General features: G+C 60.4%; 62 protein-coding genes and 1 tRNA gene. 49 read left to right on the top strand and 14 right to left on the bottom strand.

The window, feature by feature from the left end; translation table 11 throughout:
• The 33 genes from ACQZ6J_RS27320 to ACQZ6J_RS27480 all read left to right on the top strand — a co-directional run.
• Positions 1-130, top strand: a 130-nt coding sequence (locus ACQZ6J_RS27320) for an EF-Tu C-terminal domain-related protein (RefSeq protein WP_449086490.1), incomplete at its 5' end; no start/stop codon positions are given.
• Between the two features lie 312 nt (positions 131-442).
• Positions 443-751 carry a 30S ribosomal protein S10 gene (gene rpsJ, locus ACQZ6J_RS27325; RefSeq protein WP_003547547.1) on the top strand — a complete coding sequence of 103 codons (309 nt, stop codon included), beginning with the start codon at positions 443-445 and terminating at the stop codon, positions 749-751.
• Between the two features lie 38 nt (positions 752-789).
• Positions 790-1431, top strand: coding sequence for a 50S ribosomal protein L3 (gene rplC, locus ACQZ6J_RS27330; RefSeq protein ID WP_028753974.1), 642 nt, complete (start codon positions 790-792; stop codon positions 1429-1431).
• 13 nt (positions 1432-1444) lie between these two features.
• Positions 1445-2065, top strand: coding sequence for a 50S ribosomal protein L4 (gene rplD, locus ACQZ6J_RS27335; RefSeq protein ID WP_112803573.1), 621 nt, complete (start codon positions 1445-1447; stop codon positions 2063-2065).
• Positions 2062-2355, top strand: coding sequence for a 50S ribosomal protein L23 (locus ACQZ6J_RS27340; protein WP_047634801.1), 294 nt, complete (start codon positions 2062-2064; stop codon positions 2353-2355). The genes rplD and ACQZ6J_RS27340 overlap by 4 nt, the downstream gene beginning before the upstream one ends.
• A gap of 11 nt (positions 2356-2366) precedes the next feature.
• Positions 2367-3203, top strand: coding sequence for a 50S ribosomal protein L2 (rplB, locus tag ACQZ6J_RS27345; protein WP_163986058.1), 837 nt, complete (start codon positions 2367-2369; stop codon positions 3201-3203).
• A gap of 15 nt (positions 3204-3218) precedes the next feature.
• Positions 3219-3497: a 30S ribosomal protein S19 gene (gene rpsS, locus ACQZ6J_RS27350; protein WP_004118389.1), complete on the top strand. Its 279-nt coding sequence runs from the start codon at positions 3219-3221 to the stop codon at positions 3495-3497.
• A 2-nt stretch (positions 3498-3499) separates the two neighbouring features.
• The gene (gene rplV, locus ACQZ6J_RS27355; RefSeq protein ID WP_004118391.1) at positions 3500-3889 is read left to right on the top strand and encodes a 50S ribosomal protein L22; all 390 of its coding nucleotides are present in this window, start codon (positions 3500-3502) and stop codon (positions 3887-3889) included.
• Positions 3889-4614: a 30S ribosomal protein S3 gene (rpsC, locus tag ACQZ6J_RS27360; RefSeq protein ID WP_004118393.1), complete on the top strand. Its 726-nt coding sequence runs from the start codon at positions 3889-3891 to the stop codon at positions 4612-4614. The genes rplV and rpsC overlap by 1 nt, the downstream gene beginning before the upstream one ends.
• A 36-nt stretch (positions 4615-4650) precedes the next feature.
• Complete coding sequence (gene rplP / locus ACQZ6J_RS27365; RefSeq protein ID WP_003573792.1) at positions 4651-5064, top strand: 50S ribosomal protein L16; 414 nt, start codon at positions 4651-4653, stop codon at positions 5062-5064.
• 11 nt (positions 5065-5075) lie between these two features.
• Positions 5076-5276, top strand: coding sequence for a 50S ribosomal protein L29 (gene rpmC, locus ACQZ6J_RS27370; protein WP_007690763.1), 201 nt, complete (start codon positions 5076-5078; stop codon positions 5274-5276).
• Between the two features lie 12 nt (positions 5277-5288).
• Positions 5289-5528 carry a 30S ribosomal protein S17 gene (gene rpsQ, locus ACQZ6J_RS27375; RefSeq protein WP_112341047.1) on the top strand — a complete coding sequence of 80 codons (240 nt, stop codon included), beginning with the start codon at positions 5289-5291 and terminating at the stop codon, positions 5526-5528.
• Between the two features lie 226 nt (positions 5529-5754).
• Positions 5755-6123 (top strand): 50S ribosomal protein L14, encoded by a 369-nt coding sequence (gene rplN, locus ACQZ6J_RS27380; RefSeq protein WP_003573790.1) that lies wholly within the window; start codon positions 5755-5757, stop codon positions 6121-6123.
• An 11-nt stretch (positions 6124-6134) separates the two neighbouring features.
• On the top strand, positions 6135-6443 hold the full coding sequence (rplX, locus tag ACQZ6J_RS27385) for a 50S ribosomal protein L24 (RefSeq protein WP_163986057.1): 309 nt from the start codon (positions 6135-6137) through the stop codon (positions 6441-6443).
• On the top strand, positions 6436-6993 hold the full coding sequence (gene rplE, locus ACQZ6J_RS27390; protein WP_163986056.1) for a 50S ribosomal protein L5: 558 nt from the start codon (positions 6436-6438) through the stop codon (positions 6991-6993). The genes rplX and rplE overlap by 8 nt, the downstream gene beginning before the upstream one ends.
• 33 nt (positions 6994-7026) lie before the next feature.
• Positions 7027-7332, top strand: a complete 306-nt coding sequence (gene rpsN, locus ACQZ6J_RS27395; protein WP_163986055.1) for a 30S ribosomal protein S14 — start codon at positions 7027-7029, stop codon at positions 7330-7332.
• A 12-nt stretch (positions 7333-7344) separates the two neighbouring features.
• Positions 7345-7743: a 30S ribosomal protein S8 gene (rpsH, locus tag ACQZ6J_RS27400; RefSeq protein ID WP_034480422.1), complete on the top strand. Its 399-nt coding sequence runs from the start codon at positions 7345-7347 to the stop codon at positions 7741-7743.
• A 41-nt stretch (positions 7744-7784) separates the two neighbouring features.
• Positions 7785-8318: a 50S ribosomal protein L6 gene (gene rplF, locus ACQZ6J_RS27405; protein WP_163986054.1), complete on the top strand. Its 534-nt coding sequence runs from the start codon at positions 7785-7787 to the stop codon at positions 8316-8318.
• Positions 8319-8330: 12 nt separating this feature from the next.
• The gene (gene rplR / locus ACQZ6J_RS27410; RefSeq protein ID WP_163986053.1) at positions 8331-8693 is read left to right on the top strand and encodes a 50S ribosomal protein L18; all 363 of its coding nucleotides are present in this window, start codon (positions 8331-8333) and stop codon (positions 8691-8693) included.
• A 130-nt stretch (positions 8694-8823) separates the two neighbouring features.
• Positions 8824-9393, top strand: coding sequence for a 30S ribosomal protein S5 (rpsE, locus tag ACQZ6J_RS27415; RefSeq protein ID WP_163986052.1), 570 nt, complete (start codon positions 8824-8826; stop codon positions 9391-9393).
• A gap of 13 nt (positions 9394-9406) precedes the next feature.
• A complete protein-coding gene (gene rpmD, locus ACQZ6J_RS27420; protein WP_007690786.1) occupies positions 9407-9619 on the top strand; it encodes a 50S ribosomal protein L30 in 213 nt (70 codons plus the stop codon).
• A gap of 16 nt (positions 9620-9635) precedes the next feature.
• Entirely contained in the window at positions 9636-10106 is a 471-nt protein-coding gene (gene rplO / locus ACQZ6J_RS27425) for a 50S ribosomal protein L15 (protein ID WP_163986051.1), read from the top strand.
• A gap of 224 nt (positions 10107-10330) precedes the next feature.
• Entirely contained in the window at positions 10331-11671 is a 1341-nt protein-coding gene (gene secY, locus ACQZ6J_RS27430; protein ID WP_163986050.1) for a preprotein translocase subunit SecY, read from the top strand.
• Positions 11668-12318, top strand: coding sequence for an adenylate kinase (locus ACQZ6J_RS27435; protein ID WP_163986049.1), 651 nt, complete (start codon positions 11668-11670; stop codon positions 12316-12318). Before secY ends, ACQZ6J_RS27435 begins: the two co-directional genes overlap by 4 nt.
• 217 nt (positions 12319-12535) lie before the next feature.
• The gene (gene rpsM / locus ACQZ6J_RS27440; RefSeq protein ID WP_015339612.1) at positions 12536-12904 is read left to right on the top strand and encodes a 30S ribosomal protein S13; all 369 of its coding nucleotides are present in this window, start codon (positions 12536-12538) and stop codon (positions 12902-12904) included.
• A 131-nt stretch (positions 12905-13035) separates the two neighbouring features.
• On the top strand, positions 13036-13425 hold the full coding sequence (gene rpsK / locus ACQZ6J_RS27445) for a 30S ribosomal protein S11 (protein WP_004118426.1): 390 nt from the start codon (positions 13036-13038) through the stop codon (positions 13423-13425).
• A 103-nt stretch (positions 13426-13528) separates the two neighbouring features.
• Entirely contained in the window at positions 13529-14539 is a 1011-nt protein-coding gene (locus tag ACQZ6J_RS27450) for a DNA-directed RNA polymerase subunit alpha (RefSeq protein WP_037152076.1), read from the top strand.
• A 45-nt stretch (positions 14540-14584) separates the two neighbouring features.
• Positions 14585-15007, top strand: coding sequence for a 50S ribosomal protein L17 (gene rplQ / locus ACQZ6J_RS27455; RefSeq protein WP_007690793.1), 423 nt, complete (start codon positions 14585-14587; stop codon positions 15005-15007).
• A gap of 169 nt (positions 15008-15176) precedes the next feature.
• Positions 15177-15587, top strand: coding sequence for a ribosomal maturation YjgA family protein (locus ACQZ6J_RS27460; protein ID WP_449086430.1), 411 nt, complete (start codon positions 15177-15179; stop codon positions 15585-15587).
• Positions 15588-15937: 350 nt separating this feature from the next.
• Positions 15938-16414 carry a MarR family winged helix-turn-helix transcriptional regulator gene (locus tag ACQZ6J_RS27465; RefSeq protein WP_163986048.1) on the top strand — a complete coding sequence of 159 codons (477 nt, stop codon included), beginning with the start codon at positions 15938-15940 and terminating at the stop codon, positions 16412-16414.
• A complete protein-coding gene (locus ACQZ6J_RS27470) occupies positions 16411-18483 on the top strand; it encodes an FUSC family protein (protein WP_449086431.1) in 2073 nt (690 codons plus the stop codon). Before ACQZ6J_RS27465 ends, ACQZ6J_RS27470 begins: the two co-directional genes overlap by 4 nt.
• 4 nt (positions 18484-18487) lie before the next feature.
• Positions 18488-18697, top strand: coding sequence for a DUF1656 domain-containing protein (locus ACQZ6J_RS27475; RefSeq protein WP_163986046.1), 210 nt, complete (start codon positions 18488-18490; stop codon positions 18695-18697).
• The gene (locus ACQZ6J_RS27480; RefSeq protein ID WP_449086432.1) at positions 18694-19584 is read left to right on the top strand and encodes an efflux RND transporter periplasmic adaptor subunit; all 891 of its coding nucleotides are present in this window, start codon (positions 18694-18696) and stop codon (positions 19582-19584) included. Before ACQZ6J_RS27475 ends, ACQZ6J_RS27480 begins: the two co-directional genes overlap by 4 nt.
• A 31-nt stretch (positions 19585-19615) precedes the next feature.
• Here the strand turns inward: ACQZ6J_RS27480 and msrQ are convergent, their stop codons facing one another.
• Complete coding sequence (gene msrQ, locus ACQZ6J_RS27485; RefSeq protein ID WP_449086433.1) at positions 19616-20269, bottom strand: protein-methionine-sulfoxide reductase heme-binding subunit MsrQ; 654 nt, start codon at positions 20267-20269, stop codon at positions 19616-19618.
• A complete protein-coding gene (msrP, locus tag ACQZ6J_RS27490; protein WP_449086434.1) occupies positions 20269-21219 on the bottom strand; it encodes a protein-methionine-sulfoxide reductase catalytic subunit MsrP in 951 nt (316 codons plus the stop codon). The genes msrQ and msrP overlap by 1 nt, the downstream gene beginning before the upstream one ends.
• Positions 21220-21558: 339 nt before the next feature.
• Between msrP and ilvD the strand changes: the two genes are divergently transcribed.
• On the top strand, positions 21559-23397 hold the full coding sequence (gene ilvD, locus ACQZ6J_RS27495) for a dihydroxy-acid dehydratase (RefSeq protein WP_449086435.1): 1839 nt from the start codon (positions 21559-21561) through the stop codon (positions 23395-23397).
• 214 nt (positions 23398-23611) lie between these two features.
• Here the strand turns inward: ilvD and ACQZ6J_RS27500 are convergent, their stop codons facing one another.
• Positions 23612-23956 carry a lysozyme inhibitor LprI family protein gene (locus tag ACQZ6J_RS27500; RefSeq protein WP_449086436.1) on the bottom strand — a complete coding sequence of 115 codons (345 nt, stop codon included), beginning with the start codon at positions 23954-23956 and terminating at the stop codon, positions 23612-23614.
• A 175-nt stretch (positions 23957-24131) separates the two neighbouring features.
• Here ACQZ6J_RS27500 and ACQZ6J_RS27505 point away from each other — a divergent pair, with 175 nt between their 5' ends.
• Positions 24132-25535, top strand: a complete 1404-nt coding sequence (locus tag ACQZ6J_RS27505) for a DegQ family serine endoprotease (RefSeq protein WP_449086437.1) — start codon at positions 24132-24134, stop codon at positions 25533-25535.
• Positions 25532-26848, top strand: a complete 1317-nt coding sequence (locus tag ACQZ6J_RS27510) for a replication-associated recombination protein A (RefSeq protein WP_163986034.1) — start codon at positions 25532-25534, stop codon at positions 26846-26848. Before ACQZ6J_RS27505 ends, ACQZ6J_RS27510 begins: the two co-directional genes overlap by 4 nt.
• A gap of 8 nt (positions 26849-26856) precedes the next feature.
• On the opposite strand, the gene ACQZ6J_RS27515 is transcribed toward ACQZ6J_RS27510, so the two are convergent.
• The 6 genes from ACQZ6J_RS27515 to ACQZ6J_RS27540 form a co-directional block, all read right to left on the bottom strand.
• Positions 26857-27186 carry a DUF1883 domain-containing protein gene (locus ACQZ6J_RS27515; protein ID WP_163986033.1) on the bottom strand — a complete coding sequence of 110 codons (330 nt, stop codon included), beginning with the start codon at positions 27184-27186 and terminating at the stop codon, positions 26857-26859.
• A gap of 105 nt (positions 27187-27291) precedes the next feature.
• Positions 27292-27561 (bottom strand): hypothetical protein, encoded by a 270-nt coding sequence (locus tag ACQZ6J_RS27520; RefSeq protein ID WP_449086438.1) that lies wholly within the window; start codon positions 27559-27561, stop codon positions 27292-27294.
• 33 nt (positions 27562-27594) lie between these two features.
• The gene (locus tag ACQZ6J_RS27525) at positions 27595-27792 is read right to left on the bottom strand and encodes a hypothetical protein (protein WP_163986028.1); all 198 of its coding nucleotides are present in this window, start codon (positions 27790-27792) and stop codon (positions 27595-27597) included.
• 141 nt (positions 27793-27933) lie between these two features.
• Positions 27934-28875, bottom strand: coding sequence for a 4-hydroxy-tetrahydrodipicolinate synthase (gene dapA / locus ACQZ6J_RS27530; RefSeq protein WP_449086439.1), 942 nt, complete (start codon positions 28873-28875; stop codon positions 27934-27936).
• A gap of 12 nt (positions 28876-28887) precedes the next feature.
• On the bottom strand, positions 28888-29115 hold the full coding sequence (locus ACQZ6J_RS27535; RefSeq protein WP_449086440.1) for a hypothetical protein: 228 nt from the start codon (positions 29113-29115) through the stop codon (positions 28888-28890).
• 182 nt (positions 29116-29297) lie between these two features.
• Positions 29298-30314, bottom strand: coding sequence for a ketopantoate reductase family protein (locus ACQZ6J_RS27540; protein WP_449086441.1), 1017 nt, complete (start codon positions 30312-30314; stop codon positions 29298-29300).
• A gap of 230 nt (positions 30315-30544) precedes the next feature.
• Here ACQZ6J_RS27540 and ACQZ6J_RS27545 point away from each other — a divergent pair, with 230 nt between their 5' ends.
• The 5 genes from ACQZ6J_RS27545 to ACQZ6J_RS27565 all read left to right on the top strand — a co-directional run bounded on the left by ACQZ6J_RS27545 (position 30545) and on the right by ACQZ6J_RS27565 (position 36850).
• Positions 30545-32464 (top strand): hypothetical protein, encoded by a 1920-nt coding sequence (locus ACQZ6J_RS27545; protein WP_449086442.1) that lies wholly within the window; start codon positions 30545-30547, stop codon positions 32462-32464.
• Between the two features lie 190 nt (positions 32465-32654).
• Positions 32655-34103: a hypothetical protein gene (locus ACQZ6J_RS27550; protein WP_449086443.1), complete on the top strand. Its 1449-nt coding sequence runs from the start codon at positions 32655-32657 to the stop codon at positions 34101-34103.
• Positions 34081-34899, top strand: a complete 819-nt coding sequence (locus ACQZ6J_RS27555) for a hypothetical protein (RefSeq protein ID WP_449086444.1) — start codon at positions 34081-34083, stop codon at positions 34897-34899. Before ACQZ6J_RS27550 ends, ACQZ6J_RS27555 begins: the two co-directional genes overlap by 23 nt.
• On the top strand, positions 34899-35843 hold the full coding sequence (locus ACQZ6J_RS27560; protein ID WP_449086445.1) for a hypothetical protein: 945 nt from the start codon (positions 34899-34901) through the stop codon (positions 35841-35843). The genes ACQZ6J_RS27555 and ACQZ6J_RS27560 overlap by 1 nt, the downstream gene beginning before the upstream one ends.
• Positions 35837-36850 carry an OmpA family protein gene (locus ACQZ6J_RS27565; RefSeq protein WP_163986324.1) on the top strand — a complete coding sequence of 338 codons (1014 nt, stop codon included), beginning with the start codon at positions 35837-35839 and terminating at the stop codon, positions 36848-36850. The genes ACQZ6J_RS27560 and ACQZ6J_RS27565 overlap by 7 nt, the downstream gene beginning before the upstream one ends.
• A gap of 17 nt (positions 36851-36867) precedes the next feature.
• On the opposite strand, the gene ACQZ6J_RS27570 is transcribed toward ACQZ6J_RS27565, so the two are convergent.
• A complete protein-coding gene (locus ACQZ6J_RS27570; RefSeq protein WP_163986016.1) occupies positions 36868-38490 on the bottom strand; it encodes an ABC-F family ATP-binding cassette domain-containing protein in 1623 nt (540 codons plus the stop codon).
• Between the two features lie 390 nt (positions 38491-38880).
• Here ACQZ6J_RS27570 and ACQZ6J_RS27575 point away from each other — a divergent pair, with 390 nt between their 5' ends.
• Positions 38881-39948 carry an alpha/beta fold hydrolase gene (locus tag ACQZ6J_RS27575; protein WP_449086446.1) on the top strand — a complete coding sequence of 356 codons (1068 nt, stop codon included), beginning with the start codon at positions 38881-38883 and terminating at the stop codon, positions 39946-39948.
• A gap of 299 nt (positions 39949-40247) precedes the next feature.
• Entirely contained in the window at positions 40248-40991 is a 744-nt protein-coding gene (locus tag ACQZ6J_RS27580; RefSeq protein ID WP_449086447.1) for a hypothetical protein, read from the top strand.
• 185 nt (positions 40992-41176) lie between these two features.
• Here the strand turns inward: ACQZ6J_RS27580 and ACQZ6J_RS27585 are convergent, their stop codons facing one another.
• The 4 genes from ACQZ6J_RS27585 to ACQZ6J_RS27600 form a co-directional block, all read right to left on the bottom strand.
• Positions 41177-44986 carry a vitamin B12-dependent ribonucleotide reductase gene (locus ACQZ6J_RS27585; RefSeq protein ID WP_163986012.1) on the bottom strand — a complete coding sequence of 1270 codons (3810 nt, stop codon included), beginning with the start codon at positions 44984-44986 and terminating at the stop codon, positions 41177-41179.
• A gap of 769 nt (positions 44987-45755) precedes the next feature.
• On the bottom strand, positions 45756-46253 hold the full coding sequence (gpt, locus tag ACQZ6J_RS27590; protein WP_163986010.1) for a xanthine phosphoribosyltransferase: 498 nt from the start codon (positions 46251-46253) through the stop codon (positions 45756-45758).
• A 331-nt stretch (positions 46254-46584) separates the two neighbouring features.
• Positions 46585-47430, bottom strand: a complete 846-nt coding sequence (locus tag ACQZ6J_RS27595) for a universal stress protein (RefSeq protein ID WP_163986008.1) — start codon at positions 47428-47430, stop codon at positions 46585-46587.
• 115 nt (positions 47431-47545) lie between these two features.
• Positions 47546-48319 carry a competence/damage-inducible protein A gene (locus ACQZ6J_RS27600; protein WP_449086448.1) on the bottom strand — a complete coding sequence of 258 codons (774 nt, stop codon included), beginning with the start codon at positions 48317-48319 and terminating at the stop codon, positions 47546-47548.
• Between the two features lie 237 nt (positions 48320-48556).
• Here ACQZ6J_RS27600 and wrbA point away from each other — a divergent pair, with 237 nt between their 5' ends.
• The 6 genes from wrbA (at position 48557) to ACQZ6J_RS27630 (ending at position 53683) form a co-directional block, all read left to right on the top strand.
• Positions 48557-49156 (top strand): NAD(P)H:quinone oxidoreductase type IV, encoded by a 600-nt coding sequence (wrbA, locus tag ACQZ6J_RS27605; RefSeq protein ID WP_163986005.1) that lies wholly within the window; start codon positions 48557-48559, stop codon positions 49154-49156.
• Positions 49157-49376: 220 nt separating this feature from the next.
• A tRNA-Leu gene (locus ACQZ6J_RS27610) sits at positions 49377-49462 on the top strand.
• Positions 49463-49539: 77 nt separating this feature from the next.
• Entirely contained in the window at positions 49540-49746 is a 207-nt protein-coding gene (locus tag ACQZ6J_RS27615) for a hypothetical protein (RefSeq protein WP_449086449.1), read from the top strand.
• A gap of 323 nt (positions 49747-50069) precedes the next feature.
• On the top strand, positions 50070-51593 hold the full coding sequence (locus tag ACQZ6J_RS27620; protein WP_449086450.1) for a hypothetical protein: 1524 nt from the start codon (positions 50070-50072) through the stop codon (positions 51591-51593).
• Between the two features lie 463 nt (positions 51594-52056).
• Positions 52057-53307: a threonine ammonia-lyase gene (gene ilvA / locus ACQZ6J_RS27625; protein WP_449086451.1), complete on the top strand. Its 1251-nt coding sequence runs from the start codon at positions 52057-52059 to the stop codon at positions 53305-53307.
• A 37-nt stretch (positions 53308-53344) separates the two neighbouring features.
• A complete protein-coding gene (locus ACQZ6J_RS27630) occupies positions 53345-53683 on the top strand; it encodes an HlyU family transcriptional regulator (RefSeq protein ID WP_163985999.1) in 339 nt (112 codons plus the stop codon).
• Positions 53684-53981 lie beyond the last annotated feature (298 nt).

Below are 53981 nucleotides of genomic sequence, written 5' to 3' on the forward strand. Positions count from 1 at the left end.
GCCTGGCGACAACGTCACGGTTGCGGTTGAGCTGATCGTTCCGATCGCGATGGAAGAGAAGCTTCGCTTCGCTATCCGCGAAGGCGGCCGTACCGTCGGTGCTGGCATCGTCGCTTCCATCGTCGAGTAATAAAGCAGGCGGCCACGCCGCCGGCTTTACCGATTCGATGACAATAATATGAAGCAAGCGGCTGTAGCCGCTTGCTTATGACATGGAAATGTTGCAAATGGCGCGCGAGCGCGATTTGCACTCTGCTTCGGATAACGAAGCAGCCGATGAAATTAACAATAAGGTGGGCCGAAAGGTCTAAAGAGTGGATGGGGATGCCGCAGCCGGCGTCCCTCTCGATCTTTGAAACCGGTGGTCCGCCTTAGGAAAAAGAACATTCCGTGCCCTTTTTTAAGCGGCACGCGAGATAACAAAACACAAGGATAACGTCGAATGAACGGCCAAAATATCCGCATTCGCCTGAAGGCGTTCGATCACCGGATTCTCGATGCTTCCACGCGCGAGATCGTGTCGACGGCGAAGCGCACCGGTGCTAGCGTCCGGGGCCCCGTTCCGCTTCCGACCCGTATCGAGAAGTTCACGGTTAACCGGTCCCCACACATCGACAAGAAGAGCCGCGAGCAGTTCGAGATGCGCACGCACAAGCGCCTCCTCGACATCGTTGACCCGACCCCGCAGACGGTAGACGCGCTGATGAAGCTCGATCTCGCCGCCGGTGTCGATGTTGAGATCAAGCTCTGAGACTTAGGTTCTCGAGCTGAGTGAGAAGGATTGAACCGATGCGTTCAGGTGTGATTGCACAGAAGGTGGGAATGACCCGCGTCTATAACGACGCCGGTGAGCACGTCCCGGTAACCGTATTGCGTTTGGATGGCTGCCAGGTCGTAGCCCAGCGCACAGTTGAAAAGAATGGCTACACCGCAGTACAGCTCGGTGCCGGCCAGGCAAAAGTTAAGAACACGACGAAGGCCCTGCGCGGTCATTTCGCCGTCGCAAGCGTTGAGCCGAAGGCCAAGCTCGTTGAATTCCGCGTCACGGACGACAACCTGCTTGAAGTCGGCACCGAGCTCAAGGCCGCTCACTTCACGGCGGGCCAGCTCGTCGACGTGACCGGCACGACGATCGGTAAGGGCTTTGCCGGCGCTATCAAGCGTCACGGCTTCGGCGGTCTGCGCGCCACGCACGGTGTGTCGGTTTCGCACCGCTCGCACGGTTCGACCGGCTCGCGTCAGGACCCGGGCAAGGTGTTCAAGAACAAGAAGATGGCTGGTCACATGGGCCAGACGCGCGTGACGACGCAGAACCTCGAAGTGGTATCGACCGATGAAGATCGCGGTCTGATCCTCGTCAAGGGCGCGGTTCCTGGCTCCAAGGGTGCCTGGATCATCGTGCGCGACGCCGTCAAGTCGGCAGCGAAGTAAGGGAGCCAAACCAATGGAATTGAACGTCAAGACCCTTGAGGGCAAAGACGCTGGGAAGGTTTCCCTTTCTGACGCGATTTTCGGCCTCGAGCCGCGCGAAGACATTCTTGCCCGCGTCATTCGCTGGCAGCTTGCCAAGAAGCAGCAGGGCACGCATCAGGCCAAGGGCCGCGCCGACGTGGCGCGCACCGGTGCCAAGATGTACAAGCAGAAGGGTACGGGCCGCGCTCGTCACCATTCGGCTCGCGCTCCGCAGTTCCGTGGCGGTGGTAAGGCTCACGGCCCTGTCGCCCGCAGCCATGAACATGATCTGCCGAAGAAGGTTCGCGCCCTCGGCCTGCGTCATGCTCTGTCGGCCAAGTTCAAGGCTGAAGACGTGATTGTCATCGACAATCTCGTCGCAACCGAAGCCAAGACCAAGGCACTCGCTGGCGCTTTCGAAACGCTCGGCCTGACGAACGCTCTGTTCATCGGCGGCGCTGAACTCGACAGCAACTTCAAGCTCGCAGCCAAGAACATCCCGAATATCGATGTTCTGCCGGTTCAGGGCATCAACGTTTACGACATCCTGCGCCGCGGCAAGCTCGTGCTGTCCAAGGCTGCAGTTGAAGCTCTAGAGGAGCGATTCAAGTGACGGATCTTCGCCATTATGATGTGATCGTTTCTCCTGCGATCACCGAAAAGTCCACGCTGCTTTCGGACAATAACCAGGTTGTTTTCAACGTTGCCAAGAACGCGACGAAGCCTGAAATCAAGGCTGCCGTCGAAGCGCTCTTCGGCGTCAAGGTTACGGCCGTCAACACTCTGCTGCGCCTCGGCAAGACCAAGCGGTTCAAGGGTCTCGTCGGCAAGCAGAAGGACGTGAAGAAGGCTGTTGTGACGCTCGCCGAAGGCCAGTCGATCGACGTCTCCACCGGTCTCTGAGGAATAAGAAAATGGCATTGAAAACATTCAATCCGACGACCCCGAGCCAGCGTCAGCTGGTCATCGTCGATCGCTCCTCGCTCTACAAGGGCAAGCCGGTCAAGACGCTGACGGAAGGCCTGACTTCCAAGGGTGGCCGCAACAACACCGGCCGCATCACCGTGCGTTTCCAGGGTGGCGGTCACAAGCGCACCTATCGTCTGGTGGACTTCAAGCGTCGCAAGTTCGACGTTGAAGCAGCCGTCGAGCGCATCGAATACGATCCGAACCGTACCGCTTACATCGCTCTGGTGAAGTACACGGACGGCGAGCTGGCCTACATCCTCGCTCCGCAGCGCCTCGCTGCCGGCGACAAGGTCATCGCTTCTGACAAGGCAGTGGACGTGAAGCCGGGCAACACCATGCCGCTTCAGTTCATCCCGGTCGGCTCCATCATCCACAACGTGGAAATGAAGCCGGGCAAGGGCGGTCAGATCGCTCGCTCCGCCGGTTCCTACGCCCAGCTCGTCGGTCGTGACCAGGGCATGGCGATCCTTCGCCTGAACTCCGGCGAACAGCGCCTCGTGCACGGCACCTGCCTTGCAACGATCGGTGCCGTTTCCAACCCGGATCACGGCAACATCAATGACGGCAAGGCTGGTCGTTCGCGTTGGCGTGGCAAGAAGCCGCATAACCGCGGTGTTGTCATGAACCCGGTCGACCATCCGCACGGCGGTGGTGAAGGCCGCACCTCTGGTGGTCGCCATCCGGTGACTCCGTGGGGCAAGCCGACCAAGGGCAAGCGTACGCGGTCGAACAAGTCGACCGACAAGATGATCATGCGCTCGCGCCATCAGCGCAAGAAGTAAGAGAGGAAGTCTCAAGTGGCTCGTTCAGTATGGAAAGGTCCGTTTGTTGACGGCTATCTTCTCAAGAAAGCTGAGAAGGTGCGCGAAGGCGGACGCAGCGAAGTAATCAAGATGTGGAGCCGTCGCTCCACCATCATGCCGCAGTTCGTTGGTCTCACCTTTGGTGTTTACAACGGCAGCAAGCATATTCCGGTCAGCGTCAATGAAGACATGGTCGGACACAAGTTCGGCGAGTTCGCCCCGACCCGTACCTATTATGGTCACGGTGCGGACAAGAAGGCGAAGAGGAAGTAACAATGGGCAAGGCAAAAACCGAACGCCGGCTGAAGGATAATGAGGCGCAGGCAGTTGCGCGCACTCTCCGCGTCAGCCCGCAGAAGCTCAACCTGGTCGCGGCTTCTATCCGCGGCAAGAAGGTTGATCGCGCACTCGCAGAGCTGGAATTCTCTCGCAAGCGCATCGCAGGTGCCGTCAAGAAGACGCTCGAATCTGCGATCGCAAACGCTGAGAACAATCACGATCTCGACGTTGACTCGCTGGTCGTCGCAGAAGCCTACGTCGGCAAGTCGATCGTCATGAAGCGGTTCCACGCTCGTGGCCGTGGCCGCGCATCTCGCATCGAGCGTCCGTTCGCACATCTGACGATCGTCGTTCGCGAAGTGGAAGCTCAAGGGGAGGCCGCATAATGGGTCAGAAAATCAATCCGATCGGTTTTCGTCTCGGCATCAACCGTACCTGGGATAGCCGCTGGTTTGCGGACAATGCCGAGTATGGCCAGCTCCTCCACGAAGACCTGAAGATGCGCAAGTTCGTCATGAACGAACTGAAGCAGGCTGGTATCTCGAAGGTGGTCATCGAGCGTCCGCACAAGAAGTGCCGCGTCACGATCCACTCGGCTCGTCCGGGCCTGATCATCGGCAAGAAGGGCGCTGACATCGACAAGCTCCGCAAGAAGCTGTCGGACATGACGAATTCCGAAACGCACCTCAACATCGTTGAAGTTCGCAAGCCGGAAATCGATGCGACGCTGGTTGCCCAGTCGATCGCTCAGCAGCTCGAGCGCCGTGTTGCTTTCCGTCGCGCCATGAAGCGCGCCGTTCAGTCCGCGATGCGTCTTGGCGCCGAAGGCATCAAGATCACCTGCGCAGGCCGTCTCGGCGGTGCAGAAATCGCTCGTACGGAATGGTACCGCGAAGGTCGCGTGCCGCTGCATACGCTGCGCGCCGACATCGATTACGGTACGGCTGAAGCAGAAACCGCTTTCGGCATCTGCGGCATCAAGGTCTGGATCTTCAAGGGCGAAATCCTTGAGCACGATCCGATGGCCTCCGAACGCCGCGCGCTCGAGGGCGACGCCCAGGGTCCGGCTAGCCGCGATCGCGATAGAGACCGCCGCCGCGACAACGCTTGATAGCGTACGTGGCAGATAAGTTCGGAGAATAAGAAAATGTTGCAACCAAAGCGTACGAAGTACCGTAAGCAGTTCAAGGGTCGCATCAAGGGCGTCGCCAAGGGTGGTTCTGATCTGGCTTTCGGCGAATTCGGTCTGAAGGCGCAGGAACCTAACCGCGTCAACGCTCGCGAGATCGAAGCGGCCCGCCGCGCGATCACGCGCTACATGAAGCGCGCCGGCCGTGTATGGATCCGTGTTTTCCCGGATGTTCCGGTGACGGCAAAGCCGACCGAAGTCCGTATGGGTAAAGGTAAGGGTTCCGTCGAATACTGGGCATGCAAGGTCAAGCCCGGCCGCATGATGTTCGAGATCGACGGTGTGAGCGAAGAAATCGCTCGCGAGGCTCTGCGCCTCGGCTCCGCCAAGCTCTCGGTCAAGACGCGCTTCGTACAGCGCATTGCAGAGTAAGGAAGAAGCTCATGAAAGCCGCAGATGTTCGCGCCCTGAGCGCCGACCAACTCAAGGACGAGCTTGCCAAGCTGAAGAAGGAGCAGTTCAACCTGCGCTTTCAGAAGGCGACCGGCCAGCTTGAGAAGTCCTCGCGCATCAACGAAGTCCGCAAGGACATCGCTCGCGTAAAAACCATTGCCCGCCAGAAGGCGGCAGAAGCAAAGGCCTAAAGGAAAAATAACATGCCGAAGCGCATTCTGCAGGGCGTCGTGGTCAGCGACAAGAACGAGAAGACGGTAGTAGTCCGCGTAGAGCGTCGTTTCGCTCACCCGCTGCTCCAGAAGACTGTTCGTCGTTCCAAGAAGTACAAGGCTCACGACGAGAACAATCAGTACAAAATCGGCGACGTCGTTTCCATCGAGGAATGCGCACCGATCTCCAAGGACAAGACCTGGACGGTCGTTTCCGCCCAGACCAAGTAACAGAATTTCGCTCAGGCCCTTGCGCTTGGGCGAAATATCTGTATGAAGCACGAGCTTGGAAGCAGGACGCTCGATAACGAGCGTTCTTTTGCTTTATTGATGGCTGGCAATGGTGACCGCAAGCGGTCTCGGACACCGGCGAAATCAGACAAGAGACTAGTCCATAAGCCGGGGTAGGGGGTCTTTTGGCCCAACCATTCCGGTAACAACAAGAAGGCGACCTGACATGATTCAGATGCAAACAAACCTCGACGTGGCGGATAATTCCGGCGCACGTCGTGTCATGTGCATCAAGGTGCTGGGCGGCTCGAAGCGCAAGTATGCCTCGATCGGCGACGTCATCGTCGTTTCGATCAAGGAAGCTATCCCGCGCGGCCGTGTGAAGAAGGGTGACGTGATGAAGGCGGTTGTCGTTCGCACCGCCAAGGACATCCGTCGTCCGGATGGCAGCGTCATCCGCTTCGATACCAACGCAGCAGTCCTCATCGACAACAAGAAAGAGCCGATCGGCACCCGTATCTTCGGACCGGTTCCGCGCGAACTTCGCGCCAAGAACCACATGAAGATCATCTCGCTGGCTCCAGAAGTACTGTAAGGAGCGGAGCGATGCAGAAGATCCGTAAAGGCGACAAGGTCGTCGTATTGACCGGTAAGGACAAGGGCCGCACCGGCGAAGTCATTCAAGTGATGCCGAAGGAAGACCGTGCGGTCGTCCGTGGCGTTAACGTCATCAAGCGCCATCAGCGCCAGACGCAGACCCAGGAAGCCGGCATCATCAGCAAGGAAGCCTCGCTTCACCTGTCCAACCTGGCAATCGTCGACCGGGACGGCAAGCCGACCCGCGTCGGTTTCAAGGTTGTAGATGGCAAGAAGGTCCGCGTGGCCAAGACATCGGGAGAAGTGATCGATGGCTGAGGTAAAGTACGAGCCGCGGCTCAAGACGGAATACGGCGCCCGCATCCGCGCGGCTATGCAGGAGAAGTTCTCCTACGCCAACGAGATGCAGATCCCGAAGCTGGACAAGATCGTGATCAACATGGGCGTGGGCGAAGCGACGGCTGATTCGAAGAAGCCGACCGTTGCTGCAGCCGACCTGGCGGCCATTGCTGGTCAGAAGCCGGTCATCACCCGCGCGCGCAATTCCATCGCTGGCTTCAAGGTCCGCGAGAATATGCCGATCGGCGCCAAGGTAACCCTTCGCGGCGCCCGCATGTATGAGTTCCTGGATCGTCTGGTCAACATCGCGCTTCCGCGCGTTCGCGACTTCCGCGGCCTGAACCCGAAGAGCTTTGACGGTCGTGGCAATTTCGCCATGGGCATCAAGGAGCACATTGTGTTCCCTGAGATCAACTACGACAAGGTTGATCAGATGTGGGGCATGGACATCATCGTTTGCACGACGGCGACGACCGACGACGAAGCACGGGCTCTTCTGAAAGAGTTCAACTTCCCGTTCCGTCAATAACCGTAACGACGAGCGTAGAAAAGGAACCCTGATATGGCGAAGACAAGCGCAGTTGAAAAGAACAAGCGCCGCCGCAATACGGTTGCCAACCAGTCCGCGAAGCGGGCTGCTCTCAAGGCAATCATCATGAACCAGTCTCTTTCGATCGAAGACCGGTTCAAGGCCACCCTGAAGCTGGCATCGCTCCCGCGCGATGGATCGAAGACCCGTATTCGCAACCGTTGCGAAGTCTCGGGCCGTCCGCGCGCATACTACCGCAAACTGCGCATGTCGCGTATCGCGCTGCGTGAACTTGGCAACCTCGGCAAGGTGCCGGGCATTGTCAAGTCGAGCTGGTAAGGAGCAGATTAGATGACTATGACTGATCCTTTGGGCGATATGCTCACCCGCATCCGCAACGGCGCTTCGCGTCGCAAGTCGTCGGTTTCGACGCCTGCTTCCAAGCTCCGTGCACGCGTCCTCGATGTTCTGCAGGCTGAAGGCTACATCCGTGGCTACTCCGTCGTCGATTTCGGCAACGGCAAGTCTGAACTCAGCATCGAGCTGAAGTACTACGAAGGCTCGTCGGTGATCCGTGAGATCGGCCGCGTGTCCAAGCCGGGCCGCCGAGTTTATGTCTCGGTTAAGTCCATTCCGCAGGTCGCGAACGGTCTCGGCATCACCATCCTTTCGACTCCGAAGGGTGTGATGGCCGATCACCAGGCTCGTGAACAGAATGTTGGTGGCGAGGTTCTCTGCTCGGTCTTCTAAGATCGGACAGGGATCTCCTTCGAAACAGACAGGTTTGAAAAATGTCTCGTATCGGTAAGAAGCCCGTTCAGGTGCCTGCAGGGATCACGGCCACGGTTGATGGCCAAAAAGTGACTGCCAAGGGCCCTAAGGGCGAGCTGTTTTTCGTCGCCAATGACGAAATCGGTCTCAAGCTGGAAAACAATGCAATCGTCGTAACGCCGCTTAACGACTCCAAGGACGCTCGCGCAAAGTGGGGCATGTCCCGCACGATGGTCGAGAACATCCTGAAGGGTGTTAAGGAAGGTTACGAGCGCAAGCTCGAAATCAACGGCGTCGGCTACCGTGCCGCCCTGCAGGGCAAGAACCTGCAGCTCGCGCTCGGCTTCAGCCACGACGTGATCTACGTGCCGCCGGAAGGCATCACGATCGCTGTGCCGAAGCCGACGGAAATCGTCGTCACCGGCATCAACAAGCAGCAGGTCGGCCAGGTTGCGGCTGAAATCCGCGAATATCGCGGTCCTGAGCCCTACAAGGGCAAGGGTGTTAAGTATGCCGGCGAGCGGATCGTTCGCAAAGAAGGCAAGAAGAAGTAAGGATCACGCGAAATGGCTAGCAGGAAAGAAGCACTTGCGCGTCGCGCCAACCGCGTGCGCCGTCAACTTAAGGCGGTGGCCAATGGCCGTCCGCGCCTGTCGGTTCATCGCTCGTCGAAGAACATCTACGCCCAGGTCATCGATGACGTGGCTGGCAAGACCGTTGCGGCTGCCTCCACCCTCGACAAGGATCTGCGCGGTTCTCTGAAGACCGGTGCCGATACCGCAGCCGCAGCCCTGGTTGGCAAGCTCGTCGCCGAGCGCGCCTCCAAGGCCGGCGTGAAGGAAGTCGTGTTCGATCGCGGCGCTTTCATCTACCACGGCCGCATCAAGGCTCTGGCTGAAGCAGCCCGCGAAGGCGGCCTGTCCTTCTAATCAGATTTCCGGCCGGTAATCTCAGGATGCCGGCCGGATGTTCACCGGACCGCAGGTTTCCCGCAAGGGAGGGCATGCGGTCTTCGTTTTGTTTGCCGATTGCACCCGGAAAAGAAAAAGGAAGAGGACAATGGCACAGGAAAAGAGGGCTCCGCGGGAAGACCGTCAGAGCCGTGAAGAGCGCGATAGCGAATTCGTCGACAAGCTGGTCGCGATCAACCGCGTCGCCAAGGTTGTCAAGGGTGGCCGCCGTTTCGGTTTTGCCGCTCTCGTCGTCGTCGGCGACCAGAAGGGCCGCGTAGGCTTCGGTCATGGCAAGGCGCGCGAAGTGCCGGAAGCCATCCGCAAGGCAACCGAAAGCGCCAAGCGCGACATGATCTTCGTACCGCTGCGCGACGGCCGTACGCTGCATCACGACGTCCATGGCCGCCACGGTGCAGGTAAGGTTCTCCTGCGTTCGGCCAAGGTCGGTACCGGTATCATCGCCGGTGGCCCGATGCGCGCCGTTTTCGAAACGCTCGGCGTTCATGACGTCGTTGCGAAGTCGACCGGTTCGTCGAACCCGTACAACATGGTTCGCGCTACGTTCGACGCCCTGAAGCACCAGGTTCACCCGAAGGACATCGCAGCTCAGCGCGGCATCAAGTATGCCACTCTGCAGGCTCGTCGTTCCGCTTCGGGCAATGCCGCTGAAGAATAAGGGAGTTTGACCTATGGCCAAGACGACCAAGAAGGCTGAAGCCAAGGCGACCGTTACGGTCGAGCAGATTGGCAGCCCGATCCGCCGTCCGGATGTTCAGCAGAAGACGCTGATCGGTCTCGGACTGAACAAGATGCACCGTCGCCGCACGCTGGAAGATACCCCGGCTGTTCGTGGCATGATCCGTGCTGTCCAGCATCTCGTTCGCGTTGTCGACGAGAAGTGAGCCGGAGGTAATCGCTATGAAACTGAATGAGATCAAGGATAACGAAGGCTCGACCCATAGCCGCAAGCGCCTCGGCCGCGGCATCGGCTCCGGCTCCGGTAAGACCGGTGGCCGTGGTGTGAAGGGTCAGAAGTCCCGTTCGGGTGTTGCGATCAACGGCTTCGAAGGTGGTCAGATGCCCATCTATCGTCGCCTGCCGAAGCGCGGCTTCAACAACATCTTCGCTTCCGACTACGTTGTCGTATCGCTGGCTCGCATCCAGGCTGCCGTCGATGCCGGCAAGCTCGATGCCAAGAACACCGTTGATGCAGCTGCTCTCAAGGCAGCAGGCGTGATTCGCCGCGTCAAGGACGGCGTCCGGGTGCTCTCGGATGGCGAACTGAAGGCGAAGCTTGCCCTTGAAGTTGCAGGTGCTTCCAAGTCGGCGGTCGAAAAGATCGAAAAGGCTGGCGGTTCCATCAAGCTGCTCGCTTCTGCCGCAGAATAATATTATCAATAATCGCCCGAGGTGCTTCACTTCGGGCGATTTTGCTCCCATATGTGAGCCTCACGAACCTGATTGATGCGCCAGTGTCTTTCCGGTCAATAACGGGAACCAAGGGTGAGGCGCCCGATTGCTGTGCAATCTGTCCGAAGCCCGGCTTTTGAACAATTTACATACTGATTCCGGGCTCGGCCGATTATGCCGGAATTAGTGATGCGGAGATTTGCATGGCTTCTGCAGCGGAACAATTGGCGTCCAATCTCAATTTTTCGACCTTCGCCAAGGCCGAGGATCTCAAGAAGCGCCTGTGGTTTACGCTCGGCGCTCTCCTCGTTTACCGGCTCGGTACTCACATCCCGCTTCCTGGCCTCAATCCTGCCGCTTACGCTCAGGCTTTCCAGAATCAGTCGGGCGGCATTCTTGGCCTCTTCAACATGTTTTCGGGCGGCGCCGTGCAGCGCATGGCGATTTTCGCGCTCGGCATCATGCCCTATATTTCCGCGTCGATCATCGTTCAGCTCATGACGTCGGTCGTGCCGTCGCTCGAGAACCTGAAGAAGGAAGGCGAGCAGGGGCGCAAGATCATCAACCAGTACACCCGCTACGGCACGGTGCTGCTCGGCGCATTGCAGGCCTATGGCATTGCGATCGGCCTGGAGCATGGCAATGGCGTCGTGGTGGATCCAGGCTGGTTCTTCCGCATTTCCACCGTCATAACGCTGCTCGGCGGCACAATGTTCCTGATGTGGCTCGGTGAACAGGTGACGTCGCGTGGTATCGGCAACGGTATTTCGCTGATTATCTTCGCCGGTATTGCCGCCGGTCTTCCGACCGCTCTGGCCGGCACGCTCGAACTCGGCCGCACCGGCGCGCTGTCGACGGGCCTGATTCTTGCCGTGCTCGTCGTCGCTGTTCTCGTCATCGCCCTCATCGTGTTCGTCGAGCGCGCCCAGCGCCGCCTGCTGATCCAGTATCCGAAGCGTCAGGTCGGCACGCGCATGTTCCAGGGCGACACGTCGCACCTGCCGCTGAAGCTCAACACTTCGGGCGTCATTCCGGCGATCTTCGCATCCTCGCTGCTCCTGCTGCCGGCAACGGTCGCAGGCCTCGGCAACAACACGGCGCTCCCGGGCTGGGTGACGTCGATCGTCGCCGCTCTCGGTCACGGACAGCCCGTCTACATGGTGCTGTACGGCGCCCTGATCGCCTTCTTCGCCTTCTTCTATACCGCGCTGGTCTTCAATCCGAAGGACACGGCCGACAATCTGAAGAAGCATGGCGGCTTCATTCCGGGCATTCGTCCGGGTGAGCGCACCGCCGAGTACATCGATTACGTGCTGACCCGCATCACGGTCATCGGCGCGATCTATCTTGTCTTCGTCTGCATCCTGCCCGAAATTCTCGTATCCCAGACAGGTATTCCCTTGTCTCTGGGTGGCACTTCGCTTCTGATCGTGGTTAGCGTAACGCTGGATACGGTGGCGCAGATTCAGGGTCACCTGATCGCACAGCAATATGAAGGCCTGATCAAGAAATCGAAGTTGCGTGGAGGAAAGAGGGGGCGATGAGACTCATACTTTTAGGGCCGCCGGGAGCAGGTAAGGGGACCCAGGCCCAGCGTATCGTGGAAAAGCACGGCATCCCGCAGCTTTCCACAGGCGATATGCTGAGGGCTGCGGTAGCTGCCGGAACTGAAGTTGGCAAGCGCGCCAAGGCCGTTATGGACGCGGGCAAGCTTGTTTCCGATGAGATTGTTAACGCCATCGTTTCCGAACGCATCGACCAGCCGGATTGCGCCAGGGGGTTCATCCTCGATGGTTTCCCGCGCACCCTGGTGCAGGCGGACGCAACCGAGCGGATGCTCAACGCGAAGGGCCTGGAGCTCTCCGTCGTCATAGAGCTGAAGGTCGACGACGCCGAACTGATTCGCCGCGTTTCCGGACGTTATTCCTGCTCGAACTGTGGCAGCGTCTATCACGACACCGACAAGGTTCCGGCAACGGCTGGCGTTTGCGACAAATGCGGCTCGACGCACTTCAAGCGTCGTCCGGATGACAATGCCGAAACCATGGCGACCCGCCTCCAGGTCTACTACAAGGAGACGTCGCCGCTGATCGGTTACTATTATGCGAAGGGCAAGCTGCAGAGCATCGACGGCATGGCCGATATCGAGCATGTGACCGACAGCATAGAGGCTATCCTGGCTAAGGTTTAGATAGCCTAAAATAAACTTGCCGGAACGGTTGCTTTTTTGCACTGATTCCGCTAAACACCGCGCCAACTCGCGATATGCCATGCGATCGGCGCGGATTTCCAACGGGAAGTCCGGGTACGGTCGTTTTGACATGTTGCGGACTCAAATCGAACAAGCAGCTCCCGGGCTGCATAACAAAGCCCTTTGCTTAGGCAAAAGGAATGCAAGGAGAACAGGCGTGGCTCGTATCGCTGGCGTCAACATCCCGACTGCAAAGCGCGTAGTTATTGCGCTTCGCTACATTCACGGGATCGGACCTAAGTTTGCTCAGGAAATCTGCGAGAAGGTCGGTATTCCGGCCGAGCGTCGTGTCAATCAGTTGACGGACGCTGAAGTTCTGCAGATCCGCGAAACCATCGACCGTGACTATCAGGTTGAAGGTGACCTGCGTCGCGACACCGCGATGAACATCAAGCGTCTGATGGATCTGGGCAGCTATCGCGGCCTGCGTCATCGTCGCGGTCTGCCGGTTCGCGGCCAGCGCACCCACACCAATGCTCGTACCCGCAAGGGTCCGGCAAAGGCGATTGCTGGTAAGAAGAAGTAATCTCCGGGAAACCGGATGGAAGGGGCTGGCGATCCGCCGGCCTCTTTTGAGTTTGGAGCGGCGTCCTCTGGGTGTCGCTTCGGTGTAGCCGCTGGGATTACGGCGGTGCAGAGATCCAAGAAAGGACTAACATGGCCAAGGAAGCCGTACGCGTTCGTCGTCGCGAACGTAAAAACATCACGTCGGGCGTCGCACACGTCAACTCGACCTTCAACAACACGATGATCACCATCACCGACGCACAGGGCAATGCGATTGCCTGGTCGTCCGCTGGTGCCAAGGGCTTCAAGGGTTCGCGCAAGTCGACCCCGTTCGCCGCCCAGATCGCTGCCGAAGACTGCGCCAAGAAGGCTCAGGAACATGGCATGAAGTCGCTGGAAGTTGAAGTTTGCGGTCCGGGCTCCGGTCGTGAATCCGCTCTGCGCGCGCTCCAGGCTGCTGGTTTCATGATCACGTCCATCCGCGACGTGACGCCGATCCCGCACAATGGTTGCCGCCCGCGCAAGAAGCGCCGCGTCTGATCATCGCCACTCACGACATCGGCCGGGGTAGATGCGCCCGGCTTGGTGTTACTCAAGCTCGGTTGTCACGATTGGATGGTGGCAACGAACGGAAGGCAAAAACATGATTCAGAAGAATTGGCAGGAACTGATCAAGCCGAACAAGGTCGAGTTCACCTCGAGCGGTCGCACGAAGGCTACGCTTGTAGCCGAGCCGCTGGAGCGTGGTTTCGGTCTTACGCTCGGCAACGCGCTGCGTCGCGTTCTGCTGTCGTCTCTGCGCGGTGCCGCTGTGACGGCCGTGCAGATCGACGGCGTGCTGCATGAGTTCTCCTCTATCCCGGGCGTCCGGGAAGACGTGACGGACATCGTGCTGAACATCAAGGAAATCGCCATCAAGATGGACGGCGATGACAGCAAGCGCATGGTTGTCCGCAAGCAGGGCCCAGGCGTCGTAACGGCTGGCGACATTCAGACGGTCGGCGATATCGAAATCCTCAATCCCGAGCATGTTATCTGCACGCTCGACGAGGGCGCCGAAATCCGCATGGAATTCACCGTCAACAACGGCAAGGGCTATGTCCCTGCCGAGCGCAATCGTGCGGAAGACGCTCCGATCGGCCTCATCCCGGTCGACAGCCTCTATTCGCCGGTCAAGAAGGTGTCCTACAAGGTTGAAAACACCCGTGAAGGACAGGTTCTCGACTACGACAAGCTGAGCATGTCGATTGAAACCGATGGTTCGATCAGCGGCGAAGATGCCGTCGCTTTTGCGGCTCGCATCCTGCAGGATCAGCTTGGCGTGTTCGTCAACTTCGACGAGCCGCAGAAGGAAACCGAAGAGGAAGCAGTTACCGAACTCGCTTTCAACCCGGCGCTCCTCAAGAAGGTAGACGAACTGGAACTGTCCGTTCGCTCGGCAAATTGCCTGAAGAACGACAACATCGTCTACATCGGCGACCTCATTCAGAAGACCGAAGCAGAAATGCTCCGCACGCCGAATTTTGGTCGCAAGTCGCTGAACGAAATCAAGGAAGTTCTCGCTTCCATGGGCCTGCACCTCGGCATGGAAGTGCCGGCATGGCCGCCTGAGAACATCGAAGATCTCGCCAAGCGCTACGAAGACCAATATTAACAGTTCAAACGGCAGGCGAATGCCTGCAAGTGAAGGAGAATAGCCATGCGCCACGGTAAAGCCGGCCGCAAGCTGAATAGAACCGCTAGCCATCGTAAGGCGATGTTCGCCAACATGGCGGCTTCGCTCATCACCCATGAGCAGATCGTCACCACGCTCCCGAAGGCGAAGGAAATCCGTCCGATCGTCGAGAAGCTGGTAACCCTCGGCAAGCGCGGCGACCTGCACGCTCGTCGTCAGGCCATCTCGCAGATCCGCGACGCCGTTGTCGTCGCCAAGCTGTTCGATGCGATCGCAACGCGTTACGCCACCCGCAACGGCGGCTACCTGCGCATCATGAAGGCAGGCTTCCGCCAGGGCGACAACGCCGCTCTCGCAGTCGTCGAATTCGTTGATCGCGACACCTCTGCCAAGGGCGCAGCCGACAAGGCTCGCGTTGCTGCCGAGGAAGAAGCCGCAGCCGCTTAAGGCCAGCTTCGGGTAAAAGATCGAGGGCCGGATGAGCGATCATCCGGCCCTTTTTTCGTTTTGGGCGCTTGCCACCTTTTATCCACCGTCCTCGTCGAGGAATATCGCGGCTGCCTTGTCGAGTCGTGCTCGGCTCAGATGCAGCGATAAGAGGGGAGCGCCGCTAGACATGCAGCGAACATTGACACGCGGGAGACCGCTCCTGTTCCTCGCGCTACTGCTGACCGTAGCGAGCGGCCTTGCACTCCGGCGGTACGGCTATGCGCTGCATTTGCCCTTCGTGGTCGTCAAATATGGTGGCTCCTTACTGTGGGGAGCGATGGTCTACTGGCTCCTTGCGACGATCTTCGTTTCGACGCGGCGTATCAAGGTTGTTTCGGTGGCGCTGATTATCGCGATCTTCGTCGAGCTTTTCAGGCTTTGGCATACGCCGTCGCTGGATGCATTTCGCCTGACAACGGCCGGAGCCCTTTTGCTGGGGCGAGTGTTCTCACCCTGGAACATCCTGGCCTATGCCGCCGGCATAGCGGCCGCGCTGGCGGTCGATTGCGCGCTGTCGAGGCCGAAATCTTCCATGTGAATGCGAGAGTGCTTTGAGCCGTAGCCACAAGCCGCCGGCGGGAGCGGCGCCGTCACGAAAAGCCGGCAATCGTAGGCACATCGATCAATAACGAGCGGTCGAGCGACGCATCCGGCGGTCGATCCGGCGCACTCCCGGCCGCCTTTGGTTGGCGCTCACCGCGAAAGCCTCCCGCTTTTCCTCGAATCGCGAAAACGCTCTATCCTTTTGTTTTCACGCAATTCCAGACGGAAAGCCGCTATGTATTCTTCCGGGAATTGCTCTGGATGCATGGCTGCATTTCGCATTTCCGATAGCACTTCGGGTCATAATAATTTGAATCCTAATTAGTTTAGTGCTAATAAGTTTCTATGAAATCGTCAAACGCCCTACAACGCCTCTTCACCGCCAATCTGCTAACGACCGGTCGCCAATGGCGGCGCGTCGTCGATCTCGCGCTGAGCTCCTATGGCATATCGGAAGCCGCGGCTGCGCCGCTGCTTTGGATCGGCCGTCTGGGGGGAGGCGTGCGGCAGGTGGTTCTCGCCACCTATGTCGGTATCGAAGGCCCGTCGCTGGTCCGGCTGCTCGATCAGCTCGAAAGCATGGATCTCGTCATCCGCAGGGACGACCCGACGGATCGGCGCGCGAAGGGCCTGTGGCTGACCGCCGAAGGCGAGGTGCTTGCTTCCCGCATGGAGGACGCCCTCGATGAGTTGCGCGGCAAGATCCTCGCCAATGTCGATCCTGCCGATATCGAAGCCGCCGTTCGAGTCCTGAAGGCTTTCGAGGAATTCGAATCGCCGAAGATTGGCGGGGCCGAGCAGGAGCGGGAGAAGGTCCTATGAACATTCCATCCTGGCGCGACTGGCTGTTTTCGGTCAAAGCCTTCATTGCGGCTATCATGGCGCTGTTCATCGCGCTGTCGCTGGACCTGCCGCGCCCCTATTGGGCGATGGCCGCCGTCTATGTGGTTGCCAATCCTCTTGCCGGAGCGACGAGTTCCAAGGGACTTTATCGCGCGCTCGGCACGCTCATCGGCGCCAGCGCGTCGGTGATCCTGATCCCGCTCTTCGTGAATGCACCGGAGTTGCTTTCCATTGTCGTCGCGCTGTGGACCGGCACCCTGCTGTTCATCTCGATGCTCGATCGCACCTCGCGCAGCTATGTCTTCATGCTTGCCGGTTATTCCCTGCCGCTGATCGCACTGCCGACCGTCGGAGCACCCGAAACCGTTTTCGATGTGGCGTTGGCCCGCTCGGAAGAGATCATCATCGGCATCGTCTGCGCGAGCGTCGTCAGCGCCATTATCTTTCCAAGCAGCGTCGGTTCGGTGCTCGGCCAGCGCATCGGCTCCTGGCTGGATGATGCCGGCACCTGGGCGGACGAGATCCTGCGCGGCGAGGGCGCTTCCCCGGCAACCCCGCTGAAGCGGCAGAAGCTTGCGTCCGACGTCACCGGTCTCGATCTCGTCATCAGCCAGCTCAAATATGATGCGGGCAGCCGCGACATCGTCCGGCATTCCCGCGAGCTGCGCGGCCGCCTGTTGATGCTGCTGCCGCTGTTTTCCTCGCTTGCCGACCGGCTGCATGCCCTGAAAGCTGGTGGAAAGCCGCTATCGCAGGAGCTGGTCGCCGTGCTGAACGATATCGCCGACTGGCTCGGGCAGGGCGGACGCGGCAAGGCTGACGAGACCGCCGATATCCTGTCGAAGAAGATCGAGGAATTGCAGCAGAATGATCTGGATCTCGGCTGGGACGATCTCGTCCGGTCGAGCGCTCTGGCCCGCCTGAAGGAAATCGTCGATCTCTGGCAGGACTGTCTGACGCTGCGCGATCAGATCGCCTCCGGACAGCAGGTCGGCACCTGGCGTCCTGCCTTCCGCCATCGCAACGTCGTTGGCCATATCAGGCACTATGACTACGCGCTGCTTGCCTTCTCGGCCGGCACCGTCGTTGTCGGGATTGCCGTCGCCTGCTTCTTCTGGATCTATTCCGGATGGGAAGACGGGGCTGGCTTTGTCACCATGGCAGCCGTTGCCTGCTCGTTCTTCGCCTCGTTCGATCGGCCTGCTCCCTTCATCACGTCGATGTTTGTCTGGAGCGCGGTGAGCGTGGTCATCGCCTGTGCCTATATCTTCGCCATATTGCCGTCCATATCCGGCTTCGAGATGCTGGCGCTGGTCTTTGCGCCTCCCTTCTTGGTGATGGGCTTGTTGATACCGCGACCGCAGATGAACATGCTGGCCATGCTGCTGGCGGTGAACAGCGCGTCCTTCATTGCGCTGCAGGATCGCTATACGGCCGATTTCGCAAGCTTCGCCAACAGCTCGATCTCGAGCCTGGCAGGCATGGGTTTCGCGCTGGTCTGGACCCTGCTTACCCGTCCGTTCGGTTCGGAGCTCGCCGCCTGGCGGCTCGTTAAGGCCGGCTGGACCGATCTTGCCGAAACCGCAGCCGGCATCCGCCGCGCCGACCATGAGCGCCTCTCCGGCCGCATTCTGGATCGTCTCGGTCAGCTTGTACCGCGTCTTGCAATTGTCGAAGATCGCGAGCTGAAAAAGGTCGATGGCTATGCGGATGTCCGTCTCGGCTTCAACGTGCTGATGCTGCAAAAGGAGCGCGGCCAATTGAAATCCGCCGCCGCCGCATCCGTCAGCGAAGTCCTGATCGGCGTCTCGGATTTCTATCGCTCACGGCTGAAAGCCAAGAGCGCCGTCGACCCCTCCGACGAATTGCGCATCTCGATCGACCATAGCCTCGAGGCAGTCGCACGGGAAAAACGGCAATCGAGCCGAGCGAGCCTCGATGCGCTCGTGGGCCTTCGCCGCGCGCTTTTCCCCCATGCCGAGCCGCCTGCAAGCTGGCGACCGCCCGTATCGGATACAACTCAACCTCTTTCCATTGCCGCCGAGTAATATCATGCCCGCAGAATTCGATCTTTATGGCGTCTACGTTCCACGCCTTCTCGTACTCATGCTCATGACGCTGTTTGTCGTCATCATCCTTCGACGCCTGCTCGCATGGGCCGGAGCCTACACTCTCGTCTGGCATCGCGGTCTCTTCGATCTCGCGCTTTACGTCCTGCTGCTCGGCGCCGTCTCCTCTGTCTCCCGTTGGTACTTCACATGAACGCGTTAAAACTCATCGGCCGTGTGGCCGTCACTCTCATCTTCGTCGTTGCCGCCGTCTATGTCGGCCGCCAGCTTTGGGGTCATTACATGGATGAGCCCTGGACGCGCGACGCGCGCCTGCGGGCCGATGTCGTCGGCATCGCGCCTGATGTCTCCGGTCTCGTGAGCGAAGTCCTCGTCAAGGACAACCAGACCGTCAAAAAGGGCGATGTTCTCTTCCGTGTCGATCGCGATCGCTTTGCCATCGCTCTCGAACAGGCGGATGCAGCGCTTGCGAGCAGCAATGCCGCTCTCGATCAGGCTCGCCGCGAAAGCGAGCGGCAGGGGCGCCTCGGCGACGCCGCGTCGCTTCAGCAGAAGGAACAGGCGCAGACGACCGAGCAGCAGGCGGAGGCCGCTCTCCGTCAGGCGACCGCCAATCGCGAGCTCGCTCAGCTGAACCTCGACCGTTCCGAAGTTCACGCTACCGTCAACGGCACGATTTCGAACCTCAGCCTGCGCCCGGGCGACTACGTTTCGGCCGGAACAGCCAAGGTGGCATTGATCGATACCGATTCCCTGCGTGTCGAAGGCTATTTCGAGGAAACCAAGCTGCCGCGCATCCATGTCGGCGACGAGGTTGCCATCCACCTGATGGGGCAGGCCGAAAAGCTGACCGGCCATGTCGAAAGCATCGCCTACGGCATCGAGGACCGTGAACGGACCTCCGGCAGCCTGCTTGCCAACATTACGCCAACCTTCAGCTGGGTGCGCCTGGCGCAGCGCGTGCCGGTGCGCATCGCGCTCGACAAGGTGCCTGACGGCACGAAGCTGATTGCCGGCCTGACGGCAACCGTCGAGGTGCAGGAGCAGGGCCAGGCCAAGATCGCCAGCGCTGCGGAATGACCATTGCCTGAAAAGGAGAGAGCGGCCGCGTTCAGGCCGCTCGGGAGTTGGAAGCCGCGGCCGGCCTGCGCGCAGCCCGGCGTTTTTCCATCATGATCGGCCTGTAGGATCTGTAGAGGATCATCGCGATCAGCAGGCCGATATAGATAAACTGCTCCAGCGACAGGATCTTGGTCGACAGCGCGAAGTGCAGCGCGCCGCAGGCGGCGACGATGTAGACCAGGCGATGCAGCCAGATCCACTTCTTGCCGAGGCGCTTGATCGAGACGTTGTTCGAGGTTACGGCAAGCGCCAGCAACATGACGAGGCCCGCCATCCCGAACATGATGAAGGGCCGCTTCAGCACGTCGTCGATGACGGCCTGCACATCCAGCGCCTGATCGAGGACCATATAGACGGTCAGATGCATCAGGGCGTAGTAGAAACAGAGCAGGCCGAGCGCGCGGCGATAGCGCAGATAATTCCAGCCGAAGAGATCCCGAAGCGGCGTCACCGCCAGCGTCAGCAGCAGAAAGCGGATCGCCCACAGTCCCAGGAAAAGCTCGAAGGTCTTGACCGCGTCGGCGCCGAGCTGGTCGGTCGCGCCGAGATAGAATTCCCAGACGGCCGGCAGCATCCCGACGACATAAAGCGCCCAGACGGAAACGGGTTGCCAGCGCTTGGGCAGGGCGAAGGAGAAAGCCATCAGAAGTTCACCCGGAGGTCCATGCCGCTATAGAGGCTTGCGACTTGGTCGGCATAACCGTTGAAGGGCAGGGTGGGATGGCGGTTGGAGCCGAAGAACCCGCCTTCGCCGATGCGCCGCTCGGTCGCCTGGCTCCAGCGCGGATGGTCGACGGCCGGATTGACGTTGGCGTAGAAGCCGTATTCCTGGCTGTTGGTTGCTTGCCAGGTGTTCAGCGGCTGCTTGTCGGTGAGCGTGATGCGCACGATCGACTTGATGCCCTTGAAGCCGTATTTCCACGGCACGACGAGGCGGATCGGCGCGCCGTTCTGGTTGGGCAGCGTTTCGCCGTAGAGCCCGACGGCAAGCAGCGTGAGGGGATTGCGCGCCTCGTCCAGTCGCAGGCCCTCGACATAGGGCCAGTCCAGCGATTGCAGGAGGCCGGACTGCCCCGGCATTTCCTCCGGCCTGACAACCGTCTCGAAGGCGACGAATTTTGCGCTCCCCTCCGGCTCTACCTTGTCGAGCAGGGCCGACAGCGGAAAGCCGTCCCATGGGATGACCATCGACCATGCCTCGACGCAGCGCATGCGATAGACGCGTTCTTCCGGCGGAAACTCCTTGATGAGGGCATCGACATCGAAAGTGCCCGGCTTGTTGACCATGCCGTCGACCGTGATAGTCCAGGGCCGTGGCTTGAATTTCCCGGAAAGATTGGCCGGATCGGCCTTGTCGAGGCCGAATTCGTAAAAATTGTTGTAGGTGGTGACATCCTTGATCGGCGTCAGCTTTTCATCGACCGTGTAATTGCTCTTGGTCGCCGTCAGCGCCTCGGCCAGCGCCGTCTTGCCACCGATGGCAGCCATGCCGATGCCGGCCGCGGCGGCCGTCAGGAATTCGCGGCGCCTGAGATAGGCCGAGCGCGGCGTGATCTCGGATGGCGCAATTTTCGGCAGACGGAAAGCAGCCATGAAACAATTCCTCTATGCGATTGCGGTTTCGATATGAGCAATACGCGGTGGGCGCAGATTTTGTTACACTCCTAGGCTGGTATCTCTTTGGAAGTGAAACCAACTTTTTGTGTGCGCTTGTGATCGGGTCGCTGCATTCCCAATTCTAGACTTGCGCCCTGATCGCGCGAATGCGGCCGTTGCCCCTGCGGCGTACCGGATTCGCTTGAGTTGATAGTGACAGTATTGCACGATTGGATTAGGACAATTCCAAAAAGCGGAGTTGTCGGCGTCCTCTTCGGCCAGAAAGCTTGGGCCTTGCCGGCGCCGCACGAATTCCAGGATGACGAGGAAGACACCATGCCAGCTTATCGTTCCAGAACCACCACCCACGGCCGCAACATGGCCGGCGCACGCGGCCTTTGGCGAGCAACGGGTATGAAGGACAGCGATTTCGGCAAGCCCATTATCGCGGTGGTCAACTCCTTCACCCAGTTCGTGCCCGGCCACGTTCACTTGAAGGATCTCGGCCAGCTTGTCGCGCGCGAGATCGAGGCGGCCGGCGGCGTTGCCAAGGAGTTCAACACCATCGCCGTCGATGACGGTATCGCCATGGGTCACGACGGCATGCTCTATTCGCTGCCCTCGCGCGAACTCATTGCCGACAGCGTCGAATACATGGTCAACGCCCATTGCGCCGACGCCATGGTCTGCATCTCCAACTGCGACAAGATCACCCCCGGCATGCTCATGGCCTCGCTGCGCCTGAACATCCCGACGGTCTTCGTTTCCGGCGGCCCGATGGAAGCCGGCAAGGTCGTGTTGCACGGCAAGAAGGTCGCTCTCGACCTCGTGGACGCCATGGTTGCCGCTGCCGACGACAAGATCAGCGACGAGGACGTTCAGGTCATCGAGCGCTCCGCCTGTCCGACCTGCGGTTCCTGTTCCGGCATGTTTACCGCCAATTCGATGAACTGCCTGACGGAGGCGCTCGGCCTGTCGCTGCCCGGCAACGGCTCGACGCTCGCCACCCATGCCGATCGCAAGCGCCTTTTCGTCGAGGCCGGCCATCTGATCGTCGATCTCGCCCGCCGCTATTACGAGCAGGACGACAGCAACGCCCTGCCGCGCACCATCGCTTCGAAGCAGGCTTTCGAAAACGCCATGGCGCTCGACATCGCCATGGGCGGCTCGACCAATACGGTTCTGCACATTCTTGCCGCCGCGCATGAAGGCGAAATCGATTTCACCCTGGCCGATATCGATGCTCTGTCGCGACGCGTGCCATGCCTGTCGAAGGTCGCGCCGGCAAAGAGCGACGTCCACATGGAAGACGTGCACCGCGCCGGCGGCATCATGTCGATCCTCGGCGAACTCGACAAGGGCGGCCTCATCAACCGCGATTGCCCGACGGTCCATGCCGAAACGCTCGGTGACGCCATCGATCGCTGGGATATCACCCGCACCAGCAGCGAGAGCGTCCGCGAATTCTTCCGCGCGGCTCCCGGCGGCGTTCCGACTCAGGTCGCGTTCAGCCAGAGCTCCCGCTGGGACGAACTCGACACCGATCGCGAGACTGGCGTCATCCGCTCCGTCGAGCATCCCTTCTCCAAGGACGGCGGTCTCGCCGTCCTCAAGGGCAATCTGGCGCTCGACGGCTGCATCGTGAAGACGGCCGGCGTCGATGAATCGATCCTGAAATTCTCCGGCCCGGCAAAGGTCTTCGAAAGCCAGGATTCGGCCGTCAAGGGCATCCTCAGCAACGAGGTCAAGGCCGGCGACGTCGTCGTCATCCGCTACGAAGGCCCGAAGGGCGGCCCCGGCATGCAGGAAATGCTCTATCCGACGAGCTATCTGAAGTCGAAGGGTCTCGGCAAGGCTTGCGCGCTCATCACCGATGGCCGTTTCTCCGGCGGCACGTCCGGCCTCTCCATCGGCCATGCTTCGCCGGAAGCGGCAAACGGCGGCGCGATCGGTCTGGTACGCGAAGGCGACATGATCGACATCGATATTCCGAACCGCACCATCAGCCTGCGCATCGACGACAAGGAGCTTGCCGCTCGCCGCGAAGCCCAGAACGCCAAGGGCTGGCATCCGGCCGAAGCACGCAAGCGCAACGTCACCACTGCGTTGAAGGCCTATGCTGCGTTTGCCACGAGCGCTGACCGCGGCGCGGTCAGAGATCTCGGTGGGAAATAACCAAGCCCCTTCGCCCCGCAGAGCGGGGAGAAGGTGGACTCGAACGGTCGAGCGGAGCTCGGCCGCGAGAGGACGGATGAGGGGCTTTCTGGAGATTTGCCGCGAAAGCATGGTCTGCCTGACGCGCGCTTGCCCCTCACCCTAGCCCTCTCCCCACAGGCGGGGAGAGGGGACATTTCCGGCTTAAGCCCTTAAGCCGTTGCGAACCAAGCCCTTACAGCGGCCGATTGATCTGCTTGTAGGTGTCGTTCAGCACCTTCAGGCGCTCCTCGTAGGACGAAGTGAGGCAGGCGACATCGGCGCCACAGGCTTGCCGTTTCTTCAGCCATTCCGTCTGCTGATCCTGCATCGTGCCGCGCGCGCCCATGGCGAGCAGGCCGGAGAGCAGATCGAAGGTCGTCACCATCTTCACATCGGCATCGTTGAGTGCCCGGACATCGCATATCGCCTTCTCGTCCGGCTTCAGGGTCTGCGCCTCGCAATCGAAGCTGGCTGCATGGGAGGTGCCGGCCATGGCGAAGGTGAAGACGAAGATGGCGGCAAGATGGTTCGATCGCATGTCTGGTTCCCTTTTCACGATTCCCAACGCGAAATGCATGACAGCATGTTTTTGTTCAACGAGCCTGTTTTTTATCGCCGCAAACGTCCATTTATGCTTCATGCTTCCGCCCTCTTTTCTTTCTAGCGTCGGGCGCTACAACGTTGTTTAAAGAGAATTAAAAAGGGAAACCTCCATGCATGTCCTCCTGAAGCGCACTGCCGTTTCGATGATTGCCCTCGTCATGGCGATGCCGCTTTCCGTTCAGGCCCAGACGGCAAAGACGCTGCCGCAAAGCCAGACGCAGATGCAGCTTTCCTTCGCCCCGCTCGTCAAGCAGACGTCCGGTGCCGTGGTGAACGTCTATGCCGAGCGCGTGGTGCAGCGTCAGTCTCCCTTTGCCGGCGATCCCTTCTTCGAGCAGTTCTTCGGCCAGCGCATGCCGAATCGCACCGAGAAGCAATCGTCGCTGGGTTCGGGCGTCATCGTGGAGGCAAACGGCACGGTCATCACCAACAACCACGTCGTTGATGGCGCCGACGATATCAAGATCGCGCTTTCGGATGGCCGCGAGTTTCCGTGCAAGGTCATTCTGAAGGACGATCGGGTCGATCTCGCGGTGCTGAAGATCGAGTCGAAGAACGAGACCTTCCCCATTCTGCCCCTCGGCAACTCCGATGGCATCGAGGTCGGTGATCTCGTGCTGGCGATCGGCAACCCCTTCGGTGTCGGGCAGACGGTGACGAGCGGTATCGTTTCGGCGCTCGCCCGCAATCAGGTGAAGAACGAGGTCGGCTTCTTCATCCAGACCGATGCCTCGATCAACCCCGGCAATTCGGGCGGCGCGCTCGTCAACATGACCGGCGAGCTGATCGGGCTCAATACGGCGATCTTTTCCCAGGGCGGCGGCTCCAACGGCATCGGCTTCGCCATCCCCGCCAATCTGGTCAAGGTCTTCCTTGCCGCGGCCGATCGTGGCGACAAATCCTTCGAGCGCCCCTATATCGGCGCCTCCTTCGAGCCCGTGACATCCGATGTCGCCGAAGCGCTTGGCCTGGACAAGGTGCGCGGTGCGCTGGTGACCAAGGTGGTCGATGGCGGCCCGGCGGCCAAGGCCGGGCTCAAGCCGGGCGAGGTCATTACGGCGCTGAACAACATCTCCATCGAGCATCCCGACGCGCTCGGCTACCGCCTGACCACGGCCGGTCTCGGCGCGACGGTGTCGTTGACCGTGCTGGACAATGGCAAGGAACACGAGACCACGATGACGCTTGCCGCGGCGCCCGAATCCACGCCGCGCGACGAACGGGTGATCGAGGGCAACAATCCGTTCTCCGGCGCGACCGTTGCCAATCTCTCGCCGCGCGTTGCCGACGATCTGCACATGCCGCCGGATTCCACCGGCGTCGTCATCGAGAGCCTGAAGCCGAACTCGCCGGCCGATCGCCTCGGATTTGCCGCGCGCGATATCGTCATCTCCATCAATGGCGTCACCATCAACACCACGGAGATCCTTCAGAAGACCGTTACCTCCAACCCAAGCTTCTGGCGCGTCGAAATCGAGCGCGACGGCCAGCGCATCCGGCAGTTTTTCCGATGAGCGATGACCTGTTTGCACCACGGATACCGGAGGAGGTCGCCAACAAGCGGCCTCTGGCCGATCGTCTGCGGCCGCAAACATTGGCCGAAGTCACCGGCCAGCCGCATTTGACGGGTGAGGATGGCGTGCTGCGCCGGATGATCGAGGCGGGTTCTCTCGGCTCGATGATCTTCTGGGGCCCGCCGGGCACCGGCAAGACGACGGTCGCGCGGTTGCTTTCGGGCGAGGCGGGCCTTGCCTTCGAACAGATTTCGGCGATCTTTTCCGGCGTCGCCGATCTGAAGAAGGTGTTCGAGACGGCGCGTCTGCGCCGCATGGACGGCCGCCAGACCCTGCTTTTCGTCGATGAGATCCATCGCTTCAATCGCGCGCAGCAGGATAGCTTTCTGCCCGTGATGGAAGACGGCACCGTCATTCTGGTGGGAGCGACGACCGAAAATCCGTCCTTCGAGCTCAATGCCGCTCTTCTCTCTCGCGCCCGCGTTCTGACATTCCGCTCGCATGACGAGGAAAGCCTGGAGGAGCTGCTGCGCCGCGCCGAAGCGGTAGAGGGCAAGCCGCTGCCGCTGACGGAGGATGCCAGGGCCAGCCTGATCCGCATGGCCGACGGCGACGGCCGCTCGGTTCTGACGTTGGCGGAGGAAGTCTGGCGCGCGGCGCGCAAGGACGAACTTTTCGATCCCGACATGCTGGTCAAGATCGTGCAGCGCCGCGCGCCGGTCTATGACAAGGCGCAGGACGGGCACTACAATCTGATCTCGGCGCTGCATAAATCGGTTCGCGGCTCCGACCCCGACGCAGCACTTTACTACCTCGCGCGCATGTTCGATGCCGGCGAGGATCCGCTCTATCTTGGCCGCCGGCTGGTGCGCATGGCGGTAGAAGATATCGGCCTTGCCGATCCGCAAGCTCTGGTAATCTGCAACGCGGCCAAGGATGCCTATGATTATCTGGGGTCGCCGGAAGGTGAATTGGCGCTGGCGCAGGCCTGCGTCTATCTCGCGACCGCGCCGAAATCCAATGCCGTCTACACGGCCTTCAAGGCAGCGACGCAGGCCGCCAAGCAGAACGGCTCGCTCCTGCCGCCGAAGCACATCCTCAATGCGCCCACCAAGCTGATGCGCACCGAAGGATATGGCGACGGCTATCGTTACGATCACGACGAGCCGGATGCCTTTTCAGGCCAGAATTACTTTCCCGAGAAAATGGGCCGCCAGACCTTTTACGATCCGCCGGAGCGCGGCTTCGAGCGCGAGATCCGCAAGCGGCTGGACTGGTGGGCGAAGCTGCGCAAGGAGCGCGGCGAGCGCTGATCTGCGCATCACCTGTCGGCGACGTCCTGCGGTGCTTTCTGTATGCGGGGAGCAGCCGTCTTGTCGACCATTTTCACGCTCGATTCCGCCAGGCTCTTGTGCCCTTCCATATCGACGACCAGATGCCAATGGCCGGCCTCCGGAATGCTCAGTCGAATCGGTGATTTCTTGGCGACGCCGCCCAGGAATTGATGCTTGAGCGTCTCGGTAAATCGCTCGAAATTCGAGCTGTTCATCAACCGAACATTGGCGACGGCCGATAGCGTGATTTCAATCACCGTACCGGCGCGTTGTTCCTTGAGATCATAATGGCTGTAGCGGAAGGCAGGCTTCGACATCGTGTTTCTATTTTCTGGGACACCCGGCCTGGAAGCCTACCGAAGGCGGGTTAAGGAAGCGTTCGGCCGGGTCCCGCGGCTGTCGAAGCCTGCGATCGGACAGGGCTAGTGCAGGTTGGCGGAGTGGACCGCGAAGCCGTCCAGATCGAGGATGGCGCCTTCGGGCGCAAGGCAGATGTCGGCCGGATTATGGTTGCATTCTTCAGCGGCGAAGTGCAGGGCGGCCGCTTCGTTGCGGAACAGGCCGCCGACGAGGCCCATCCTGTCCTGAACGATCCAGCCGCCGCAGCGGTCCCGGCCGATGATGAAGCGAGCGGGAGCCGGAGAGAGCGGACTACGAGCCGCGCGACGCTGAATATGCTGTGCGTTTGCCATTGTATTCTTCCTCTTGGGTCTCTGCGATTTCACTCAATGTCCGGTCAGGCGCAGCGCGATTTGCAGGGCGCCGGCGATCAAGAGGACAAGTCCGAGGCGTGGAGCGACGGAGCGAAGCCCGTCCAGCAGTGCATCCGAAGAGATGTGCCGCTCGCTCGTTGCGAAGCCCGCGGCACGAGGGCGTTGAAGGGGATCGGCTGATAGGCCGACATGCCTGTAGCGTGACATCATGGTTCCTTTCCGTGTCACCAGCACCGCCGGTCCGATAAGACCCTTTCCGGTGCTACGCTCTTGAATCTATGAGGGAGTTGCTAGGATTTCCATTTGCCCGAAACGGCAAAAATATAAAAATCTCATAGGGAGGAAGCGGTTTCACAATCCCAGGCGATAGGCATGGCGGGACGCGAACCGTCCGCTGCCGTCGAGCTGAAACGGTGTGATCGCCGCCCGGATGGCCGCTGCCGTCTCATCGGCGACGCCGACCAACGGCAGACGCATATCCGCCTCGATATCCCTGACCAGTGACAGGGCGTATTTGACCGTTGCCGGCTCGCTTTCGCGTACGAGTGCGCCGAACAAGGGTTGCAGCCGCTCGTCGATGGATCGGGACGCGCTGATGTTGCCGCACGCCACCGAATGCTGCATGGAATGAAAGAGCCGCGGGACGATATTGGACGCGCCGGAAAAGCAGCCGTTGCCGCCGGCAGCGGTAAAGGCGAGCGCGCAGGCGTCGTTCGACGTGTAGAGGCCGAATCGCTCAGGCAGCAAGGAACGCCAGAGATCGAGGCGCGAGACATCGCCGCGGCCATCGGCGATCCCTGCGATCCCTCGAATTTCCGCCAACCGCGCGACCGTCGCAGGGGCGAGGTCGATCGCGGTATGCGATGGCTGATTGTGGACGATGATGGGCAGCTCGGTCCGCGCCGCGAGCTGTTCGAAATGGTGGATGACACCGTTTTGCGTCGGCTTGGAATAATAGGGAACCGTCACGAAGGCGGCATCGGCGCCGAGACGCTGCGCCTGGATGGTTTCCTCTATGGTCGTGGCCGTGTCATTGGTCCCGGTCGCGACGATGACGGGCACCTTGTCGTCGGAAAGTTCGATGCAGATCTCGATGGCGCGGATGCGTTCGGCCTCTGTCAGCGTCGGACCCTCGCCCGTCAGGGAACAGACCAGAAGGCCGTCGATCCCGCTCAGCAACTGCCATTCGATATGCGCCATCATATCGACGCCATCGAAAATGCCATCTCGAAAAGGCGTGACAAGGGCGGTCATCGCACCGCCGATGCGTCTCTGAAAAATCGGTCTACTCATGTCGGCGAAATCTCAAAGATAGTGCAGCACGATGAACAGCTCGAGACCGCCGAGCAGAAGCCCGAAGGCGAACATGGCCTGAAAGGTGCGTTTTTCGCGAACTTGCCGATTGTGGGGCGAGCGTTTGGGCCGGTTTTTTACGCCCGGCACCGCTGCCGCGGTGCGGTGATGTCTCTCATCGCTGTTGTGGACCAGGACGCGGATGGATTCCGTCAGATTGGGTGCGTGCGTGTCGAGCATGGGGTCGATCTCCATATTTCGCTGCAAGCGTAACGCCGCCGTTCATAGGAAATCCATTCGCAGCCAAAGGTGAAGAAGTAAGGGAGATATAAAGAGCCGCCATACCCGCAATTGATCCGGCAATCGGCCCGTGGCCCATTGCCGGAAAGTCGGAGGGCTCTTCGCGCGCCCTCGATCTCCAGTCAGCCCGCGTCCTGTTGGTTCTTGCGGTCGAGTTGCGTCACCAGCGCAAGGATCGTCGCGGAAATTGGCGTCGGCACGTTCACGAGCTTGCCGAGCGACACCACGACACCGACGAGCGGCGCGATTTCCAGTGCCTTGCCGGCAAGCAGATCCTGCAGCATCGACGTGCGCACGGGGCCGATCTGGCGCGAGCGATCAAGCCGCTCTTCCACGGACATGGCGACTTGCGATCCCAATGCCTCCGCAACGGCTTTGACCTCGCCCATCACCTGGCCGACCATCGCCGCCAGCGCGGGATCTTCCATGATGTCGGACATCAAGCCGCGGGTGAGCGCACTGATCGGATTGAAGGCGGCGTTGCCCATCAGCTTGCTCCAGATATCGTCGCGAATGCGCGAGGAAATGGAGAAGTTGACGCCGGCCTGCCGAAGAAGCGCCGCTATGGCTTCGATATCCGCCGTTGTCTCGCCGGAAGGCTCGCCAAGGATGAAGTGGCCGCTGTTGCTGAGCTTGACCTCGCCGGGCGCGATGACCTCCGCTCCCTGATAGGCAACGCAGCCGATGACGCGCTCGGGCCCGATCAGGCGCCAGAGATCGCCGTTCGGATCGAGTTCTTCCATCTGGTATTCGGCATGGCCGCTCTGCCGGTCCCGATGAAAATACCACCACGGCACGCCGTTGAGGATCATCACGACGCGGGTCCCCGAATGCAGCAGTTTGGCAATTCCGGGAACGGCGGCGGCAAGCTGATGACCTTTGAGCCCGGTGATGACGAGATCCTGCGGCGGCAATTCGCTAGCATCGGCCGTTGCCGTCATCTGCGCGACAAGGGGGCTGTTCGCACCGGATTCCCACAGGCTCAGGCCGCCCGAGCGGATGGCATCCAGGTGAGCACCACGCGCAACGACGGAAACCTGCGTCTGCGCTCCCTTGGCGGAAGCGAGCTTCGTGGCGATCGCGCCACCCAGCGCGCCGGCGCCGTAGATGCAGATGTTCTTGAAGGGGGAAGACGTCATGGCTTGATGCTCCGAATGAGATCGCGTGTTTTGAAAAGATATGTCGCGTTTTCGATTTGGCGAAGGGCTGTCAGGTTGGAGGCAATTGGAATTGAAAATCGCCGGACCTTCCTACACACTACAGGCTTATGGGAATTTCACCACGCTCATCCGAGCCCGAATGAGAGCCGCCGGTAAAGGAAGAGGTTTTTCCGCCGGCGTGGTCTCGCGTGGATTTTGTGAACAGGATCATGTTTTCACTGAATGCATTTGGCAGCCTGCAACTTCTGGACAGCGACGGTCGCGAGGTTGCGTTTCCGGAAAAGGGCCTGTTGATCCTGGTCTATCTGATGCTGGAGCCAACGGCGCGCGCGTCACGCAGCGCGATCGCCCGGCTGTTGTGGGGAGACGACAATGGCAGCGCAAAAGTCAATCTGCGCAAGCTGGTTTCGCGCGTAAGGGCCCGCCAGGAAGCGCTTGGCAGGTCGTTTCTTCGTTTCAGCGAAACCGTCGTCGAACTCGAAACGCCGCCCTCGACCTCCGATCTTTGGTTTGCCCGCCCGGAGCAGGCCGAGCCGATGTTTGCGAGATTGAAACTACTGGCGAAAACGCTCGAGGCGCAGTTCCTGCAGGGGATCGATTGCCAAAGCGCGGTTTTCGTCCATTGGCGCGAGGCGCAAAGACGCAGACATGTCGATGTGCTGAAGAAAGCGCTGACAGCCGCCGCCGCGGAAGCGACCGCAAACGACGATGTCGCGCTGGTGAAGGAAGCGGCGCTTCTTGTCCTGGGTGTCGACCCGGAAGATCGGGATATTCATCACATCCTGCTGCGGATATTCGATGCGGCGGGCGAGGTGGCGTATTTCAGAAAGACCTTCGAGCAGCGTGCCGAGCTGCTCGGTTCATGGTCGCTGCGGCAAGAGGACATTTTGGCGGCGCAGCCTGAAGGCGCCGTTCTTCGTCATGAAAGAGCGTCGGCTGGGCGGGCGAGGGTCCGGATACCTCTGCTCCTCCTCCCATCCGCGGAGAGGCAAGATATAGGGTATGATGCCTCGTCCCTTGTGAACGATATCACCATCGGCTTCTGCGCGCTGGACAGCCTGGACATTGCGGGCCGCAACACGGCGGTCCGGATCGGCAAGGTTGGCGAGGGTGCCGTCGCGACGTTCGACCAATGGGACCGCTCCTACATTCTCGAGATGCGCCTCAGCGTGCGGGACGACGGCCCGCTGCTGTTCTTGCAACTGGTCGAGGCGGCCAGCGATGAAATCGTCTGGGCGGAGCGCACGAGCCTTGGACAGTCGCCGTCCGAAGAGCAGAGGCAGACGGTTACGCGTCATATCGTATTGTCCCTTGCAGGGCAGATCGAGCGCCGGGAGATGATGAAGTCCCACTTCGCCGAAAACCCGACGGCCTATCATCGCTATCTCGCCGGCAGGCGCTACCTGGATCGCCTCTCGATCCCGAACCTGAGAAAAGCGCGGTCGGAACTGGAGGCGGCATTGCGGGGCAGCGGCCATTTCGCTCCCGCCTTGAGTTCGATTGCCCGGACCTATTCCAAGGAGTGGGTGCTGACCTCGGGCAGCGACGCGGCCCTGCTGGACGAGGCGGAAAACTATGCCATGCAGGCCATCGCAGCCCGACGCGATATCGCCGACGGCTATCGCGAGTTCGGCATGACGAGGACCTTTCAGCGAGAAAACGACGAAAGCATCGAGGCGCTGCAACTGGCCGAAGCGCTCAATCCAGGTCACGCCGGCATTATTGCCGACCATGCCGAAGCGCTGCTCCATTCATCGCGGCCGGAGCTCGCGCTGACGAAGATAGAAAGTGCGATCGCGCTCAATCCGGTCAGCCCCGACACCTATCTTTGGACCGCTTCCGTGGCCAGCTACACGCTCGGCCGCTTCGAGACCGCTCTGGATTATATCGGCCGGATGGCCGATTCCCGCCTGGCGGACCGGGTTTCCGCAGCGAGCTGGGCCATGCTCGGAGAAGAGGAAAGGGCCGGCTTCTTCGTGCGGCGCATCCATCAAACCAATCCCGGTTTCGATGTCGATCGTTGGGTTTCCGTCATGCCGTTCAAGGAGCAATGGCAGCGCGATATCTATAGCGAGGGGCTGCGCCGCGCGGGGTTCTGGAAAATTACCCCGAACACGGTCGGGGTGTAGACGCAATCGCCTGGCATGGCAGCAGTCGCCCTCATTGAAGCGAGTGTTTTTAGATCGCCACGGGCTCGGGCTAGTCTTTACCACAATCGCATCCTAACCTTCATCACATCGCTCTGGACCGTGGACAACCGGTGCGGTATCGATTTGTCAATTGTCCTTTCTAAGTTGATGAATTCGCCGGGGAAGATCGTTGCGTTTCGAAGCCCTCAACCGTCTCTGGGACAGCGTTCGGGAGACCAGCCATGATTTCCGTGCCTCGACGGACGTTTTTCCTGTCGTCGATATCGAGAAACTCGGCACGACCCTCGATCTGAAGGAGAAGGGAGCAGCCGCCGGTCGGCAAAACCGGCCGCCGCCGGATGCGCAGTCGCATGACGAGACGGAGCAGCGCATCGTCGCCTGGGTCGAGGCGGAAAAGAAAAGCTCCTACCAGATCCTCGAGGACCAGTTCCAGACCTTCGACAGCCGTCTGCGCAACCTCGATTTCGAGGGCCAGTTCGGGCTGATCCGGCAGGCGAATGCCTCCAGCGTCTCGGATTTCAAGGCTGAGGCGGCGAGCGGCGTCGACGAACTGCACGGGCTGCGCCGCAAGCTGAAAACCGCCGAGGATGAGATGGTGGGTTTCAAGGCCACGCACAGGCTGCAGCGCGCCGCGAAGGTCTCCAGCAAGGCGGCATGGGGCTTCAAGGTTTCACTCATCGTCTTCCTCGTCCTTGTCGAAATGGTGATGAACGGCAGCTTTCTGGCCAAGGGCAGCGAGCAGGGCATCGTCGGCGGCGTGACGGAAGCAGCCGCCTTCGCATTCCTGAACATCGGCGCGGCGCTGATATTTTCCTTCTTTTGCGTCCGCTTCCTGGTGCATCGATCCTATGCGCTGAAGCTGCTCGGCCTGCTTGGGCTCGTCGCCTATGTCGCCGTGGCCTTGGGCATCAACATTGTGCTGGCGCATTATCGCGAGGTTTCGGCGACGATTTTGAGCGGGGCCGGTGCCGAGGTGATCCAGCGTCTGAAGACGGCGCCGCTTGGGCTGCAGGAATTGAATTCGTGGATGCTCTTCGCCATCGGCCTGATGTTCTCGCTCGTCGCCTTCATCGACGGCTGCTATCTGACCGACCCCTATCCTGGCTTTGCCGGCGTGCAGAAGCGCCTCGATGCGGCCAGGGATAATTATATCGATCGCAAGCTCGATCTGATCGATGATCTCCGCGAGATTCGCGACGAGCACAACAGCAAGATCGAGGAAATCATCCGCGATCTCTCGCTGCGCCGGCAGGAAACGGCGGCCATCATCGCTCATCGGGCCAGAACGGCAGGCCTTTTTGCCGAACACCAGAACCATCTCGAGCGCGCGGCCAATGTGCTGCTCACCTCTTACCGCGACGCCGACCGGGCCGCCCGTACGGAGCCTGCGCCATCCTACTTCAACACCGCCTACAGGATGGAGCGCCTGACGCCGGTCATTCGCAGCGAAGAGGAATGGGACGACAAGGTGCTGGGCTCGCGCATCCAGAGCGCTCAGGCGGAATTGTCGGACCAGATCAAGCGGATCGGCGACGAATTCGAGCGCGCTATCGAGAAATATCATCAGCTCGACAATCTTTTCCCGGAGAGCATCCTTGGCGCGACGCAAGCGGCGTAGCCGGCGCGGCGGTTCCGCCGGTCTCATCATCGCAACGGTGTGTCTCGCCGTGCTCTCCCTTGGCATCGTCGGCGCCTATGGCTGGCTGCGCTACAAGGCGAACGGCAATGTCGCCGTCGACCAGGCGTCGCTCTGCCCGGTGGACGGCGCGAAGGCGGAAACGGCGATCCTGCTCGACGTCACCGATCCGATCTCGGATACGACGGCGCTCGATCTGCGCAACCAGTTCCAGAAGATCGTGGCAGACGTGCCGGTCGGCGGCGCGGTCGATATCTATGCGCTCACCGAGAAGGAGGGCGAGCTGATCCAGACCTTCCACGGCTGCAATCCCGGAAGCGGTGCCAACGTCGATGAATGGACCAGCAATCCGCGCCTGGCGCAGGCGCGGTGGGAAAAGGGCTTCCAGAAGCCGCTTGCCGATATCGCCGGCAAGCTGAGTGCCGGCGAATCCGGCAGGCTGTCACCGATCATGGCGGCCATCCAGAAGATCAATCTGGAGGTCTTTGCCAGCGCGCCTGGCGGCATCCCAAAGCGCCTCTACATCGCCTCCGATATGATCGAGCATACCGCCGCCTTCTCGAACTACCGGGATGGCGTCTCCTACCAGAAATATCAGCAGAGCCCGGCAAACGACCGCTTTCGCACGTCGCTGGATGGTGTCACGGTCAGGATCCTCGCCTTCCAAAGGCCGAACATGAAGTTCGGCATGGAGGATCTCGCCAACTTCTGGGCGCAGTGGATCAAGAACAACAACGGTTATTTCGACGGCTTCGTGCGGTTGGAGGGGATACGCTGATGGCTGGCACCGACGCGAGATATCTCTTCCGGGATTACGGGCCGATGGTGCTTTTCGCCTCCATCACCATTGGCGGCATGGTCTTCATCTGGTCGTCGAAGCTTCTGGGCTGGTCGCTGCCGGTCGTCACCGGCGTTCCGCTGGCGCTGATGGCGATCTACTTCGTCGTGTCGCTTGCGGTCGCGGGATTCCGGCTGCACAACGAGCAGGCGGGCGACAATCTCTACTACATGGGTTTTCTCTTCACCCTGTCGAGCCTTGGCGTATCGCTCTATCTTTTCGCCGGCGAAACATCGATCGAGACCATCGTCCGCAATTTCGGCATCGCCGTCACCTCGACCATTGCCGGCGTGACGCTGCGCATCCTCTTCAACCAGATGCGGCGCGACCCGATCGACATCGAGCGCAGCGTGCGCCACGAACTTGCCGAGATGACGCGGCGCGTGCGCACGGAACTGGATTCCTCGTCGCGCGAGTTCTCTCACTATCGGCGTGTCAGCAATCAGATGCTTTCGGAGGGATTCGAGGAGATCGCGCATCAGGCCGAGCGCAACGGCCAGGAGATCAACAAGATCCTGGAGACATTGGCAAGGCAGGCGGTGACCCCGATCAACGACGCAGCCGCCCAGCTGACGGCGACGACATCGCAGCTTTCGGAGATCATCGGAACCTTCGGCGCCGCCGTCGAAAATGTCGGCAAGAAGCTGGAGGAGATCCGCTCGCCGGAGGATCTGGTGCGGGCGGAGCTGGCGCCGGCGATCGCTGCCATCAAGGAGATGTCGGAGGCGCAATTGCAGCCGTTGCGCAATATCGAAGTGGCGATCGGGCGCATGGTCGAAGCGATGGGGCAGGCGCCCTTGCCAAGATCCGCAGCGGCCGAACCTGACGATGCTGCCTCCGAAAACGAAGCGGTGCCGCGAAAACGCTGGTGGCATCTATGGTAGCGGGAGGCTCGGACAGCGCGCCGAAACTGGAGCACAAGGGCTACAATCGCGGCCTTATCCTTGGCCTGACCATGGCCGAATCCATGCTGCTTCTGGTCTTCTGCCTGTTGCTCGTGGCCGCCGCCATGATTTCCGCGGAAAGAAACCGGCGCTACGAGGTCGAGCGCAAGCTTGTGAAAGCCGAACAGCAGGTCGCATTGCTGGAGAAGAAGCGGGCCGAGCAGGCAGTCGAGATCGTGTTGCTGCAATCGAAGGTCGTCTCCGGCGATCTTTCCGCAGCCGACAAGGCCGTGGTGGACAAGCAATGGCGCGAACTGGTGCTGGCCAAGGAGACGCTCGACAGCATCATCGATCAGGGTGCGACAGCGGCCGATCTGCAATCGCTTTCCAAGGTTGCCGCCACTCTGAAGGAGCATGGCATCCCGCTCACGGCAGCGCCGGACCAGATCAACCAGCTGCTGGCCGAAAATGGAAGCGGGAAGGGCACGCACGACTGGCCGCCCATCATCAATCTCGACGATGCCAAGAAGAACTATTTCCAGTCGGGAAGCGCCGAGCTCACCGGCACCTTCGCCCAGTTGCTCAGCACGACGATCACAGACGAAATCGCCAGCAACCTCAGCCTCTACGGCGCCAATATCGTCGAGGTGATCGGCCATACGGACGAGCAGCCAGTGGCGCGTGAAAAATCCAATCTCGACGACACGATCATCAACGCGATGGACGGCAAGCTGCCGGTATCGGCCCTGCTGCCCGCCGACAATGCCGGGCTAGGCCTTGCCCGCGCCATTGCCGTCGCCAACGTGCTCAAGGCCAATCCCAAGCTGAAGGATGCCACCATTCTGCCGATGTCCGCCGCGCAGCTCATCCTGCCCGGCGATACCATCACGTCCGGCCAGCGCGGTGCCGTCGAGGCACGCCGCCGCATCGAAATCCGCGTGCGCGGCAGGACGGCACCCGTTGCCGTGATCAATGCCGGTGCCGCAGCTTCTGCCGATCCGCAATAGCGCCCCTTGGCGAACCGTCAGCTCCTGAGGCCGGGGGCCTCGTAGCCGGTGCGCTCGACATACTCGGTGTAGCCGCCGGTATATTGGTGGATGCCTTCCGCCGTCAGTTCCAGCACGCGGTTGGAGAGTGCGGCGAGGAAATGCCGGTCGTGTGAGACGAACAGCATCGTGCCCTCATATTGCGACAGCGCCTGGATCAACATCTCTTTCGTATCGAGATCGAGATGGTTCGTCGGCTCGTCCAGCACCAGCAGGTTCGGCGGATCGAAGAGCATGATCGCCATGACAAGCCGCGCCTTCTCGCCGCCCGACAGCACGCGGCATCTCTTCTCCACGTCGTCGCCGGAGAAACCGAAGCAGCCGGCGAGCGCCCGCAGGGAGCCTTGTCCGGCCTGCGGGAATTCATGCTCCAGCGTTTCGAAAATGGTGCGCTCTCCGTCGAGCAGGTCCATGGCGTGCTGGGCGAAATATCCCATCTTGACGCTGGCGCCGAGCGCGACGCTGCCTTCGTCAGGCTCCGTCGAACCGGCCACAAGCTTCAGCAGCGTGGACTTGCCGGCGCCGTTGATGCCCATGATGCACCAGCGCTCCCGCCGCCGTACCATGAAATCAAGCCCCTCATAGATGCTGCGACTGCCATAGCCCTTATGAACGTTCTTCAGGACGACCACGTCTTCGCCCGAGCGCGGTGCCGGCTGGAATTCGAAGGCGACGGTCTGGCGGCGCTTCGGCGGCTCGACGCGATCGATCTTTTCCAGCTTCTTGACGCGACTCTGCACCTGCGAGGCATGTGAGGCGCGCGCCTTGAAACGCTCGATGAACTTGATTTCCTTGGCGAGCATGGCCTGCTGGCGCTCGAATTGCGCCTGCTGCTGCTTCTCGTTCTGCGCGCGCTGCTGCTCGTAGAACTCATAGTCGCCCGAATAGCTGGTCAGGTTGCCAGCATCGATTTCGATGATCTTGCCGACGATGCGGTTCATGAACTCGCGGTCGTGCGAGGTCATCAGCAATGCGCCTTCATAGCCCTTCAGGAACTGTTCGAGCCAGATGAGGCTTTCGAGGTCGAGATGGTTGCTCGGTTCGTCGAGCAGCATGACATCGGGGCGCATCAAGAGGATGCGGGCAAGCGCCACGCGCATCTTCCAGCCGCCCGACAGCGCGCCGACATCGCCGTCCATCATTTCCTGGCTGAAGCTCAGGCCCGCCAGCACTTCGCGGGCGCGGCCCTCCAGCGCATAGCCGTCCAGCTCCTCGTAGCGCGCCTGAACCTCGCCATAGCGCTCGATGATCTCGTCCATCTTGTCGGCCTGGTCCGGATCGCTCATGGCTGCTTCCAGCTCGCGCAGCTCGGCGGCAACCGCGCTGACCGGGCCGGCGCCCTCCATCACTTCCGAGACGGCGCTGCGGCCGGACATGTCGCCGACATCCTGGCTGAAATAGCCTATGGTCACGCCCTTATCGACGGAAACCTGTCCCTCGTCGGGCAGCTCCTGTCCGGTGATCATCCGGAAAAGCGTCGTCTTGCCCGCGCCGTTCGGGCCGACGAGGCCGACGCTCTCGCCCCTGTTGAGGGCCGCGGAAGCCTCGATGAAGAGGATGCGATGGCTGTTCTGCTTGCTGATATTCTCGATACGAATCATGTCTAACGCGAAGTCCGAAGAAAGTTTTGGCGCCTTATGCCATGAGTTATCCGCTCTGTCGCAGCTTTTCGGGCAAAGAATGCGGCTTTAAAGGCCGGTTTTCATGGCTGTTGCGGATGGAAGACCACGCGACTGTCTAACGCATTGGAGCGACCACATCCGCAGCGGCCGGGAAATTTTCGATGGCGCGACGGATTTTCGTTCGTTCGCGCGTTGAAGCCGTACGAGTTTCAAGACTGCCAGATGCCGGATCGGGAATGGATGACTATCCTTCAGGTCGGCAAAGAGACAGGACATGCAATGATTATCGCCTGCCGGGATCGGGTTTTGCCAATGAAGATTTTGCGAAGCATCGGGAATGGGGTCTGTGCCCGATTGTTGGGAGCGGCATTGGTCGCGGCCGGCCTGTCGGGTGAAGCCGGCTTCGCGCATGCAGCCTCCGAGCATGAGCGGCTTCGTGAGCCGGGTAAGCAGGTCGCGGACCAGCGACTGCTCATCGAGACGCCGGACGGAAAGGGCGAGCTGCCCGTCTATGCGGACCACGCAATCGATGCCGTGGCGCCCGATGTGACGAAGGTTCTGGTCATCGTCCACGGCACACTTCGAAATGCCGACGCCTATTATACGACCGGAGAGAAGTTGCTGGCCAAGGCAGGCGATCTCGCGAAGGGGACGATGGTGGTCGCGCCGCAGTTCCTGACAAGGCCTGATGTCAGGGCCTTCTCCCTGTCCGCGCAGACGCTGGCCTGGACGCAGAATGGCTGGAAAGGCGGCGATGCCGCACGTCAGCCCGCGCCGGTCGGCTCCTTTTCCGCGCTCGATGCCCTGCTGCAGCATTTTGCCGATCGTCGCCTGTATCCTTCACTGAAAACCATCGTCGTCATGGGCCATTCGGCAGGGGCTCAGCTCGTGCAGCGTTACGCCGTGGTCGGACGCGAAGCGCAGGACCTGGCCAATACGGGCATCTCCGTTCGCTATCTCGTCGCCAATCCGTCAAGCTATCTCTATTTCGACAATGAGCGCCCGGCTTTGCCGGCGGATCAATCGATGGCCGCCTGTCCGCGCGCAACGCACTGGCGATATGGGCTGGCCTCCGCACCGCCATACGTGTCCTCGCAGAACCCGAAGCTTCTCGAAACCAGATATGCCCAGCGCAATGTCGTTTACCTGTTAGGGGAGGCGGACACCAACCCCTACACCCATTTCATCGATCGCTCCTGCGCCGCCATGGCGCAGGGCCCTTACCGCCTGGCGCGCGGGCTGACCTATTTCGACTACATGAAGAAGCGGCATCCGGCCGATCTCAACCAGAAAGTGGTCGAGGTGCCCGGCGTCGGGCATGACGACGAAGCGATGTTCACGTCGGATTGCAGCATCGCAGTGCTGTTCGATCGACCGGTGCCGCAATCCTGCCGGGTTATCGGCGGGACGGTGAAAGAGGCGGGCGCGTCGCGATAGTCTTTCTTCGACACATCTGATTTTCGAAAAGAGATTTGGTCGATTTCGGTTGCATTGAAAGACCTGGAAGCAAAGGCTTCTAGAGTTTCGCCAATGCATGCGCCTCCCTCCCACTGTCAATCGACCCGGCATATGCGCTTGTGAATATGAGAGAAAGCGATCTGAGCAATTGCTTCCGCCGAGCTTGTATCGAAGGAATTAACCGCGTTCCTTAAAGCATTGTATGAAACCCTAGGTTTATCTGTTGGGCGTATGCCATCCCACTGGGCGCTTTTCTGAAAACTGAGGTAAAGATTGAAATGCCGACGACTACAAAAGTTCTTGCGCAAGCTTTAGGTTCTTGGCTCCAGTTCGAATATGCGCTTGGGCGTCGTGGCTTGTTTAACGAGCGCTATATGAGCGGCGCGATTTCGCAAGTTCTTTCATATAGATTTAAGTGCGGAATATCGGCGGAGCACAGGCATCCCACATTAAGTGCAATGGTGGCCGGCCGACCGGGCGCAAAGCCAGCAGTCGATTTTGCAGCCATCGAGACCTTTCCCAATGTTAAGGCTTTAGTGGAGTCGAAATGGCTTAACAAATCCGGGGTCACCGTCCAAAGCATTGTGTGGGACCTAATTAGGTTGGAAATGGTTGCGCATGCCGAGAATGCTGAAGCTTACTTCATTCTTGCCGGTCGTCGGGACCGTATGAAAAAAGTATTCGAATCTGTACGCTATCACTGGTCCGATGCGTCTGCCGTACCGGGCTCTCTTCTTGCTCGGAGTGGTCGTATTAAAGTTCCTATCAAGGATTTGTCGCCCACATGCCGTGACAAGCTTTGGCCATGGTTTGAAAAATACTCAACCGGTTCATTTCCAAATCAAATTCACTTGAAGCAACCTTATTCCTATCCCTTCAATGGCGCTGACCTTGCGTCCGACGAGGGGGCTCCCAGGTATCAGGTATGGGTTTGGGAAATCGATCGGAAACCGGCAGCCGCAGCCAGATTCAGACCCTGCGACCTTTTTCCTTCATTAGGCCCGCAAGACCTTGCCGCATGACGTGCGTGGGTGCTGCTTCATTCGCGCCGAGCAGGGCGTGTCGTGCGATTTGATTGCGGCTTTGATGCATGCTCTCCAAAATGTTCGAAAGGGGCGGCCATAAGCCGCCCCTTCATTTGGTAGATTAGCGTTCGAAAGCACTATTGATCGAGTGCAGGTCAGAGCGCGTGCGCTCAGGCCGGCACTCAGCTGCAGCCGCTTGTTGCGCCGCAAGTGTCGCACTTCTCGCAGGTGCCGTTGCGGACCATCGTGAAGTTCTGGCATTCCGTGCACATGTTGCCGGTGTAGCCCTGCATGATGGAGCGAGCGCGGCGTTCGGATTCCAGTTTCTTGGCTTCCGTCTTCGCCGTTGCCGCGTCGCTCGCCGCCTTGTCGGTGAAGAGGCCGGTGGAGGATTCGCTGCTTTCGCTTGCCAGTTCCTCGGCGATCTCCTCGGCCAGTTCCTTCGCGCGTTCCTCATAGTCGCGCTTGAAGGCGACGACTTCGGAGGTGGAGACGGCACCGGCCGGTTCCAGCTTGCGGACGGTGTTGCCGGCAAAGGCGGTGACGGTGCTGAGCGAGGCGGCGCGGGCCGGGGCGGCCGTTGCGGAGCCCTTGACCTCGGCTGCCGGACGCTCGCCCGATGTCGGAACCAGCGTCGGCTTGTAGCCGCGGGTCAGACCCTTGGAGACGACATCCGCCTTGCCTTCGGAAACGCCGCGGCCGAGCGCCGTGTTGTTGAAGTCCGAGGTGTCGACATGGGCAAGGTCGTGACGGCCGAGATAGGAGATCGCCAGTTCACGGAACACGTAGTCGAGGATCGACGTCGCGTTCTTGATCGCGTCGTTGCCGGTGACGATGCCGGCCGGCTCGAACTTGGTGAAGGTGAAGGCGTCGACATATTCCTCGAGCGGCACGCCATACTGCAGGCCGAGCGAGACGGAAATCGCGAAGTTGTTGATGAAGGCACGCAGCGCCGAACCTTCCTTGTTCATGTCGAGGAAGATTTCGCCGAGACGGCCATCGTCATACTCGCCGGTACGCAGGAAGATGGTGTGCCCGCCGATCTTGGCCTTCTGGGTGTAACCCTTGCGGCGGCCCGGCAGCTTCTCCTGCGTGCGGATGACCTTCTCGATCACGCGCTCGACGATCTTTTCCGTAATGGTGACGGCCTGTGCGGCGGCCGGCGCCTGCAGGAATTCCTCCAGCGCGTCCTCGTCGCTGTCGTCTTCGATCAGCGAGGCGTTCAGCGGCTGGCTGAGCTTGGAGCCGTCGCGATAAAGCGCGTTGGCTTTGAGGCCGAGCTTCCAGGAGAGCATGTAGGCGTTCTTGCAATCCTCGACGGTTGCTTCGTTCGCCATGTTGATCGTCTTGGAGATGGCGCCCGAGATGAAGGGCTGGGCTGCCGCCATCATGCGGATATGGCTTTCGACCGAGAGGTAGCGCTTGCCGATCTTGCCGCAGGGGTTGGCGCAATCGAAGACGGCCAGATGCGCGTTCTTCAGGAAGGGAGCGCCTTCCAGCGTCATCGCACCGCAAACATGGATGTTGGCAGCCTCGATGTCCTTCTTGGAGAAGCCGAGATGGTCGAGCAGGTTGAAGCTCATGTCGGCCATCTGTTCGTCGGAAACCTTCAGCGTGCCCTTCAGGAAGTCGGCGCCGAGGGTCCACTGGTTGAAGACGAACTTGATGTCGAAGGCGCTCTTCAGGGCGGCGTTGACGGCATCGACCTTCTCCGCCGTGAAGCCCTTGGCCTTCAGCGAAGCGGGGTTGATGGCCGGGGCCTGGTTCAGGTTGCCGTGACCGACGGCGTAAGCCTCGATCTCGGCGATCTGGCTTTCGGAGTAGCCGAGCGTACGCAGTGCTTCCGGAACGGCGCGGTTGATGATCTTGAAGTAGCCGCCGCCGGCGAGCTTCTTGAACTTCACCAGAGCGAAGTCCGGTTCGATGCCGGTCGTGTCGCAATCCATGACGAGGCCGATCGTGCCGGTTGGCGCGATAACGGTTGCCTGGGCGTTGCGGTAGCCGTGCTTTTCGCCGAGTTCCAGCGCCTTGTCCCAGGCTGCCTTGGCATGGGCGACGAGATCCTGGTCCGGATTTTCGGAGTGGATCAGCGCCACCGGGTTGACCGACAGGCCTTCATAGCCCGACGTCTCGCCATAGGCGGCGCGGCGATGGTTGCGGATGACGCGCAGCATGTTCTCGCGGTTCGGCTTGAACATCGGGAAAGTCCCGAGTTCGGAGGCCATTTCGGCCGAGGTCGCATAGGCGATGCCGGTCATGATCGCGGTCAGCGAGCCGGCGATGGCGCGGGCTTCGTCGCTGTCGTAGGGAATGCCCGACGACATCAGCAGGCCGCCGATATTGGCGTAGCCGAGGCCGAGCGTGCGGTATTCGTAGGAAAGTTCGGCGATGCGGCGCGACGGGAACTGCGCCATCATGACGGAGACTTCGAGGACAACGGTCCAGAGGCGGACGGCATGCTCGTAGTCGGCGATGTTGATGCGCTTCGTCGCCGCGTCCTTGAAGGTCATCAGGTTCAGCGAAGCAAGGTTGCAGGCCGTGTCGTCGAGGAACATGTATTCCGAGCACGGATTGGATGCGCGGATCGGGCCGGCAGCCGGGCTGGTGTGCCAGTCGTTCATCGTCGTGTTGAAATGCAGGCCCGGATCGGCCGATGCCCAGGCGGCGTAGGAAATGGATTCCCAGAGGTCGCGGGCCTTCAGCGTCTTGACGACCTTGCCGTCCTTGCGGGCGGTCAGGTGCCAGTCGCCATCGTTCTCGACGGCGCGCAGGAAGTCGTCCTTGATCGAGACCGAGTTGTTGGAGTTCTGGCCCGATACGGTGAGATAGGCTTCCGAATCCCAGTCGGTGTCGTAGGTCTTGAATTCAAGATCCTTGTAGCCCTGGCGGGCGAACTGGATGACGCGCTGGACGTAGTTTTCCGGAACCTGGTCCTTCTTGGCGGCGCGGATTTCGCGCTTCAGGGCAGGGTTCTTGGCCGGGTCGAAGCAATCGTCATTGTCGCCTTCGCAATTGACCGTCGCCTTCATGATCGCCTTCAGGTGCTTGGCGACGATCTTCGAGCCGGTAACGAGGGCTGCAACCTTCTGCTCTTCCTTGACCTTCCAGTTGATGTATTCCTCGATATCCGGATGGTCGATGTCGACGACGACCATCTTGGCGGCGCGGCGCGTCGTGCCGCCCGACTTGATGGCGCCGGCCGCGCGGTCGCCGATCTTCAGGAAGCTCATCAAGCCCGAGGAGCGGCCGCCGCCGGAGAGCTTTTCGCCCTCGGCGCGCAGCATCGAGAAGTTCGAGCCGGTGCCCGAGCCGTATTTGAACAGGCGGGCTTCGCGAACCCACAGGTCCATGATGCCACCTTCGTTGACGAGATCGTCCTCGACCGACTGGATGAAGCAGGCATGCGGCTGCGGATGCTCATAGGCCGATTTGGACTTGGTGAGCTTGCCGGTGAAGGGGTCGACATAATAGTGGCCCTGGCCGGGGCCATCGATGCCGTAGGCCCAGTGCATGCCGGTGTTGAACCACTGCGGCGAATTCGGCGCGACGCGCTGGGTCGCAAGCATATAGGCAAGCTCGTCGCAGAAGGCGGACGCATCTTCCTCGGACGAGAAATAGCCGCCCTTCCAGCCCCAGTAGGTCCAGGTGCCGGCAAGGCGGTCGAAGACCTGGCGCGCATCGGTTTCAGAGCCGCTCTGCTGATCCTTGGGCAGATCCTTGATTGCCGCGTCGTCAGGTACGGAGCGCCACAGGAAGGAAGGAACGTCGTTTTCCTCTACCTTCTTGAGCCTGGCGGGCACGCCGGCCTTGCGGAAATACTTCTGCGCCAGGATGTCCGCCGCGACCTGCGAGAACTGCGCCGGCACATCGATGTTTTCGAGGCGGAAGACAATCGACCCGTCAGGATTCTTGATCTCGCTGGTCGCCTTGCGGAATTCGATGTCCGCATAGGGTGACTGGCCGGCCTTCGTAAAACGACGTTCGATGCGCATGGTCCCGATCCTCATTCGTTGGCGCGCCCGCATGAGAACAGGGCGCAAAAATTCTCATCCCGGCATCGCGATTTCAACGCGCAGCCAGCTTTCAATCCGCTCTCTAACAGGAGGTTTCACCCGGAGATGCCATCCTGTATCTTGTGGTGATGGTGGCTGCAAACACTAAATATAGTATTAACAGCTTATTGCCGCCAGTCCCCGCATATGTTTTTTCGGCAGCATCGATTTCGGCACAAAAACCTTCTCGGCGGCCACCGGCAAAGGTGAATCGCCTTGAATCCAAATCCGATTTCGAAGTGAGAACCAGCCCTCGTAAATTCGCCTGGTTCAGTCGCCGCCGCAACGTCATCCATTAACTTTGAAAGACCCGATTCCGTCAAGGGGTGGTTTGTGGTGGATTGTTAACCACAATATCTTGTGGGCTTGCCTGTGGAAATTGGGGAAACGCCAGTAGGGTAGAAGAATCAAGAGCTTGAGGGGAGGCGCTCGCCCTTCGGACGACCGCAGACAAAGCAACAGCCATTATCGCCGTAGTTGAAAACGACAAAATTGTGACCGTGACCTTGATGCCATTGGCAGCGCGCTGAAATCGTGCCGTGGCACCTCATGATTCGCGCGGAACCCCTTGAATCCCGCGCATTCCCGCGGATATGAGGCCCACTAAATGTAGTGGGCGCCGCAGCGCCCACCTCTATTACCGTCCGTCGTGTCTTGTTTCGGTGCCGGGTGGAAAAGCGCAACTGATTCGCGCCGCCGGCCTTCGGGATCAGCCGCGATGACCCTTGGCGATCGGCTCCTGATAGGTGAAGCCCATGTCCCAGGGGAAGTAGATCCAGGTGTCCTGGCTGACCTCGGTGATGAAGGTATCGATTGTGGGAACGCCCGTCGGTTTGGCATAGACACAGGCGAAATGTGCCTTCGGTAGCATGGCGCGCACCTCAAGAGCCGTCTTGCCGGTATCCGTAAGGTCGTCGACGACAAGGACGCCTTCGCCGCCATTGGCCGTCAATTCCGGCGCAATGCCCTTGAGCAGGTTCATTTCGCCCTGGCTCGCATAGTCGTGGTAGGAGGCGATGCAGACCGTATCGATCATGCGGATGTTGAGTTCGCGCGAGATGATGGCGGCCGGCACGAGGCCGCCACGGGTAATACAGACGATGGCCTTGAATTCGCGGTTGAGGCCGGCAAGCCGCCAGGCAAGCGCGCGCGCATCGCGATGGAACTGATCCCAGGATACGGGAAAGGCTTTATCGGGCAGGGACATGGCAGAAGCTCCGGGGCATGGAATAATGACGCACCGGCAACACCGGCGACCCTGAGCAGGACCCCGCAGCGGGCGCAGACCTTGATCCAGATCGGGGATCCGGGTCCGGAACGCGATTCGCCGGCTGTCTGCTTGAACAGGATCTCATCCGAGGAAAAGCGATATGCCTTTCGGGATCTGCCCCTTACGACCGCGCGAACGGTTCCCTGGCGGGAATTCTGTCATCGGTCGCTGCTTTCTGCTGGATTTACTGGCAAAAGGCAATAGCCGCAAAGCAGCTCCCGGTGCACATCGATGCCGGGAGCCGCCTCATTGGGCTTGTGCGAGCGGCTCAACGGGCCAGAAGCGTCATCGCGGTCATCGACTGCAGCAAGGTGCGCGTCGTGCCGCCGAAGATCATCTGCCACAGCCAGGAGTGCGTATAGGCGCCCATGACCAGAAGGTCGATGCTGTCGTCCGCAAGCCGATTTTCGATGACCTGCGAGGGCGTCGACTTGCCGGCGCAGGCCGCCGTCTCGAACGTGGCGCGGACGCCGTGACGCGTCAGCGCAGCCGCGAGCTGAACACCGGTTTCCTTGGACGGATGAGGGTCCTTTTCGGAGGGGCTGACCGAGAGGATCTCGACGGAATCGGCCGCCTTCAGGAAGGGCAGGGCATCGAAGGTAGCGCGGGCCGCCTCCTTCGAGCCGTTCCAGGCGATCAGCACGCGGCGAACGGGCTTCGGTTCCTTCAGAATATAGGGAATGAGAAGCACCGGCCGTCCGCTGTCGAACAGGAACGTTTCGACATCGACCTGGGAGTCGGCATATTTCGATGGGTCCGGCTGCACGGCAACCAGCAGATCGGCGCTGCGGGCGCTTTCGATCAACGGTTCCGTCCCGTAGCCGATCGTGCTGGCGAAGCTATGCCATTCATAGCCGAGGCCGGCGCCTTCCATCTTGGTTCGGAACAGCCGTTCGATTTCGAGGGCCTGATTGTGCGCGACATCCTGAAGGGCCTGCACCGCGACGGGATCCGGAATTTCCATCGGGGCCACCAGCGGCACGGTGGAGACGATTTCCGCATGAAGGCCGACGATGTAAGCGCCGTGTTCCTTGGCCAGCGCCGCCGCGAAATCAGCGGCAATGCGCGTGTTGTCGGGGTTGTCGAGAACGGTCAATATGGTCTTGTAAGCCATGACGTGATCTCCCATGCGGAGGGGTTGATCTGCTCATTATATCTGCATTCCGCGATAAATTAATGCGTAGGAGGCGCATCCGGTTCCGTCGCGATATGCACTTATTCGTTGAATGTCACGCCTCAGCCGACTGATTTTCCTTGGCTTTCGACTGCCGGATCGTTTCGATCATGGCGCGCACTTCCGCTGCGACATTTTCAACCAGTTCGGCAGAGCGGCCTCTGACGACGATTTCGGTCGAGAAGAACTGACCGACGTAGCGCGGGTAGGAGCCTATGCTGGTATCGGGATGCGCCTTCTGGATGAGGCCGAGCGGCGTGCCGATCTCTCCCTCGCCATAGGGGCAGGAAATGGCGGTCGACAAGATGCGCGCGCCGGTCCGCAGCGTCGGTATGACATTGTCGAGCATTGCCTGGAAAACCTGCGGCACGCCGGCCATGACATAGACATTGCCGATATTGAACCCTGGAGCCGTCGAGACCGGATTTGCGATATGCTTCGATCCGACGGGCATGCGGGCCATGCGCTGGCGAGCCTCGGTAAACTCCATCTCGCGCCGGGCATACATTTCACCCATCAGCCGCATCGCTTCGGCATCATGCTCGCAAGGCACGCCGAAGGCCTTGGCGATGGCGTCGGCGGTGATGTCGTCGTGGGTCGGGCCGATGCCGCCCGAGGTGAAGACATAGTCGTATTGGCCGCGCAAGGCGTTCAGCGCCGTCACGATGGCATCTTCGTCGTCGGCGACGACGCGGACTTCCTTCAGGTCGATGCCGGCAAGCAGCAGCACGTCGGCGAGATGGCCGATATTCTTGTCCTTCGTGCGGCCGGACAGCAGTTCGTCGCCGATGGCCAGCATGGCGGCTGTGACAATGGTTTCGTTTGACATGAAGACATCCAGGAAAATGCGCATCGGCGCGTTCGCAAAAGGGTCCGAAATAGGTAGCGCTGTTTACGGCGAATGCAAACGCTCCTTTTGTTTCTCCGGCGGCCTCGCACGTATTGCAAATGATTTTCCGTCCACGCAGGATGAACAGTGCGTTCTGAGCATGGGGGCTGCGCCCCTGTCGCATCGCTGATACAACATGCCTCGACAATCAACGCGTCCAACAAACGGGAGACGTTCATGGCTAAGGTTCTGGTTCTCTATTATTCCGCTTACGGTCACATCGAGAAGATGGCCTATGCCGTCGCGGAAGGCGCAAAGTCCGCCGGTGCCGAAGTCACCGTCAAGCGCGTCCCGGAACTCGTTCCGGAAGAGGTTGCAAAGGCCTCCTACTTCAAGCTCGACCAGGAAGCCCCGGTCGCAACGCCGGACGAACTGGCCGAGTATGACGCCATCATCGTCGGCGCCGGCACGCGCTTCGGCACGGTCGCCTCGCAGATGCGCAATTTCTGGGATCAGACCGGCGGCCTCTGGTTCAATGGCAAGCTCGTCGGCAAGGTCGGCTCGGTCTTCACCTCGTCCGCGACCCAGCATGGCGGCCAGGAATCGACCATCCTTGGCTTCATCCCGACGCTTCTGCACCACGGCATGGCCGTCGTCGGCCTTCCCTATGCTTTCCAGGGCCAGATGGGCACGGAAGAAGTCAAGGGCGGCTCGCCCTACGGCGCGTCCACCATCACCAACGGCGACGGCTCGCGCCAGCCGTCCGAGATCGAGCTGGAAGCAGCCAAATTCCAGGGCGCCCACGTCGCCAAGATCGCAGCCAAGCTCACCGCTTGATTTGAAAGTCACACATGGTGTCGGAGAGGCGCGGCGGAAGCTGCGCCTTTTCCATTGAGGTGAGGGTGATCCGCTCGCCGAAAGTGCGCCACATCGTCGACACTGATCGACGGGGCCGAGAGGCTCAAAACGCTTATTCCAGAAACCTGCCCGGCAAGCCAAAAAACGACCGCGTAGCGCTTTCCAAATCACCCGACGCAAGATATTGAAATCGCCCAGCGCGGACGTGGCGAAACTGGTAGACGCAAGGGACTTAAAATCCCTCGGCCTTTGGCTGTACGGGTTCGACCCCCGTCGTCCGCACCAACGGCTTCACAGGAATCGGGTAGTTGCCGCCCATGTCGACGCCTACTCTGATCTCATCAGCCGGATCGGAGGGTGCCATGTCGATTTTTCTTCAGCTGCATGAGATCGCCGCAAGACGCGGCGACGGTTTGCGCCCGGAATTGTTCGCTGGCTTGAAGCGCAGCGATACAAAGGCAAAGTTTCAGGTCGTCGCGATAGAGCAAGAGCTGCTGACCCTCGAACCAAGGCATTCTCGCGAGACTGTGCAAGAAGCCGTTCGTGAAGGCAGCATGTCGCCAAAGTGAAACAGGCAAAGCCCGCCGGAGGCGGTCTCCCGAGCACAGACTGGCGGAACACCGATACCGGTGGATCTTGTCGGGGTCACCCGCCGATGCCTGCCCATCTGGAGCGCGGGGAGCTTGAACCTGCACGCTGCGTCGGCGGAAGCAGCGCTCGTTGGTACCAGACATGGTATACGCCGGGCCGATATGCGCCGTCTTAACGCCAGGTTTATTAAGTCCGCGCTAGAGTCGCGTCGCAAGTCGGCAATGGGTGTGTTTTGACATGGGTTACGGTGCATCGACGGCAACACCGCCGTTTCGTCGGGCAATCATCTGTTTGGCCGCATATGAGTAGCGCGCTGGGTGTATCCCGGTTCTGGTCGACGAAGCCGTCCGCGCTGCGAGCGGCGTTGATCCAGAGCGCTGTAGTCTTCGCGGTGGCCGCCCTGCTGCAGCAGCGGTGGGGAACCATCGTCGACACCAGCGGGATCATTACGATCGCAGAGCGGTTGCTTGCCGGAGAGCGCCTCTACGTCGATCTGATCGACCCGAACCCGCCATTCTCGATCTGGCTTTACCTGCCGGCAGTAGCGCTGTCGCGATGGGTGGGAATCGCTCCCGAAATCGGCGTCTATCTCTACACCTGCCTTGCTGTGATCGTGGGTCTTGGTTTGGCAGCACTGGTCGTCCAGCGCGCCGGCTTTGCCGAAAATCGTGTCCTGCTTCGGCTGTTGCCGCTGTTCGTCGCGCTGTTCATGATTTTTCCCGGCAACGCCTTCACGGAGAGGGATCACCTGGGCACGGTGCTGTTTCTGCCGTTGCTGGCGATCATGGCGTGGCGGGCCGATGCCACGCGCCCTGTCAGGCCTAGCCTTGCCCTGATTGTCGCCATCGGCCTCTGCGGCAGCGTTCTTATTCTGGTGAAGCCCTATTATGCAGTCGCTTACGTTGCACCCGCCCTCTACGTGGCCTGGCGCCGACGAGACGTCCGCTCACTCCTTGCGCCCGAGAATTGCATTATCGGCATTGTCGGCGCAGTGTATGTCGCGCTCGTCTTTTTGCTTTGCCCCGAATTCATGCGGGACATCCTTCCGCAGGTGGCGGATGTCTACATGGGAACCGGTGATTCAGTCAGGGTCGCGCTGAGCTACGGGCCCGTTTACCTGATGCTTCTTCTTCTGTTCTGGATGGTTGCACCGAAAGCGCCTGTGACCCCGCTTTGCGCGGTGGCGCTGCTCGCCTCGCTCGCCGCTGTTATCCCTCTAGTCTACCAAGGCAAGGGCTGGCCCTACCATGCATTCGCCGCGATTTCGCTGGCCGTTGTCGCTGTTCTTTGCCGAATTGCGGCATCTTCCGGCTGGCGTTACAACCGCGAAACGCTCGGACGCGTCAGTCTCTGCGCAATTGTCCTCGCGCTTGCCTGGCGGCCTTTCCTGGACACCCAGAAACCAGACGAGGCTTTCGTCGCAGCAGTCAGAGCGGCATCGACGGGGGAACCGACGCTTGCCGTCATCGGCAGCGACGTTACCGCTGCCCATCCGCTCGTCAGGATTGTTGGGGGACGCTTCTTGTCTGCCTATAACAGCGACTGGTTGGGCGCTCTTGCGTTCACGCGGGGTTTAGATGCGGCAGCGCAGGGAAAAATGGCGGACGCTGCCCGCTACCAGAAGCAGTCGGACGCCTATCTGGATGGTAAATATGCCGAGTTCGCCAACCACAATTACGATCTGATCGTCGTTCAACAGGACGACCCGCTCTGGACCAATCACGTACTTGGTCAGGCGCGTTTTGCCGCGCTGCTTTCCGCCTACCATCCTGTCGCGAAGGACGGGCGGTTCACGGTGTATGGCCGCGTCTCCAAGGCAAGTTGAGTGGCAATCGAGATTTTGCGTCAGATCACCGAGCGCGGCTATCCGGTTGCGGAGGTTACGTCGAGATGTCTTACAACCCGAAACGCAAACACGTCAGGAACGGGATGCTGTCACCCGTCGAGTCCGAAAAACAGCAGAAAATCTAACCCAAGGGCGTCCACGAAACTCGGGGCTGTTCAATCGTGAGAGGCCACAGGCATAGCGAAGCCCGCCTGCGCCGACGGATCGGTGTTGGGGCGGGCCTCTAACCATCGTCATGATGGCTGTATCATATTGGACGCAGGGGGAGCTTTGCTGTCAACTCGCAGATTTGCGGAATTCGGCTGTTGGCGACATAAATAGTTAATTGCCGGTGAATGGCGGCAATATCTCGATGGCAGGTCCGAAAGGACGATAAACAGGCTTTCTTTGGTCATGTTTCCTGTGTCATAGCGGGGATGGATTGAAGAAGGACGGACAAGCCGTGGACAAACAGACTGTTCTCGAAGCAACCGAGGCCATGCGTGGCCTTTTTCCCGCAACGCCGCTGCAGCTGAACGAGCATCTTTCCGCCCGCTACGGCGCGGATATATGGCTGAAGCGCGAGGACCTGACGCCGGTCCGCTCCTACAAGATTCGCGGCGCCTTCAATTTCTTCCGCAAGGTGATTGCCGAAGGCGGCACGGAGAAAACCTTCGTCTGTGCATCCGCCGGCAATCATGCGCAGGGCTTTGCCTTCGTCTGCCGGCATTTCGGCGTGCCGGGCGTTGTCTACATGCCCGTGACGACGCCGCAGCAGAAAATCGACAAGACCCGCATCTTCGGCGGCGAATTCATCACCATCAAGCTTTTCGGCGATTTCTTCGACCAATGCTATCAGGCCGCGCGCGAGCATGTCGAACGCATCGACGGTGTCATGGTGCCGCCGTTCGACCATGCCGATATCATCGAGGGGCAGGCGACCGTCGCGGCGGAAATCGCCGAGCAATTGCCGGAAGGCGTTGTCGTCGACCGCATCCTTCTTCCCGTCGGCGGTGGCGGCCTTGCGGCCGGCATCACCGGCTATTTTGCCGACACGCTCGCCCGTGACGCCTTCACCTTTGCCGAGCCCGCGGGCGCGCCGAGCCTGCGCCGCAGCATCGAGGCGGGGCAGGTGGTCACGCTGGCCAAGGTCGACAATTTCGTCGATGGCGCCGCCGTCGGCCGCATCGGCGACCTCAATTTCGCCGCCCTGAAGGGCTTTGCGGCCGAGCAGGTCCAGCTCATCGAGGAAAACGCCATCTGCGTCACCATCGCCGATATGCTGAATGTCGAAGGTGTGGTGCTCGAGCCCGCCGGCGCGCTGGCGATCACGGCGCTGGAAAAGCTCGATCGCGACAGCATTCGCGGCAAGACCATCATCGCCGTCGTCTCCGGCGGCAATTTCGACTTCGAGCGTCTGCCCGACGTCAAGGAGCGTGCCATGCGCTATGCGGGCTTGAAGAAATACTTCATCCTGCGCCTTGCGCAGCGCCCCGGCGCGCTTCGTGATTTCCTCAACATGCTCGGGCCGGAAGACGATATCGCCCGCTTCGAATATCTGAAGAAGAGCGCCCGCAATTTCGGTTCCATCCTGATCGGCATCGAGACGAAGAATCCGGATAATTTCAAGCAGCTTATCGCGAACTTCGAAAGCTCCGGCATGGGCTATGAGGACATCACCGAAAACGACATCCTGGCAAACCTGATCATTTGACTTTGCGACCCCGCAACCTTCATGCTAAAGGCGATCCATGGCTTCGTTATTCTCAAATATCATCTCGATCTTCACCGGCGGCGCATCGCAGGCGAACACCGAAAAGTCCGGCGGCTCCACGGTAAGCGTCGAGCCGCAGGTGCATGCCGGCTGCACGATCCATGCGACGCCGCAGCGCGAGGGCAACCAGTTCCGCCTCATGGGCCGGATCGAGAAGGATGTGAACGGCGAGATTCTGGTGCGCAACTTCATTCGCGCCGATGTTTTCAGCTCGTCGGACGATGCCGTGGAATCGACCTTCCGCAAGGCGCAGCAGATCATCGATCAGAATGGTGCATCGCTGTTCGGCGATGGCGAAAAGACCCGCCAGGTCTGATATCGCGCCAATTTTCAATTCTTCCCCGAGGTCCTGTCTTCCTTCACGGGCAATCGTGTTTTCGTGAAAGAGACGAGGGCGTTGTGCTTTCCCGTTCGAGGACTGTCTGAACAGCAGGTCGCGTCAAGGCCCGCTTCATGAAGGGCCATGCCGGATAGGCGTGCACATCGAACTCCATCCATGATCCTCATAGCCGGAAGGCCCGCGGATAGGCGGTGTGTTCCCGTACAGGAAGGCCGCCAGCTGCATCGTGCTTCTGGCGGCTTTTTCGTGTGGTCGAGACGCTGGTCCGCATCAG

The organism is Rhizobium sp. A37_96 (assembly GCF_053521765.1).

Bases quoted from the DNA above. Each gene is read 5' to 3' on its own strand.
- ACQZ6J_RS27585 (WP_163986012.1), bottom strand. From the start codon at position 44,986: ATGCGCATCGAACGTCGTTTTACGAAGGCCGGCCAGTCACCCTATGCG.
- ACQZ6J_RS27540 (WP_449086441.1), bottom strand. From the start codon at position 30,314: ATGACGTCTTCCCCCTTCAAGAACATCTGCATCTACGGCGCCGGCGCG.
- rplV (WP_004118391.1), top strand. From the start codon at position 3,500: ATGGGCAAGGCAAAAACCGAACGCCGGCTGAAGGATAATGAGGCGCAG.
- ACQZ6J_RS27460 (WP_449086430.1), top strand. From the start codon at position 15,177: ATGCAGCGAACATTGACACGCGGGAGACCGCTCCTGTTCCTCGCGCTA.
- ACQZ6J_RS27620 (WP_449086450.1), top strand. From the start codon at position 50,070: ATGAGTAGCGCGCTGGGTGTATCCCGGTTCTGGTCGACGAAGCCGTCC.
- rplP (WP_003573792.1), top strand. From the start codon at position 4,651: ATGTTGCAACCAAAGCGTACGAAGTACCGTAAGCAGTTCAAGGGTCGC.
- rplF (WP_163986054.1), top strand. From the start codon at position 7,785: ATGTCTCGTATCGGTAAGAAGCCCGTTCAGGTGCCTGCAGGGATCACG.
- ACQZ6J_RS27515 (WP_163986033.1), bottom strand. From the start codon at position 27,186: ATGTCGAAGCCTGCCTTCCGCTACAGCCATTATGATCTCAAGGAACAA.
- rplQ (WP_007690793.1), top strand. From the start codon at position 14,585: ATGCGCCACGGTAAAGCCGGCCGCAAGCTGAATAGAACCGCTAGCCAT.
- msrP (WP_449086434.1), bottom strand. From the start codon at position 21,219: ATGGCTGCTTTCCGTCTGCCGAAAATTGCGCCATCCGAGATCACGCCG.
- ACQZ6J_RS27570 (WP_163986016.1), bottom strand. From the start codon at position 38,490: ATGATTCGTATCGAGAATATCAGCAAGCAGAACAGCCATCGCATCCTC.
- ilvD (WP_449086435.1), top strand. From the start codon at position 21,559: ATGCCAGCTTATCGTTCCAGAACCACCACCCACGGCCGCAACATGGCC.
- rpsJ (WP_003547547.1), top strand. From the start codon at position 443: ATGAACGGCCAAAATATCCGCATTCGCCTGAAGGCGTTCGATCACCGG.
- ACQZ6J_RS27535 (WP_449086440.1), bottom strand. From the start codon at position 29,115: ATGCTCGACACGCACGCACCCAATCTGACGGAATCCATCCGCGTCCTG.
- rpsK (WP_004118426.1), top strand. From the start codon at position 13,036: ATGGCCAAGGAAGCCGTACGCGTTCGTCGTCGCGAACGTAAAAACATC.
- ACQZ6J_RS27600 (WP_449086448.1), bottom strand. From the start codon at position 48,319: ATGTCAAACGAAACCATTGTCACAGCCGCCATGCTGGCCATCGGCGAC.
- rplR (WP_163986053.1), top strand. From the start codon at position 8,331: ATGGCTAGCAGGAAAGAAGCACTTGCGCGTCGCGCCAACCGCGTGCGC.
- wrbA (WP_163986005.1), top strand. From the start codon at position 48,557: ATGGCTAAGGTTCTGGTTCTCTATTATTCCGCTTACGGTCACATCGAG.
- ACQZ6J_RS27450 (WP_037152076.1), top strand. From the start codon at position 13,529: ATGATTCAGAAGAATTGGCAGGAACTGATCAAGCCGAACAAGGTCGAG.
- rplE (WP_163986056.1), top strand. From the start codon at position 6,436: ATGGCTGAGGTAAAGTACGAGCCGCGGCTCAAGACGGAATACGGCGCC.
- dapA (WP_449086439.1), bottom strand. From the start codon at position 28,875: ATGAGTAGACCGATTTTTCAGAGACGCATCGGCGGTGCGATGACCGCC.
- rplD (WP_112803573.1), top strand. From the start codon at position 1,445: ATGGAATTGAACGTCAAGACCCTTGAGGGCAAAGACGCTGGGAAGGTT.
- rplN (WP_003573790.1), top strand. From the start codon at position 5,755: ATGATTCAGATGCAAACAAACCTCGACGTGGCGGATAATTCCGGCGCA.
- ACQZ6J_RS27510 (WP_163986034.1), top strand. From the start codon at position 25,532: ATGAGCGATGACCTGTTTGCACCACGGATACCGGAGGAGGTCGCCAAC.
- msrQ (WP_449086433.1), bottom strand. From the start codon at position 20,269: ATGGCTTTCTCCTTCGCCCTGCCCAAGCGCTGGCAACCCGTTTCCGTC.
- gpt (WP_163986010.1), bottom strand. From the start codon at position 46,253: ATGTCCCTGCCCGATAAAGCCTTTCCCGTATCCTGGGATCAGTTCCAT.
- ACQZ6J_RS27505 (WP_449086437.1), top strand. From the start codon at position 24,132: ATGCATGTCCTCCTGAAGCGCACTGCCGTTTCGATGATTGCCCTCGTC.
- ACQZ6J_RS27435 (WP_163986049.1), top strand. From the start codon at position 11,668: ATGAGACTCATACTTTTAGGGCCGCCGGGAGCAGGTAAGGGGACCCAG.
- rplX (WP_163986057.1), top strand. From the start codon at position 6,135: ATGCAGAAGATCCGTAAAGGCGACAAGGTCGTCGTATTGACCGGTAAG.
- ACQZ6J_RS27630 (WP_163985999.1), top strand. From the start codon at position 53,345: ATGGCTTCGTTATTCTCAAATATCATCTCGATCTTCACCGGCGGCGCA.
- ACQZ6J_RS27565 (WP_163986324.1), top strand. From the start codon at position 35,837: ATGGTAGCGGGAGGCTCGGACAGCGCGCCGAAACTGGAGCACAAGGGC.
- rpsQ (WP_112341047.1), top strand. From the start codon at position 5,289: ATGCCGAAGCGCATTCTGCAGGGCGTCGTGGTCAGCGACAAGAACGAG.
- ACQZ6J_RS27500 (WP_449086436.1), bottom strand. From the start codon at position 23,956: ATGCGATCGAACCATCTTGCCGCCATCTTCGTCTTCACCTTCGCCATG.
- ACQZ6J_RS27580 (WP_449086447.1), top strand. From the start codon at position 40,248: ATGCCGACGACTACAAAAGTTCTTGCGCAAGCTTTAGGTTCTTGGCTC.
- rpsC (WP_004118393.1), top strand. From the start codon at position 3,889: ATGGGTCAGAAAATCAATCCGATCGGTTTTCGTCTCGGCATCAACCGT.
- ACQZ6J_RS27545 (WP_449086442.1), top strand. From the start codon at position 30,545: ATGTTTTCACTGAATGCATTTGGCAGCCTGCAACTTCTGGACAGCGAC.
- rpmC (WP_007690763.1), top strand. From the start codon at position 5,076: ATGAAAGCCGCAGATGTTCGCGCCCTGAGCGCCGACCAACTCAAGGAC.
- secY (WP_163986050.1), top strand. From the start codon at position 10,331: ATGGCTTCTGCAGCGGAACAATTGGCGTCCAATCTCAATTTTTCGACC.
- rpsN (WP_163986055.1), top strand. From the start codon at position 7,027: ATGGCGAAGACAAGCGCAGTTGAAAAGAACAAGCGCCGCCGCAATACG.
- ACQZ6J_RS27615 (WP_449086449.1), top strand. From the start codon at position 49,540: ATGTCGATTTTTCTTCAGCTGCATGAGATCGCCGCAAGACGCGGCGAC.
- ACQZ6J_RS27465 (WP_163986048.1), top strand. From the start codon at position 15,938: ATGAAATCGTCAAACGCCCTACAACGCCTCTTCACCGCCAATCTGCTA.
- rpsH (WP_034480422.1), top strand. From the start codon at position 7,345: ATGACTATGACTGATCCTTTGGGCGATATGCTCACCCGCATCCGCAAC.
- ACQZ6J_RS27480 (WP_449086432.1), top strand. From the start codon at position 18,694: ATGAACGCGTTAAAACTCATCGGCCGTGTGGCCGTCACTCTCATCTTC.
- ACQZ6J_RS27595 (WP_163986008.1), bottom strand. From the start codon at position 47,430: ATGGCTTACAAGACCATATTGACCGTTCTCGACAACCCCGACAACACG.
- ACQZ6J_RS27520 (WP_449086438.1), bottom strand. From the start codon at position 27,561: ATGGCAAACGCACAGCATATTCAGCGTCGCGCGGCTCGTAGTCCGCTC.
- ACQZ6J_RS27470 (WP_449086431.1), top strand. From the start codon at position 16,411: ATGAACATTCCATCCTGGCGCGACTGGCTGTTTTCGGTCAAAGCCTTC.
- ACQZ6J_RS27525 (WP_163986028.1), bottom strand. From the start codon at position 27,792: ATGATGTCACGCTACAGGCATGTCGGCCTATCAGCCGATCCCCTTCAA.
- rpsE (WP_163986052.1), top strand. From the start codon at position 8,824: ATGGCACAGGAAAAGAGGGCTCCGCGGGAAGACCGTCAGAGCCGTGAA.
- rplC (WP_028753974.1), top strand. From the start codon at position 790: ATGCGTTCAGGTGTGATTGCACAGAAGGTGGGAATGACCCGCGTCTAT.
- ACQZ6J_RS27475 (WP_163986046.1), top strand. From the start codon at position 18,488: ATGCCCGCAGAATTCGATCTTTATGGCGTCTACGTTCCACGCCTTCTC.
- rplO (WP_163986051.1), top strand. From the start codon at position 9,636: ATGAAACTGAATGAGATCAAGGATAACGAAGGCTCGACCCATAGCCGC.
- rpmD (WP_007690786.1), top strand. From the start codon at position 9,407: ATGGCCAAGACGACCAAGAAGGCTGAAGCCAAGGCGACCGTTACGGTC.
- rplB (WP_163986058.1), top strand. From the start codon at position 2,367: ATGGCATTGAAAACATTCAATCCGACGACCCCGAGCCAGCGTCAGCTG.
- ACQZ6J_RS27560 (WP_449086445.1), top strand. From the start codon at position 34,899: ATGGCTGGCACCGACGCGAGATATCTCTTCCGGGATTACGGGCCGATG.